Genomic DNA, 57,671 nt, shown 5'->3' on the forward strand with positions numbered 1-57,671 from the left:
CTTGCCCTCTATCGACGTCGCGAACGGCCCGTCCGTCGCGGCGACGTCGCCCGTGCGCAATTGCGCGCTGCCATGCAGGCCGGTTTGCAACAGACGATTGCCGGCGATCTGCTGCGTGCGCTGCCGCGACGCGCGTCGAAAGATATTGCGCTCGATCTCCGCGGTGAATCCCGCATCTTCCACGCGATAGGCGTAATTCGCGGTGCCGTTTTCATCGACGTCGATCTGCACGCGCGCCGTGCGCTCGCGCGTTTGAGTGGCGGGCGTGCGCGACAGCGTTCCTTCGCCGACCAGCAAGACGGGCCGGTCCATCACGGCGGCGGGCAGATAAGCGAAGCCCACGCCGCCCGCGGTCGTGTCCGCGTACAGCGATAGTTCAGGAATCCAGATAATCGCGTGATTGATCGCGCTTGAGCCGTAGCCGGGTACGTTCGGCAGACTATAGTACGGCCCGAGATTGAGCAGCACCGCCTCGCTGCGAATGCCGACCGCGGCCAGCAGCGCGCTGTACAGCGCGACGTGGTCCTTGCAGTCGCCATAGCGATTGCGCAGGATGTCGGCCGCCTTGTGCGGAATCGCCGCTGTCTCGCCGAGAAAAAGCGCGACGTAGCGGATATTCATGCGCAACCAGTCGTACAGTATCCGCGCCTTCTCGCGCGGGTCCGCGGCGCGCGCGGTGAGCGACTGCGCTAGCCGCACGATGGCGGGATCGTCGAAGGTGGCGTCGGTTGCGGGACCGCGATAACGCGCGGCGAAGCTCGCGAAGTCCGGCACGGTCGACACCATCAGACGATCGCCCCAATTCGCATAGCCGACCGCGCCCGCTTCGAGCCGCGCATACGGTCCATGCTGGTAGCGGAATTCGTAACGCGTGCGGCCATTCTCGCTGACCGGCGGCAATGCCGTGTAGCCGCGCGCGTCGGCATACAGCGGCACATCGGCGGGAAGATCGAAGATCAGGCGTTGATCCTCGACCGGTTCGCGCGTCGGCTCGACGAGATACGCGAACGTGCCCGCCTGCAACGGCTTCGCGCGCGTCTTGCGAAACGCCAGATGGACGCGCGAGCCGGGCTCGACGCCCGGAAAAATCACCGTGCGCAACACACCGTCCTGGAAGCTCGGCGCGCCCGCCGAGCGCGGCTCCTGAATGTCGCGGATCGCTTCGGGACCGACCGTGTGCGTCGCGCCGTCCGGATCGATCGTCTCGGCGGCGAGCAACTGCACCTGTTCGATGTCCTTGTTGAACCACACGTAGCGTTGCGCGATGTCGTCGACGCCGCTCGCCGTGTTCGCGCGCAACACGCTGTCGTCGTGTTCCTCGATGGAACCGTCTTTCTGGATCACGAAGAGATGAACGTCGCGCTCGGTTGTGTAGGGCGCGCGGTCGTCGCTGGAGGGATCGGGGGTTGCGCCGCCGGCGAAAGCGGCAGACGCTGCCGCGCCTAGTGCGAGCGCGGTGGCTATCCGCAGGCACCGCAGCAGCTTCATGCAACTCAGGACGCTCACGCACCGCGTCATGACCGCTCTTTCCCGCGTAATGCCCCCGTGAGCAGGCCACCGGCCGCGCCGCTCATCCGTCGCCCTCGCCGAGTTGCGCGAGCAACGCCTGCAGGCTCTCCACATGCCGCAACAGCAAATGCCGATGCTTCTCGATCTGTTCGAGCCGCCCGGCAAGATCGGCCTGTATCGGACCGTCGGGATCGGCGGCGGCAATCACCTCTTCGACCTTGGCGCGCAACGACGGCAGTTCGACAGGCGCATGCGCGAGATGCCGCTCGAAACGCCGGACCTCCTGAAGCGCAAGCTCGCGGACCTTGCGAAAGTACGCCTGACGCCGATGCGCTTCGGCGTCCAGCGCTTCGTCCTCGATACGTTTGGCAGGCGCGCTCTGGCCGAAAATCGGCTCGGGCGGCCGCAGCACAGTCTTTTTTCGCGCGGGATGCGCGGTGCCGCGAAAGCGCGCCTGCGGCTCTTCGTTGTCGATCGCGGCGCGCGCGTTGGGCGGAATCTCTTCCTCGGTATGCGGCGCGTTCATCCAGCCATTCGGCAAGCCGGTCACCGCTTCGATGCCGCGCACGAACTCCTCGCTGAATTCGCGCTGGCCCGACAACATCAACTTCAGATAGCTCGCGGAAAACGTCATCATGCGCGCGAGCCGACTCGCCGCGCCGACCTCGCGCGTGAGCAGCACGAGATTCGCGCGCCAGACGGGAAGCAGCAATTCGTCGGAATCTTCCATTGCGGGGTCTTCCATCTTTTTGCCCGATGTCAAGACGACGCCGTGACGAGCGTCATCATTCTGAAAGGGTAGCCGTTGCCCGGCCTCGCTTGCAAGCGGCACGCCGCACATCACGCGAACTTTGTGCGGAGACCGGCTCGCCTTGCTCCACGTCAACGCGGACGGCCTTTTGCGCCATCCGCCGTGAGGATTGACACTGACGGAGCGGCGGCGTTCCTCCGCAGCAGCCGTCGATGTGGCATGCTTGCGTGCCGTGCGGCATACGTCCTGCTGCACCGCCAACTCCACAACACTGATTAAGGGTTTTGTAATGAAGAAGATCGTCCTGGCTCTTGCCGCAGCCGCTGCTGCTTTCAGCGCAATCGCTCCCGCACAGGCCGCTGGGCACCATCACGAAGTTTGCAAGAAGGTGCGCGTGCATCACCACTGGGAACGCCACTGCCGTTAAGCTTGCCTCGCATAGAGGGTAACGGCGGCGGACGCTCACGCCAAGCGTCGCGCGAATGAAAATGGCCTCGCATTTTTTGCGAGGCCATTCTTTTTGGTTGTCTATCTCGCGCGCGAGAGGTCCGCGCCCGCGATCACGCCGTCTTCACGCGCTCCAACGCGGTCGCGACGAGTTGCTCGAGCAAAGGCTCGATCTTCGCGGCAAGCGTTTCATCGTACGCGTACGGCAACTGTTCCTGCATATACGTGATTTGCGACAACTCGAGTTGCACCGCATGCACGCCTTGTGAAGGCTGACCATACTCGCGCGTGATGTAGCCGCCCTTGAAGCGCCCATTCGCGACAGCCGAATAAACGCCATGCCGTTCGACGATCGCAGCCAATTCCTCGGCGAGACCCGCCATCGCACTCGCGCCGTTCGACGTGCCGAAGTTGAAGTCCGGCAAGCGCCCTTCGAAGAAACGCGGCACGCGCGAGCGGATCGAATGCGCTTCCCATAGCAGCACTTTGCCGTGCTGCGCCTTGAGCGCGGCGAGTTCGCCTGCGAGCGCGCTGTGATACGGCATCCAGTAAGCGTCGCGACGACGGGCCACCTCAGTATCGTCCGGCAGATGACCTTCGCGGTACAACGGCTCCTTGTCGAACGTATCGACGGGCAGCAAGCCCGTGGTGTCCTGCCCCGGATACAGGTTCGCGCCGTCGGGCGGACGGTTCAGGTCGATCACGTAACGCGCGTAAGTCGGCGCGATGATCGACGCGCCCATGCGCTTCGCAAATGCGTAGAGCCGGTCGAGATGCCAGTCGCAATCGTCGGTGCGAAGCGCCGTGGGCGTCATCGTCGCGGCGATGTCCGCGGGGATCTGCGTGCCCAGATGCGGGATCGAGATCAGCATCGGCAGGTTGCCGCGATGCAGCGTGAAAACCGGTGGAGTGTTCGAAGCAGTCATGTCAGTCCTGAATCGGAAGAACGTTGCGGTGACGCGGGCACGCCGCGCGTGCGGTTGCGTGCATCGCGTCAACTCATTTGAGCAGTTCCGCGAGCGCGATGCGATAGCGCGCGTAAGCGCCCTCTTCGTCGCGATGCCGGCGATTCTCGACCAGCTTGTCGCCGCCTGCGTACACGTCGCGGATCGGCGTCTCGCCATGCTCGCAGAAAACGACGCCCGAGAGCCAGTTATTCGGCGCGTGCCCGGCAATGCTCGCGTGATCCGGGTCCAGCACGAGCCAATCCGCGCGATGGCCGGCTTGCAATGCACCCGTCGCGCGTCTCGTGGCGCGCGCGCCGCCTTCGAGCGCCGCGTCGAACAGACGATCGGCCACATAAGGCCTGTGTACCGATGCCAGCACGTTGCGTTGCCGGCGCGTCAGACGCTGCCCGTATTCGAGCAGGCGCAATTCCGCGCGCCAGTCGACGCCGATGTGACTATCCGAGCCGACGCCGATGCGCCCTTGCGCGTCGAGATACTCGTGCGCCGGAAAAATACCGTCGCCGAGATTCGCTTCCGTGGTCAGACACAGGCCCGCAACGGCACCGCTCTTCGCGAGCGCGAGCGTCTCGTTTGCATCGACATGCGTGGCGTGCACGAGGCACCATCTTCCGTCGACGTCGAAGCGATCCAGCAGCCACTGCACCGGACGCGCGCCTTCCGTTTCGATGCACGCGTCGACTTCGGCGGTCTGTTCGGCGATATGGATATGAACCGGCGCGCTGCGGTCCAGGCCGTCGAGCAAGGCACGCAGCGATTGCTCCGACACCGCGCGCAACGAATGCGGCGCCACGCCATAGCGCAACGCCGCGTTTTCAGGGCGAGCGGCGCGCAACGCGGCGAGCAGTTCGTGCAAACTTTCCGGCGTGTTGATGAAGCGCCGCTGATCGTCGCGCGGCGCGCGCGCGCCGAAACCACTGTACTGATAGAGCACCGGCAGCATCGTCATGCCGATGCCGGCCGCCGACGCCGCATCCACGACACGTTGTGCAAGTTCCGCCTGGTTCGTGTAGCGCTTGCCGTCCGGCGTGTGATGCACGTAATGAAACTCGCACACCGACGTATAGCCCGCCTTCAGCATTTCGATGTAGAGCCATTGCGCGACGCTCGCCAATCCTTCGGGCGTGATGCGCGCGGCAAAGCGATACATCAGATCGCGCCAGCTCCAGAAGTTGTCGGTGGCGCCGTTGCCGGAAGCGGCGCGATATTCGGTGAGGCCCGCCATCGCGCGCTGGAACGCATGCGAGTGAAGGTTCGGCATGCCAGGTAATATCGGACCCGCGGCTTTCTGCACGTCTGCGGGAATTTCCGCAGTGTCCGGCGTGACTGCCGTCAACGTGCCGTCAGCGTCCCATTCGAGCAGCACGTTGCGGCGCCAGCCGTCCGGCAGATACGCGTGTTCGGCGAATAGCGACTGTTTTTCTGGTGTCATCTCTCAGGTCCTGACTCAGTTCGCGTCGCGTGTAGAAGAACTCGAAGCACTAGAAGCACGCGAAGGCGCGGCATAAACCGTCTCGCCTGCACGCACGACCCGCGAGCACAGCGGACGCCCGATCCAGTAAGCAAGCTCCGCGAGCGAGTCGACCGACCACACCGCGAAGTCGGCAGCGCGCCCTGCTTCGAGCGAACCATGACGGTCCGCCTTGCCGAGCGCGCGCGCCGCATTCGATGTCACGCCCTTCAGCACTTCGGGCACGGTCATGCGGAATAGCGTCGTCGCCATGTTCATCATCAGCAGCAACGACGTGGCGGGCGATGTGCCCGGATTGCTGTCGGTCGAAATCGCAATCGGCACTTCATAACGCCGCAGCAGATCGAGCGGCGGCAGTTGCGTCTCGCGAATGAAGTAGTACGCGCCGGGCAGCAACACGGCGACGGTGCCGGCCTCTTTCATCGCGGCGACGCCGGCTTCATCGAGAAACTCGAGATGATCCGCGGACAACGCGCGATGGCGCGCGGCAAGCGCGGTGCCGCCGCCATTCGACAACTGCTCAGCGTGCATTTTCACGGGCAGCTTGTAGCGCGCCGCCGCGTTGAACACGCGCTCGCTTTGTTCGAGCGAAAAGCCGATGCGCTCGCAGAACACATCGACGGCGTCGACGAGACCTTCGTCCGCGAGCGCGGGCAGCATGGTGTTGCAGACTTCGTCGATATACGCATCGGCGCGGCCCGCGAATTCGGGCGGCAATGCGTGCGCGCCGAGGAACGTCGTGTAGACGGTGACCGGATAGCGTTCGCCCAACTGGCGCGCGACGCGCAGCATCTTGCGCTCGCTGTCGAGGTCGAGCCCGTAACCGGATTTGATTTCGATTGCGGTCAAGCCTTCGGCAAGCAAGGGCTCGAGCCGCGCGGCCGACTGATTAAACAACGCATCTTCGCTCGCAGCACGTGTCGCGCGCACTGTCGACACGATGCCGCCGCCCTGACGCGCGATCTCTTCATAGCTGACGCCCGCGAGGCGCTGCGCGAATTCATCGGCGCGTTGCCCGCCGTATACCAGATGCGTATGGCAATCGACGAGACCCGGCGTCACCCACGCGCCGTGCAACTCTTCGCGCGGCCACGCGGCGTATTGCGCAGGCAGATCGGCGGACGCGCCGAGCCACGCGATCGTGCCGTGTTCTACGGCGATCGCCGCGTCGGGCAGCGTATGGTCGGGGTCGCCCTGAGGGCACAGTTTCAGTTGATGCCAGACAGTTTGCTTCATCGGATGCTCGCTGCTGCTGGTTGCGTGGCTGGTTGCGTGTAGCGAATGCGGATTGCCAGCAACGCGCCTTCGCCTTCTATCCTGCATGAGAGATTGTTCGGGGCGTCGATGCGCAAGGTGTCGCCTGGTTCGAGCCGTTGCGCTTGTGAATCTGCTTGTGAATCTGCTTCTGCATCGCCCAATGCGACTGCAATGGCGCCGCTCGCGCAATACAGCAGCGCGACATCCGCGGATAACGTGTGTTCGGTTTGCGCCTGCTGCTGCGTCGTGTGCCACACGTCCAGCTCGCCTTGCGCGCGGTCACGGCGCACCATCAGATTGAAGTCGCGCGTCGGACCGTCGACGAGACGTGCGTCGATGTGCGCCTCGCCGGCAAAGCGCGCGGTATCGAACGGTTGCGTCAACGCATGCGTGGTCACAGCTTCGCCGCTTTGCGCTTCATCGAGCAGCATGCCCGCGCCGGACAACAGCACCAGCGTGCGATCGATTCCGGCGAAGCGCGAAAACGGCCCGGCTTGCGCAACGTCCGCCACGCTCACGCGCCATACGAACGTGTCGAGCCCGGCATCCGCGGGAAACGCTGCGACCTCGCGCGTCACGCCGCCGCCGTTCTTCCACGGCGACGCCACGAGCTCGGCGCCGCGGATCAACGTGAGCGTCGCCATGCTGCCCGCGAGCGTCATGCTCAACGGCCCAGCATCGGCAGATTGAGACCCGCCTCGCGCGCGGTTTGCTGCGCGAGTTCATAGCCCGCATCCGCGTGACGCATCACGCCCGTTGCCGGATCGTTGAACAGCACGCGGCCGAGGCGTTCCTTCGCGGCGTCCGTGCCGTCCGCGACGATCACGACGCCCGAGTGCTGGCTAAAGCCCATGCCGACACCGCCGCCGTGATGCAGCGACACCCACGACGCGCCGCCAGCCGTATTCAGCAGAGCGTTGAGCAACGGCCAGTCGCTGACCGCGTCCGAGCCGTCTTTCATCGATTCGGTTTCGCGATTCGGGCTCGCGACGGAACCGGTATCGAGGTGATCGCGGCCGATCACGATCGGCGCCTTCAGTTCGCCGTTCTTCACCATTTCGTTGAATGCCTGGCCGAGACGATAGCGATCCTTCACGCCGACCCAGCAGATACGCGCCGGCAAGCCCTGGAACGCGATGCGTTCGCGCGCCATGTCGAGCCAGTTATGCAGATGCGGATCGTCGGGAATCAGTTCCTTGACCTTCGCATCCGTCTTGTAGATGTCCTCGGGATCGCCCGACAGCGCGACCCAGCGGAACGGCCCCTTGCCTTCGCAGAACAGCGGGCGGATATACGCCGGCACGAAGCCCGGAAAATCGAACGCGTTTTCAACGCCCATTTCGAGCGCCATCTGACGAATGTTGTTGCCGTAGTCGAGCGTGGCCGCGCCGCGCTGCTGCAACGTCAACATGGCCTGCACCTGTTTCGCCATCGACTGCTTCGCCGGCACGACGATCGAATCCGGCGCGGTCTTCATGCGCTCGCGCCAGTCTTCCACGCTCCAGCCTTGCGGCAGGTAGCCGTGAATCGGATCGTGCGCGCTCGTCTGATCGGTCACGCAGTCCGGCGTGATGCCGCGCGTTACGCACTCGGCGAACACGTCGGCGGCATTGCCGAGCAGACCGATCGACACCGGCTTGCCCGCCTGCTTCGCTTCGTCGAGCATGGCAAGCGCTTCGTCGAGCGTCTTCGCTTTTTTGTCGACATAGCGCGTCTTCAGACGGAAGTCGATGCGCGTCTCGTCGCACTCCACCGCGATCATCGAGAAGCCGGCCATCGTGGCCGCGAGCGGCTGCGCGCCGCCCATGCCGCCGAGACCGCCGGTGAGAATCCAGCGGCCCTTCGGATCGCCGTTGAAATGCTGGTTCGCCACCGAGAAGAACGTTTCGTACGTGCCCTGCACGATGCCCTGGCTGCCGATGTAGATCCAGCTACCCGCCGTCATCTGCCCGTACATCATCAGGCCCTTGCGATCGAGTTCGTGGAAATGTTCCCACGTCGCCCAATGCGGCACCAGGTTCGAGTTCGCGAGCAGCACGCGCGGCGCGTCGGCATGCGTGCGGAACACGCCGACCGGCTTGCCCGATTGAATCAGCAGAGTCTCGTCTTCGTTCAGGTCCTTCAGCGATGCGAGAATCTGATCGAAGCAATCCCAGTTGCGCGCCGCGCGGCCAATGCCGCCATACACGACGAGCGCATGCGGATGCTCGGCTACTTCGGGGTCCAGATTATTCTGGATCATCCGATACGCGGCTTCCGCGATCCAGGTCTTGCAGGTCTTTTCGGCGCCGCGCGGCGCGCGGATCGTGCGAGTGGGATCGAGACGCGGGTCGATGTGTTTCGGGTTGTTCATGGTGGCCCTCGGAATGCGTAAAGATGATCAGAATGTGTCGGGGAAAATCGCTCGGAAAGCGGATCAAAAATGTCCGGTGAAACGGTAGCGGCTGCCTGGATGCCATAAATTCGCGATCGACGCGACCTGGCTTTGCGACCACGTTCGCCGATGCAGCACGAGACAGGGTTCGAGTTCGTCCATGGTCAAAAGCTCGCGCGTGTCGCCGTCCGCCGCCAATGCCTCGATCCGGTATTCGACGCGCTGCAGCGGCGCGACGCGAACGAGGTACTGATTCGGCGTGGTGTTCGTGAAGTCCTGCAATGCATACTCGGGCGCGACGGCCGGATTGACCCAGCGCTCCTCGAGCTGCACCGGTTCGTCGTTTTCGAAGTGCAGCACACGCGAGAAAAACACCGGACTGCCCGCGCTAACCTGCATTTCCTCGGCGAGCGCGGCGTCCGCAATGCTCGCGCCGATGTGCAGCACCTTCGCCTGATAGCGATGCCCGCGCGCGACGATTTCGTCGGAAATACTGCGGATCGCCACCAGCGTCGACTCGTACTTGGGGCGCGCGACGAACGTGCCCGAGCCCTGCACGCGCGTGAGAACCTGCTCCGAGGTCAACTCGCGCAACGCGCGGTTGACCGTCATGCGCGCGACGTTGAATTCGCGTGCGAGCTCGTTTTCGGACGGCACCTGGTCGCCTTCACCCCATTCGCCCGCATGAATGCGCGCGAGGATGAAGTCCTTGATGCCCTGGTAGGCCGGTGCGTTCATTGGCTGCCGCTCGCTGTCCGCTTACTGTTCGGAGACGAAGGAGAACGGGCTCAGCTTCGCGATCGTGCCGTTCTGCACGAGACGCGTCACCGCCGCGATGTCCGGCGCGAAGTAATGATCGAGCTCGTAATGCGCGACGTCGTTGCGCACCGCGTCCATCACTTTTTGCAGGCTCGGGCTGGTCTTGTGCGGCGCGCGCAGATCGACACCTTGAGCGGCGGCGAGCAATTCGATAGAGAGAATATTCGCCGTGTTTTCGGCGATGTCGCCGAGCTTGCGCGCGGCGAACGTCGCCATCGAAACGTGATCTTCCTGGTTGGCCGACGTGGGCAGCGAATCGACGGAAGCCGGATGCGCGAGCGTCTTGTTTTCCGACGCTAGCGCGGCGGCCGTCACGTGAGCGATCATGAAGCCGGAGTTCACGCCGCCGTCGCGTACGAGGAACGGCGGCAGACCCGACAGCGTGGCGTCGATCAGCAACGCGATGCGGCGCTCGGCCAACGCGCCGATTTCCGCGGCCGCGAGCGCGAGATTATCCGCGGCGAAAGCAACCGGCTCGGCGTGGAAGTTGCCGCCCGACAGCACTTCGCCGGTGTCGGGGAAAATCAGCGGATTGTCGGAGACGGCGTTCGCTTCGAGCAGCAGCACGTCGGCGGCATGACGCATCTGATCGAGACAGGCGCCCATGACTTGCGGCTGGCAGCGCAGGCTATACGGGTCCTGCACCTTGTCGCAATCGGCGTGCGATACGTTGATGCCCGAGCCTTGCAGCAGCGAGCGATACGCCGCGGCGGCGTCGATCTGTCCTTGATGGCCGCGCAGGTCGTGAATGCGCGCGTCGAACGGCTTCACCGAGCCGGCTGCTGCATCCACCGACAACGCGCCCGCCACGAGCGCGGTGCGGTACAGGTCTTCGATCGCGAACATGTTGTAGAGCGCGAGCGCCGTGGATGCCTGCGTGCCGTTCAGCAGCGCGAGACCTTCCTTCGCTTGCAGCGTGAGCGGCTTGAGGCCGACGAGCGCGAGGCCTTCGGTGGCCGGCAGGCGTTCGCCCTTCGCGAACACTTCGCCGACGCCCAGCAGCACCGCCGACATATGCGCGAGCGGCGCGAGGTCGCCCGATGCGCCGACCGAACCCTTGACCGGAATCACCGGCAGCACGTCGGCGTTGTACAGCGTGATCAGCGCTTCCATGACTTCGCGGCGAATGCCCGAATGACCGCGGCCGAGGCTCGACAGCTTCAGCGCGATCAACAGACGCACGACGGGACGCGACATCGGCTCACCCACGCCGACCGCGTGCGACAACACGAGATTGCGTTGCAGCAGTTCGAGCTGATCGTGCGGAATGTGCGTGCTCGCGAGACGCCCGAAACCCGTGTTGATGCCGTAGGCCGGCTCGCCTTTCGCGGCGATGTCCGCGACGGCTTTCGCGCAGGCGTCGATGGCGGCGTGGCTGGCGGGATCGAGCTTCAGCGGCACATGGGCACGCGCGATCTGGCGCAGTTGCGGGAGGGTCAGGTGGCCGGGCTTCAGAGTCATCATGGTTGTTGTCCTGTCTATACAATTTCAGAAAGTCTAGCGGCCGCGGCTTGTATATACAACTTGTTTTTAAGATTCGAGGCCCAGGGCTTTCCACTAAGGCAATGCTGGTAGTTGATGTAGGCGTGCAGGCCCGCCGTACCGCGGGCGAAGCGACTAAGAGCGCAGCGCGCTCAATCGCGCATAGCTTGTATATACACCTTCATAATTTACGCCGCCACATGGACAAAACACCCACGTAAAAAAGCCCGCGCGCTCGTCAGAGCCGCAGGCTTTGTTTAGGGCGGTGGCGTCGAACGCGCCGCTACAGGCGCACGCGCGCCGCGATGAAATCCAGAAAACACTGCACGCGCCCGGCAAGCGACGCGCTCTGGTAATAGACGGCGCTGACCGGCTGACGCTCGTCGAGCAGCACATGGCCGAGGATCGGCACGAGCCGTCCATCGCGGATGTCGGCGGCGGTCATGAAATCGGCGAGACAGGCGATGCCCCAGCCGGAGAGCGCGAGTTGGCGCAGCGTCTCGCCGCTCGACGCCGTTATCGACGGCTGGATTTTCAGCGGCTCGGGCTTGCCGCCGGCACGATCAGTACGACTCGTGCTTTTGCTCGTGCCTTTGCCCGCCCGCTTGCCGCGCTCGCGCAACGGCCAGCGGTTCAGATGCTCGGGCGCGGTAAATCCGATCAGCCGATGTTCGCGCAACGCGTCGACCGTTTTCGGCTCGCCGTGCTCGGCGAGATACGCGGGACTCGCGACCACACGCAGCTTGCTGCTGCCGAGCGCGCGCGCATGCAGCGTCGAATCCTGCAACGCGCCGATGCGGATCGCGATGTCCACCTTCTGCTCGAGCAAATCGACGATGCGCTCGCTACTGGTCAACTCCAGCCGGATCTCCGGGTACAGCGCGGAAAACGCCGTCATATGCGGCGCGATGCAGTGGAGCATGAAGGGCGACGCGGCATCGACACGCAGACGCCCCGACGGCCGCCGACGCTTGCGCGCGACCGATTCCTCGGCTTCTTCCATCGCGTCGAGAATCGCGCGGGCGCGCTGCAGAAAGCCTTCGCCCTCCTCTGTCAATTGCAGACGGCGCGTGGTGCGCCGCACGAGCGCGGTGTCGAGCTTCTTTTCGAGGCGCGTGAGCGCGCGGCTCACGCCGGAAACCGTCTGCCCGAGTTTCTCGGCGGCCGCCGTGATCGAGCCGCTGTCGATCACGCTGACGAACACCAGCAACTCGTCCGTGGAAGTTTTCATTATTGATTTCAAGTCAAGATTGATTTGAGACTAACACGCTTTTTGCGAGAATCAAGACGGCGGATACTGCATGCCTGTCATCGTGTTTCCACTCAGGCACTCAGGAGAACGTCTTGAAGATTTTCATTACAGGCGCAAGCGGTTTTATCGGCGGTTCGATTGCGGCGCATCTGGTGCGCGCCGGTCATCAGGTGCGCGGTCTGATCCGCAAGCCCGAACATCGCGACGAGTTGAAGCGGCTCGGCATCGAACCGGTTATCGGCACGCTCGACGACCGCGCGTTGCTGATCGCCGAAGCGCAAGCCGCCGACGCCGTCATCAATGCCGCCAGCAGCGATCACGAAGGCGCGGTGAGCGCGCTGATCGAAGGACTCGCCGGCTCCGGCAAACCGTTTCTGCATACGAGCGGCTCGAGCATCGTCGGCGATGCGTCCGGCGGCGAAGCGGCGCAGGCGCGCATCTATCACGAAGACGCGCTGCCCGAGCCGACCGCGGACAAAGCGGCACGCGTCGCGATCGACCGTCAGGTGCTCGAAGCGGCACAGCGCAATATCCGCTCGGCGGTGCTTTGCAATACGCTGATCTACGGACACGGCGCGGTGGCGGGCAGCGCGAGCGTGCAGTTGCCGCGCCTCGTGCGGCAGGCGCAAAAGAGCGGCGTGGTGCGCCATGTCGGCAGCGGCGGCAACACGTGGTCGAACGTGCATATCGACGACGTCGCGGAACTCTATCGGCTCGCGTTGGAGAAAAGCCCTGCCGGCATGTTCTATTTCGTCGAAAGCGGTGAAGCGTCGTTCCGCGAGATGAGCGCCGCGATTGCCCGCGCGATGAACCTCGGCGAGCCGCAAGACTGGCCGCTCGACGAAGCGCAAAAAGAATGGGGCTACGAAATGGCGTCGTACGGGCTCGGTTCAAACAGCCGCGTGCGCGGCGAGCGCGCGCGCGAACTGCTGGGTTGGCAGCCGAAGCGCACGTCGGTGATCGAGTGGATCGAGCGCGACATGATGGCCGGGCTCGCGGCTCAAGCGGCTTAAGCGGCTTAAGCGGTGTATTAAGCGATGTAAGTTGTGTAAGCGCCGGCGTTGCTAATCCGTAAGCTCAACTCGATAGAATCGCGCTCAGCTAAACCACGCAGTTTTGCGCGTGAAGCTGAGCCCCGCGGTTCGACATTCGAGCCGCCCATGAGCCCGGATTGGATCGATGACTTTGGCGCTGAATTTCGACTGGCTGACGAATCTGCTGGCGATTCTGTTCGTCGTCGCGTGCCTTTACGATGCACGCTACGACGAGTACGGCACGTTGACCTTGTCGGCGGCCCTGATGAGTCTCGCCGTGATGGCGATCGAACTGTTTCTCAAGCCTGCATTCGACATGGCGTTGTGAGCGCGGCGCGCGGCATTCGTTAGCACGGGCCGCACGCGCGCGCTGCATCAACTATCACATCATGCGATCAGATCAGATCGCCCAGCCGCCCAGATAAAACCCCACCAGCACGAGCGCAATCGCCACTGTTCCCACGTTCAGCTTGCGATATTCGCCGCTCACCACGCGACCGATCACGAGCGTCGCGAAGCCGAGCATGATGCCGGTCACGATGTTCGCCGTGAGCACGATAAAGACCGCGCACATGAGACCCGACATCGCGTCGACCATATCGTCCATATGCAGCTTGCTCACGTTCGAGAGCATCAGGAGTCCGACATACATGAGCGCGGGCGCCGTCGCGTACGAAGGCACGAGGCCCGCGAGCGGCGAGAAGAACATCACGCCGAGAAACAGCAGGCCGACCACCGCCGCCGCCATGCCGGTCTTCGCGCCGGCCGCCACGCCGACCGTCGATTCGATGTACGCCGCAGCCGGCGCGCCGCCGAGCAGGCCCGAGAAAATCGAACTGACCGAATCCGCCGTCAGCGCGCGGCCGCCGTTGATGATGCGGCCGTTTTCATCGAGTTGACCCGCTTGTCCGGCGACCGCGCGGATCGTGCCGGTCGCGTCGAACACCGCGGTCATCACGAGCGCGAGGACGCTCGGCAGCACCGCCATCGAGAGCGCGCCCTTGATGTCCATTGCGCCGATCAGCGACTCGTGTCCCGGCGCGCTCAGCGACGGCACCGCGAACACGCCATGAAACGACACGGCCGGATCGACGAGCAGCGCGATCGCCGAAATGGCGACGATGACGATCAGGATCGAGCCCGGCACGCGACGGCGCACCAGCCCGAAAATCGCCGCGAGTCCCGCGACCGACATCAGCGCCGGCAACGCAGTGATGTTGCCGAGCGCGACCGGCAAACCGGCGCCCGGATTCTTGACGACGAGACCGACTTCGTTGGCGGCGATCAGCAGCAGAAAAAGACCGATGCCGATGCCCGTGCCGTGCGCGATGCCCGTCGGCAGATTGCGAAGAATCCACGAACGCACGCCGGTCACGGAAATGCCCGTGAACACGACGCCCATCAGAAACACCGCGCCGAGCGCGACCGTCGGATGCAAACCTTTGCCGAGCACGAGGCCGAACGCCGTGAACGCGGTCAGCGAAATGGCGCAGCCGATCGCGATCGGCAGACGCGCCCACACGCCCATCAGCAGCGAGCCGAACGCGGTCGTGAGGCACACGGCGACGAACACCGCGCTCGTGTCGAAGCCCGCCTTGCCGAACATGCCCGGCACCACGAACACGGAATAGACCATCGCGAGAAAAGTCGTAATTCCCGCGACGATTTCCTGGCGCTGCGAACTGCCGCGCGCGGAAATCTGGAAGTAGCGGTCGAGAAAGCCCTTGGTGTCGAATGACTCGGCGCCGGCTTCGGAAAGCGGCTGGGCGTGGGGTTCCATCATGATGAGTGCCTCCTTTATCAGCATGCTGAAACGGCCGTCGAAGTGGCCGTCATCAGGTTCGTCTCGTTGCGTTGGTTTAATTGATGTGTGCGTGCGATGAAGCGCGTTGTCCGCGTTTGTCTGCGTCGGCCCGCTTTGTGTTTTTTTGTGTCTCGTTTTGTGTCTCGAAATGTAGGCCAATGCAGATATATCTCCCATCGCATGGATGGCATGCCCGGCATGTCGCGATGCTTATATCGTTTAAGCGACGGCGAAGGTCGTCGTGGATCCGCGTGTTTACACCTACCGCCTGGCTGTCTGTCTTCGCAGCTGAGATAGGACAGATGAAAGCCTTTTGAGAGCTTTGGACTCTGCAATGTCCGCAAAGCAGGAACGCGTGGGCGAACATTCAGCCTTGCATTCAGCCGCGTACCTTTGCAGCGCGCTGCGGCACGAAGCGTGCTTGCCGCGGCGCGCTCGCCACGCCCCGAAAACGGGCCCCGCCGACGTCGCGGGTTAAACTCTTGGCCGTACTGTCCAACCGCGGCCCCTCGAAAGCCGCACCGGTCCATGGAGTTTTCCCCGATGAGTGGCGGCTTTTCGCTTCCCGCATGGCGTCAAACCCTTCTCGCCGCGTTCGCGCTGCTGGCGCTGCTTGCGCTGTCCGGTTGCAGCAGCCTGCTGTGGGGCACGCAGCAGGCGCCGATCGTCGAAGCCACGGTGATGCCGGTCGAAGCCGCGAGCGCGCCGGTGGCCGCATCGGCGCCGGAGCCCGTCGAAACCGAAGCCGCCGAGCCCGAGCAGCCGAAGAAGCCGAAGAAGCCGGTCGTCAAGCCGCACAAGGTCGAGCCGCCGCCGCCCGTCGTTGCGCCGCCTCCCCCGCCGCCGCCTCCTCCGCCGCTGATCCTCGTGCGCACGATCGAGCGCAACGACGCGCATACGCTGCTCGACAGCCAGGTGCAGAAGCCGGACGGCAAGGTCGTCGGACGGGCGGTCGACATGATCGCGGACGCGAGCGGCAAGCCGCGTGAAGTCGTCGTGAATCTGCAAGGCTTCTTGGGTGTCGGCGACCGCAAGGTCAATTTCGCGTGGAACGCGTTCCGCTTCACGCCGGCCGCGAAGACCGCGCCGATCACGCTGAATCCGTCGGCGGTGCCGGTGAATCCGGCGAAGTCGAATGCGGCGATGCAGTTGCCGCTGATCGACGCGACCGTCGAGCGTTCGAACGGCGCCAAGGTGGGCCGCGTGATCGACGTGCTGATCGACGCCAGCGCGCAGCCGCAGGCGGTCGTGCTCGACGTCAACGGCATGGTCAGCACCGAGCGGCGCACGATTGCCGCGAACTGGTCGGCGCTGCGCTTCGTCACGAAAGACAAGGAGCTGCATCCGCTAATCGATTTGAGCGATGCGCAGATCAACGCGGCGCCACCCTACGCGAGCGATAAGCCGATCCGCGCGGTGTCGCCCGCGCCGCCCGCCGCTGCTGCTGCGCCTGCGTCCACAGCGACCGCGCCTGCGGCTGCTGCGGCGCCCACTTCCGCTCCTGCTTCCGCGGCAACCTCCGCGGCCGGTTCAAACGCACGGGCGGTCCGATGACAGGCCGCACTATGGTTACCGCGCGAAGTCTGCGCGCACTCGACTGGCTGAACTTCTTCGTTGCAAACGTGCAGACGGGCTTCGGTCCGTTCATCGCGTCGTATCTCGCGTCGCATAAGTGGACCCAGGGCGAGATCGGCATGGCGCTTTCCGTGGGCACGATCAGCGCGATGGTGAGCCAGGTGCCGGGCGGCGCCGCCGTCGACGCGTTGCGCAACAAGAAAGGCGCGGCCGCCTGGGCGATCTTCGCGATCATCGTGAGCGCGGTGCTGCTCGCCACGAGTCCGACGGTGCTGCCGGTGATCGCCGCCGAAGTCTTCCACGGATTCGCGAGCTGCATGCTGACGCCGGCGCTCGCCGCGATTTCGTTCGCGCTCGTCGGGCGCGCGAATCTCGGCGACCGGCTCGGACGCAACGCGCGCTGGGCGTCGATCGGCAGCGCGGTCGCGGCCGGCCTGATGGGCGTGTTCGGCGAGTACTACTCGCCGCGCGCGGTGTTCTGGCTGACCGCGGGGCTCGCCGTGCCCGCGCTGGTCGCGCTCTCGATGATCCAGCGCACCGACACAATCCAGTTGCCGAAAGCCGCGCCGACGCCGGAGCAGATTGAGCGCCGCGAAAGTCTGCGCGAGCTGCTGCGCGACAGGCGCATGCTGCTGTTCGCGGCCTGCATCGTGCTGTTTCACTTGTCCAACGCGGCGATGCTCAATCTCGCCGCCGGCGAAGTCACTGCGGGCATGGGCGACAACGTGCAGCTCGTGATCGCGGCGTGCATCATCGTGCCGCAAGCGATCGTCGCGATGATGTCGCCGTGGGTCGGCCGTTCGGCGGAACGCTGGGGACGCCGGCCAATCCTGCTGCTGGGCTTTTCCGCGTTGCCGATCCGCGCGCTGCTGTTCGCTGGAATCAGCAGCCCGTATCTGCTCGTACCGGTGCAACTGCTCGACGGTCTGAGCGCTGCGGTGTTCGGCGTGATGCTGCCTCTGATTGCCGCCGACGTCGCCGGCGGCAAGGGGCGCTACAACCTGTGCATTGGCCTCTTCGGGCTGGCGGCGGGCATCGGCGCGACGTTGAGCACGACGGCGGCCGGTTTCATCGCCGATCATTTCGGCAATGCGGTCGCGTTCTTCGGACTCGCGGCCGCGGGCGCGCTGGCCGTGCTGCTGGTGTGGGCGGCGATGCCCGAGACGCGCGATGCCGCCGCGGAGGAAGATGGCGAAGCGGTAGCGGGCGGCGGCGGCTCGGCGGTCAGATAAAGCGAAGCCGCGAACGAACGCGGCTGAACGCGGCTGAAGAAAACCACCCGGTCTGCGGCGCGCGATGCGCCGCAGACATCACGCTCAACATCAATCTATCGCCCGCCCCGCCGTTTCGCGCATGAACGGCAGCGGCACCAACGACACCAGTCCGCAGCCAATCAGATACCACGCGGGCGCAAGGTTGCTGCCGGAAAGCTGAATCAGCCACGTCGCGAAAAACTGCGCGAATCCGCCGAAAATCGACACGCCGAGACAATAGACAATCGACATCCCCGTCGCGCGGATTTCGCGTGGAAACAGCTCCGGCAGCATCACGATATTGGGCACCGCCGTGAACGCGACCAGCACGGCCAGCGCGGCGACCACGGCGAGCAGCACCGGCACTGTCGGCGACGCGTTGATCGCGATGAACGCCGGATAGACGGCTGCAATCAGCAACACGCGCGAGACCAACAGAACGGGTTTGCGTCCGACGCGGTCCGACAACGCGCCCGCGAACGGCGAGCACACCACCGTCACCGCCGCGGCGGTCCATGCCGCCCACAGCGCCGACGACATCGGCAAATGCAGAATGCGGATCGCGTAGGTGGACAGATAGAAGAGCACGATGTAATTCGCCGCGGTCCCGCCGATGGTCGTGACGACGCCCGCGGCGATCGAGCGCGAATGGTCGCGAAACAGCTTGCGCACCGGCTGCGTGGCCGCGTCAGCGTTCACGGGCGCGTTGCCGTCTTCGACGCCGGGCAGCGTCTCGTTCAGATGACGCCGGATATAGATGCCGATCGGCCCCATCGCCATGCCGATCACGAACGGCACGCGCCAGCCCCAGCTTTCGAGCGCCGCGGTCGACAGGGCGGCGGCGAGCGCAACGCCCAGCAGCGAACCGCAGACCGTGTTCATGCCCTGGCTCACGAACTGCCAGCTTCCGTAGAAGCCGCGCGTTTTATCGCTGCCGTACTCCATCAGCAGCGACGTCGAGGCGCCGACCTCACCGCCCAACGCAAAGCCCTGAACCAGACGCGCGACGATCACCAGCACCGGCGCGGCCACGCCGATCGCCGCATAGGTCGGCGCGAACGCGATGATCGCCGAGCCGAGCGTCATCAGCCACAGCGTGAGGCTCATCGCCGCCTTGCGGCCGGCGCGGTCCGCGTAAGCGCCCAGCACCACGCCGCCCACCGGACGCATGATGAAGCCCACGCCGAACGTGCCCACCGCGAGCATCAACTGCGCGAGCTGTCCTTCGACCGGAAAATACAGCTTGCCGATGATCGTCGCGAAGAAGCTGTAAATCGTGAAGTCGAAAAACTCGAGCCCGTTGCCGAGCGTGATCGCGGCAATCGCCTTCGCGCGGCTCGCGCGCTGCGTGTCGTGGGCAGGTTCGTCGCTGGACGCGTCGTGCGCGGCGGGGTGCTGTGCGGCTGAATAGTCCATCCGTGTCTCCATGATTTCTTTACGTCGATGCCGATGCGCGGCAAGCTGGCCTCAGCGCCTCAGCGCCTCAGCGCCTCAGCGCCTCAGCGCGTCAGCGCGTCAGGCGAGGAACGTCTGCGCAAGCCGAACCCAATAAGCCGCGCCTGTCGCGAGGCATGCGTCGTTGAAGTCGTAGCCCGGGTTATGGACCATGCAACCGCCCTCGCCGTCGCCATTGCCGATGATCAGATAGCTGCCCGCACAGCGCTCGAGCAGGAACGCGAAGTCCTCGCTGCCGGTGAGCGGCTGCATGCCGTCGATCAACCCTTCTTCGCCCAGCCAGTCGAGCGCGACCTGGCGCGCGAGATGCGTCATTTCCGTATCGTTGACGAGCACCGGATAGCGGCGCTGATAGTCGACCCGCGCCCGCGCGCCGTAGACGGCCGCCTGTCCGCAGGCCACCGCCGTGATCCGCTCCTGCAGATGGTCGCGGACCTCGGGCCTGAGCGCGCGCACCGACAGGCGCATCTCCGCGGTTTCGGGAATCACGTTCGGCGCGTCGCCGGCGTGAATCGCGCCGACGGTGATGATCGCCATATCGAGCGGCGCGATGTTGCGCGACACGATGGACTGCAACGCCAGCACGATCTGCGCGCAGACGACGACCGGATCGACCGCCTTGTGCGGCATCGCGCCGTGCCCGCCGCGCCCGGTCACGGTAATGATCACCGTATCCGATGAAGCCATGAATGAACCCGGCAGGAATCCGAACTTTCCGGTCGGAAAACCCGGCATGTTGTGCATCGCGAAGACGCCGTCGCAGGGAAATTTCTCAAAGAGACCGTCTTCGAGCATTTTGCGTGCGCCGGCGAGGCCCTCTTCGGCCGGCTGAAAAATCAGATTCAACGTACCGTCGAAGCACTTCTCGCGCGCCAGATGCTTCGCGGCGGCGAGCAGCATGGCCGTGTGGCCGTCGTGACCGCATGCGTGCATCTTGCCCGGCACCTTGCTCGCGTACGGCAGACCCGTCGTTTCGTGGATAGGCAGCGCGTCCATGTCGGCGCGCAGACCCAGCCGGCGCGTCCCGTTGCCGACTTTCAACTGGCCGACAACGCCGGTCTGTCCCAGTCCGCGATGCACGGTGTAGCCCCACTCCTGCAAGCGTTCGGCGACGAGATCGCCGGTCGCGAATTCCTCGTACGCAAGCTCCGGCTGCGCGTGGATGCGATGCCGCAGCGCGATCATCTCGTCTTCGAGTTCGGCAATGCCCGCTGGAATGGCCATGGTGTTCACGGTGCGTCTCCTTTATCAATGCGTGAACCCAGCATAGCGACGCGCTTTTTTGACAGGCAGGCGTAGAATCGTTGCGGCGGCAACTTCCGGTTGCCGCCTCACTCGACGTCTCTTAGATGAAACTCCATCAGCTCAGCACCTTGGCGGCAATCGCGGATACCGGAAGTATCCGGGCGGCCGCGCGTTCACTCGGACTGTCGCCGGCCGCGGTGACCAAGGCGATGCGCGAACTGGAAGCGGATCTGCACGCGCCGCTCGTCGTGCGCAGCGCGAGCGGCGTCGCCTTCACCGAGTTCGGCCGCGCGCTCGTCGTACACGCGCGCGTCGTGCTCGGGCAATTGCAGCGGGCGGAGGCGGAAATCGAAGCGATGCGCGGCGCGGCGGCCGGCAAGCTGTCGATCGGCGTCACGCCGTGGGTCGCGTTGACGTTCCTGCCGCCCGCCGTGCAGCGCTTCCGCCAACGCATGCCTGAAGTGCAACTTGAGTTCTTCGAAGGCTTGCTCGCGGTCGTGCAACCACGGCTGCGCGACGGCAGCCTCGATTTCTCGATCGGCCGTCCGCCGCCCGCGTCGCCGGTATCGGAATTTCACAACACGCCGCTGTTCTCGACGCATTCGGCGGTGGTCGCGCGGCGCGATCATCCGAAAGCCGGTTGCCGCAGCCTGCTCGAACTCGAGGACGCCGAATGGGTGCTGAACTGGGACCCGGCGAGCCGCGAGTCGATCTCCGATAACCTGTTCCGCAAGCGCGGCATGCGCGTGCCGCACACGATCCATCTCGCGCATTCGCTCGCGGTCGTGCTGGGGCTGCTCGCGCATACCGACATGCTGAGCATCTTTCCGTGGCCGCTCGTCGAAGTGACGCTCGCGAAAGAAAATCTGTGGGCGCTGCCGCTGCGCGAAACGGTCGATGAAACGATGGTCAGCATCACCGCGCGCCGCGGTGCGCCGGAAAGTCCGGCGGCGACCTGTTTCCTGGGCTGCCTGCGTGAAGTCATCGACGAGGGCGCGCGCTCGCAAGATCCCGAGCAGCGCCGTCTCTTTCACTCGATCGAGTTGCTGCTGTAACGCGGCCTGCGCAACTAATCGAGAAACTCGGCGGCGCGCTTGCGCAACACTGCGCTGAAATCGTCGAGCCAGCCAATCGACAGACGCCAGCTCTGCCAATAAAGATCGACGTCGATATGCTTGCCGGGCGCCATCTCCACAAGTTCGCCGCTCGCGAGATGCGCGGCGATCATGCGCTCGGGACACATGCCCCAGCCGAGCCCGGTCACGCAGGCACGCAAAAATCCCGCGACGTGCGGAATCCAGTGCAACGGCGGGTCCACTTCCGCCCGCGTGATACGGCGCATGAAGCGCTTTTGCAACTGGTCCTTCGGATTGAAATCGACGCACGGCGCGCGGCGCAGACTGTCGCGCGTGACGCCGTCCGCGAAATGACGCGCGAAAAGCGCGGGCGAGCAGACCGCGAGATAACGCATGCGCCCAAGACGCGTGGAACGGCAGCCTTGCACCGGCTCGGCTTGCGTGGTCACCGCGCCCTGCACGCTGCCGTCGCGGATGCGCTGCGCGGTGTGATCCTGATCGTCGATCACGAGGTCGAGCAGCATTTGACGCTCGGCGCAAAACGGCGCGACGGCATCGATGAACCAGGTGCCGACGCTGTCGTCGTTGACCGCGACGCGCAGTGTCGGCCATGCTTCGACGAGACCGCCCGGCAACGCGGGCACGCGGCCGGTCAGTTCGGCTTCGAGCAATTGCACGCGCTCGGTATGACGGCACAGCAACGCGCCGGAGGTCGTCGCGACACACGGCTGGCCGCGCTTGACGAGCACGCTGCCCACGCGCTCCTCGAGCAGCTTGACGCGCTGCGAGACCGCCGAGGGCGTGACGTTCAACGCGCTCGCCGCGCGGTCGAACGAACCGTGCCGCACCACGGCGGCGAGCGCATCGAGCAGCGCATAGTCGAGCATTAGCATTCCTTAATCGGCGTTAGTTAAATTAGCTTCTCTTATCGGATCGGAATCCGCAGACTAGCCACATTCGCTTCTCCCGTCTACTGGATCGACTATGAACTGGCTGTCTTTTTCTCATGGCGCGGCGTTATGCGCGTCGCTGATCGTGACCATCGGCGCACAGAACGCCTTCGTGCTGCGGCAAGGCATCATGCGCTCGCATGTCGGCAAGATCGTCGCGCTGTGCGCGCTGTCGGACTGCATTCTGATTAGCGCGGGCGTCGGTGGCGCGTCGGTGCTCGTCGAGCGCTATCCAGTCTTCGTGCACGTCATGCTGTATGTCGGGCTCGCCTATCTCGTGTGGTTCGGCATTAACGCGCTGCGCCGCGCGGTGCGGCCCGGGCATGCGGTCATGGACGCCGGCACCGGCGACGGCGCGCCGCCCGCGCAACGCGCACTGCCGATCGTGCTGATGACGCTCGCCTTTACGTGGCTCAATCCGCACGTGTATCTCGACACGTTCCTGCTGATCGGCACCGCGGGCGCGCGCGAACCGGACGGCGCACGCGTGGCGTTCGCGGTCGGCGCGATGGCGGTGAGCTGCGTGTGGTTCATCGGACTGGGCTGGGGCGCGCGTGCGCTCGCGCCGCTGTTTCGCCGCGCCACTGCGTGGCGCGTGCTGGACGGCGCGATCGGCAGCATGATTTTGTTGCTGGCGGTTACGCAGTTCCGTTGAATCAGGTGCGTTGAATCAGTTGCGTGAAGCCATCGCGTCGAAGCGGTCACAGCCTGGCGCAACGCGCACCAGCGCCGTTAACTCCGCGGACGCTCGACAGCCAGCAACTCTTGCACAAGCTGAGCGGACACATAATGCGGACCGTCGAACAGATAGACCCGATGGCCGCGATACGCAAACAGTTGCGGCGCGAGTTCCGCCGCGCTCGCCGGGCGGAACTCGCCGCCCGTGCCCGGACGAAACGCCTCGGCGATGATCCTCACGCGGCGCTCGCCTAGCCGCGTCGCCAGCGCGTCCGCATAAGCGCGCGCGGCGGCCGGGCCGCGCGTATAGACGCCGCAACCGTCCTGGAAAAACACGCCGACGTCGTGCGGCAGCCAGCCGTCGAGCCACGCGGCAAGCGCTTCGCCGCCGCGGTTCGAATTGTCGTAGACGCTGATCCACAAAGGCCGGGGCAACCGGTCGAGCAAAGGCCCGAGCGCCCTCGCGCCTTCCCACGTCGGATCGACTTCGACCGGAAAGTAATAGCCCGCGACGCGAACCGGCGGCCGCGCCGCGAGCAGCCTGCGCGATTGCTCGATCAACTGCGCCGCTTGCGCGCGCGCGGACGTCTCGTCAAAGCGGCCCGCAAGACCGACGATCACATTGCGCGCCCAGGGCTCGTCGGCGATGCGCGTCCAGTCGGGCAAACGGCGGGCGGCTTTCAGGCCGTCCGACGCATCCACGCCTGACAGATAAGCGGTGCCGTCCACCGCCGTCCACTGCACGAGCAACTCGCTTACGCCAAGACGCTGCCAGTCTCCACGCGGATCGAGATGGTCCGAGTCCGGCTGCCACACCACCCCTTGCGCGAGGCTGTCCGCACCGCCGGGACGGTTCGTTGCACAGCCGCCGAACACCGCCGTCAACGCACCCGCGGCGAGCAGCGTGCGACGGCGCGGCGAGCGCGGACCCGCGGCCCGCGCACTGCCCTCGCGTGAATCGGATGCGTGTTTGTCGTCAGCCTTCGACATGCAACTCCATGACACTGGAACGGAACTGTGCTGGTTCAATACGCGAACACAGCCCCAAAGAACACGCCGCGAGCGCGATCGTCGCCGGAAATTTTCAGCCGGTACTGCACCGATAGATCGACATACGAGCGCGGCGCGTCGTACTGACTGTCGCGGAACCAGTAGCGCGTCGAGATGCCGACCCCGGCGCCGAGCGGAATGCTGTGATCGACGCTCGAATCGTAGTCGGCCCCCACCACCAGATACGGGAACACGGTCCACTTCGGACTATAGCGGTCCATCCGGAACGTGCGGCCCACTTGCACGTTGGTGGTTGCATACACGGAGCCGGCGTTCAGATACGCGCCCGTTTCCGCGTAAATGCGCGTGGTCCACCACGCAGGCACGTCCACGCGACGCTCGGTGCCGAAGCCGCCCGAATATGCGAGCCGCGCGAGCCAGTCCGGATTCACGCGCGAGCCGATCGGAATGATGCGCTCGAACGCGACGATCGCGTCGATCTGCGTGAACGGTTTGGCGCGCGCGCCGACCGTCGCCTGCAACGTATCGACGCCGCTCGCGCCGCCGTTCTTCACGCCGAAGCTTTCATAGCCGCGCGCATAGACTTCGAACATCCGCTCGCCGAGACTGCCGAACGGCCGCCAGTACGCTTCGACACCGCCTTGCCAGTTGTTCGACGTACCCGGCGTCGGCGACGATGCATAGCCGGGCTGCATGCCCGCGCCGCGATAATTGAGCGACGCGTTAAAGCCCCAGTTGCGCGTGACGTCCGCGTGTGCGCTGCGTATGTCGTTCAGTTGCGCGGGCGTCGAAGTGGACGTCAGCGTGGGCGTCGGCGTCGCGACGCTTTCCGTGTCCGGCGACGGCGCCGCACTCGCGTCGACGGCCCGCTCGAAGTACCGCGCGGCCTCGCGATTTTGATGCGCGTGCATCGCCGCGTAGCCGGCATCCGCGGCCGCGCCTGGCGGCAATGCGCCGGCCTTGTCGGCCATCGTAAAGCGCTCGTACGCAACGCGCCCATTGCCCGCGCGTTGCGCGACGTAGGCAGCCGTCATGTCGGGCAGCGCGTCGAGCATGCCCGCGTTCACCATGTAACGGGCTTGGTCGTTTGCCTCGCGCGCATCGCCCTTGTCGCCCGTGGCGGCCAGCGCGTTGATCAATCGCACGCGATGCTGCGGATCGTCCGGCGCGGCTTGCACTGCGTCGCGGGCATCGCGCAGCGCGGCGGCTTTATCGTTCGCCGCCGATGCTTTCTGCGCTGCGCGCGCCGCGGCAAAGCCCGGATCGGCAGCATAGACATAGCAACTGGAGCCGTACTCATCGAGCAGACATTCGATGATCGGCCGCCGCAGCGGATCGAGCGAACTCGCGACCGGATGGCTCAACGAAGCTCGCGCCCGCGCGCGACGCAGCGCGATCGCGGCATCGGTATCGTCGCTTTTCGTCAGCAACGGCGCGAGCAGATCGAGCGCGCGTTGCGGCTCGGCGGCGGCGATCCATACATCGGCGATGATCGTGCGCGCCACGCGCCGGTCTCGCTCGCTTGCGTGGTTGGCCTTCAACGCAAGGGCGAAGTCTGTGTCGGCATCCGACGCGCGGCCTTGCGCGGCGAGTGCGTAGCCGCGCAACGTGAGCGGCATGAGCGACGCGGCATCGGCCGGAAAATCGGCAATTGCAGCGCTTGCGGCGGCCTCGACAGCCGGCAGATCGTTCGCGGCAAAGAGCGCGTCGATCAACTGCATCCGGTAGCCGAGGCGATCCGGCGCATACGACACCGCGTCGCGTGCGAGCAACGCGGCGCGTGCGTCATCGTGCTGCCGGCGCGCTTCATACGAGGCGGCCGCGGACTTCGGCGCGAGCCTGCTGCCGATAAAGCCACGACGCAAGCGCAACTCGTCGTTATCGCCGAAACGCTTCATCGCATCGAGGTCGGCGGCCCACGCATTCGCATCGTCGCCGGCCGCGCTGGACGCGTCGATCAGCAGCAAGTGCAGACGCAGCAGATCGGGACGCAGCGCGAGCGCGTCGTTGGCATACCTGACCGTGGCCGCGAAGTCCTTCGACGCATACGCCTTGTACGCATGCTGAGCGGCGTTCAGCGCCGCGCCGCTCAACGCATTCGGATCGCCCGCCTGCTGACGGCTGCCGTGTGCGACCGCGCGGGTCGACACACTCAAAGCGTCGATCTGCTTGCGCCGCGAGGTCAATGCGGGGTCGGCGCCGAGTTGCGCGATCGCGTCGCCGAGCGAGCGGCTCGCTTCGCCATAACGACGCTGCGCGGCGAGCGAATTGGCCAACAGCACGCGCAGCGAAACGAGATCGGGCCGCTGGCGAATGGCCTCGCGAGTTCGCGCGACGGCGCCCGCATAATCGCCGCGAGCGTAAGCGGCATAGGCTTCCTGCGCGACACGATAGGCGGCGCCGCTTAGCGGCAGCGCGTTCGGTGCGTTCTGCGCGCTTTGCGCGTTCGGTGCCGAAGCGGCTCCGCCCTGCGCATACGCATTCGACGCCGCGCCTGATGCACCGACAAGCACCACCGCAGCAATCGCGTGCAACACGAATGGCGTGGCGCATGCGCTGAGCCGACGCTCGCGCACATCGCGCGTTGCCGCAAAAAGTCCCCGAAAACGCAGCGAAACAGCAGCCGCGTCCACGCACAGCGCGTCTGCGCGCCGCATAAAAATCGAGTCGATCATTGTGTTGCCGCCAACGCGGCCTGCAGGCGGCGCTGTTCCTGGATGACGTTATCGAGTGCGGCAAGCGAGATCACCTCGCGCGCCACCATATAGTCGCCGATACGGCCGTGGCGGTCCGGACGATAGTGCTGCATCGCGGCTTCGAAAGCCTCGCGGCGCACGTGTCCATGTTCGATCAGCAGATCGCCGATCAGCGGCACGCTGCGCGCGGGCGGCGCGCCCGCGCCCGCGTCCACGTCTGCCAAAGCGGCCACATCGACGCCGCGCAGCAGGCGCAAACCCGCCGCAACCTCGCCCTCGCGAACGATTTCCTGAACCATCGGCCCATCGATCAGCGCGCCCAACTCGGCGAGCACATCGTCGGCGAGCGGACTCGCGCTCAGCAGCTTCGTGCGTCCCTGTGCCGCGTCGATCTGCGGCAGCACGCGATGCCGCACGATCGTCTCGAGCGGCAGACACGCGGCATCGTCGTGAAGCTGGACGGGGTTCAGTCGACCGCGCGGCAGATCCGTCTGAAACGCGATCGCCTCGGCAAGCGTCTCCTCGTCGAGCCAGCCCTTCGCCATCAGCACGCGGCCAAGCGGCGCCTCGCGCGCATGACTCTCGCCGAGCGCCTGCTCGAGCCGGTCGGGATCGATCGCCTGCCACGACAGCAGCAGCTCGCCAAGACGTTGACGGCGATTGTTAAAACCATCCGCCGACGGAAAATCGTGCATGGTCTTGTCCCATGCGAGCCGCTTGCCCGTCACGAGATGCACGATGAACATCTTCCACGCCCGCGCAACGGCCATGAAATTGATGAAGTTGCCGACCACCATGCGCGGCACCGCCAGCACGCCGTGCTCCCAGCCATACAGACGCGTGACGAAGTAGATGCGCTGCACGACGCGCAACACGAGCGCCACCGCGTTGGCCCACAGCAACGCGCGCAGCCACGGCGAGTCGGCGAACGGCGAGGCGATCAGGCCGGGCATCAGGCCGAGCAGATCGGCGCCCGCGAACAGCAGGAACTGGATCACGAGCCCATACGCGATCATGCCGACGAACGCGGTGACGATTCCCTTGCGGTCGCGAAACAGCAGATAGCGATTCGCGAGCGACCCGCTCCAGCCCGTCTGCTTCCACCCTTGCAAGCCGATGCCGAGCGTCCAGCGCGCGCGTTGCCGATAAGCGGTGCGAAACGTATCGGGGAAAAACTCGCGCACACATAAAGGCATCGTTACAGTGATGTCGCGTTCGCGGCCAAAGCCGAACCATGCCTTGCGGCGTGCCGCGAACTGCACGGGAAAGCGCGCGAAGATGGATTGCATGCCCATCTTCGCGAGACGCGCGCCGACGTCGTAGTCTTCGGTGAGACTCTCGGTGTTGAAGGGCTGGTTGTCGGTCTCGGCAATCAGCGACAGCAGCGCGCGCCGCGAAAAGCAGGTGCCCACGCCGGCCGACGGCACCGAGCCCACCAGGCTCTCGCGCACCACAAGGTCTTTGGCGTGCCACTCGGCGAATTCATCCATATAAGTGCCGGCCACGAGCTCGAACCAGTTGCGTTCGAGCGATGCGACCGGCAACTGGATCATGTCCTTGCGCGGCAACAGGTAATTGAAAAAGCGCAGCTCGACCGGATGCAGCACGTCTTCGCTATCGTGCAACACGACGCCCGCGAATTCGATGTCCGCTTCCTGCTCGTAAGCGAAGATCGCCTGAATCACCCAGTTCAGGCAATCGGCCTTGCACGTCGGCCCGTCATGCGGCACTTCCACGCGGCGCAACTGCTTGTAGCGGCGGCGCATGCGCTCGACTTCGGCGATGGTCTGCGGATCGTTCTGATACGTGCCCACGAACACGACATAGTTGCGGTAGTCCATCACGCGCACGAGATCTTCGATCATCGCCGCGACCACGTCGTACTCGTGCCACGCGGGCACCATGATCGCGAGCGGCTGCTCTTCGCGCTGGTAGAGTTGCGCGGCGGTCAGCGGCTTATAGGTGCGCTCCACCGTCACGCGGCGGTAGATCATGCGGCTCCAGTACCAGAGATCGATGAAGAGATCGTCGATGCTCGAGAGCACGATCAGGAACGCCACCAGCGCCGCGAAGTATTCCAGGCCGTGGTAGTAGTGAGCGACCGCGTAGCCCGCATACCATTTGATTAGCGCGATGCTCACGGCTTGTTCCGCGAGTTGTCGCGGCTTCTGCGGCGCGCGCCGTTGGCGATCAGCACGAGCAAGATCAGCAATCCGATCAGCGCGGCGGGCAAGCCCCAGCGCACCCAGCCTCGCATGAACCACGGACCTTCGATGTCGCTCGCGTCGACCACCTGCCCCGGATGACGCGCATCGAACTGGCGCAGCGTGCCGCTGCCGTCGACGATCGCCACGTCGCCGCGCGACAGTTGCAGCGAAGCCGGCAGCACGGCCGGCGCGTCGCCGACGCTCCGGTAGGACACGCCCTGCACGCTGCCCGAACTCACCACCTCGATCACGCCGACGCGGTTCAGACCCGACAGATCCGCGAGCATCTTGCCCGACGAATCGGTGAACGACAGGCGGTCTTTGGCCAGACGCGCGAGGCTCTTTTCATCGGCGAGCGCGACATCCGCAGCGAGAAACGCGCCTTGCGGCTTGACCGCCTCGCCGTCGCGGGCCACGCTGAAAGTTGCACGCGTCGGCGCAATGCCGTTCGCGTTGGCAAGACGCGCGACGCGCGGCAGTGCGCCGGTGGCGTCGCCGAGATAAGCGGCCGGCACGATCACTTCGGCCTGCGATGCAAAGCGCGCCACCATGCCGGTGAAGTCGTCGCTGAGCGTGGCGTCGGCGAGGCGCAAGTGGCTGCTCGCGAGAACCGCGATCGGATGGCCCGGATCGCGTGCACGGCAACCGCCCTCCGGCGGGCGCTGAAATTCGACCCGCAACTGGTTGCGCGGCGCGAGCGCGAAACGCGGCACGTGCGCGGTGATGCGCTGCGGCTTGCCGTTGGCGTTGAGCAGTTGCGAGCCGATCAGCACGTCATTGAAATAGACCGAAGCGGTCTGCGCGGAATTGTCGACGGTCGGCGCCGCGCTCACGTCGAGCACGACGGCGTCCGGCAGCTTGCCGTCACGCGAGGCCGCGCCGAGATCGAAGCTCGCGTCCCAGCTTGCGCGCCCCTGCACGTCGAGCGTGCGGGGCTCGCCGCCGAGCAGCGACAGCGCAATCTGCTCGCCGCGCGCATCCGGCGCGTTGTCGATCTGATGAACCACGAGGCGGCTCGCCACGTCGATGGAACGCCACGTATGCGCGAGCACCGCGACGCCGTCGTTGTCGCCCACCACGATCGCCGCCTGGCCGCCCACGTGCGCGACGCGCACTTCGCCGGCGGCAAGCGGCTTCGCGACCGGATCGATGGCGCGTGCGCGCCACGCGTCGAATGCATCGGCCGCGGCCGGCGATGCGCCCGCCACCTGTTCGCGCAACGCGTCGAGTGAAGTCTTCAAGCTCGCACGCAGCGTGTCGTCGGCGACGATCACATCGGGCGCGAACGCAGCGCCAGGCGCGACGGCGATCAACGCGCCGGCTTCGGCAGCATTCGCGAGCTTATGCGAGCCGCCCGCGGCGAGCGCGGCGAAAGCGGGAATCGCGCGCAACGGCGCAGGCACGTCGATGCCAGTCAGATCCACCGTATCGCCGGCAGCGGGCCACGCGCGCGTGAGGGGCGCGCGGCCTTCGCGCTGCAGCAGCGCCTCGACGCGCCAGCCCGCGTCGAACGCGGGGGCGGCGACGCTGCGCGCGCCGAGCATCACGACCGGCTTGTGCGGCAACGCGCTCCATGCGCCGCGCAGATCGACGATTGCGTCGGGATCGTAGCGATAGGTCAGGCGCGAGGTCGGCGCGACGCGCCATACATTGCCGATCGCGGTTTGATCCGTGCAGACGTTGTCGTTGATCACCGACGACCAGTCGAGACCGACGCGCACGAAGCCGCTCGGCCGCGCGGCGCCGTCCACGCCGAGCGTCGCCGAGCCGTCGCCCTGTTCCTGCGTGGGACTGCGCGACAGCACGGGCGAGCCGTCGAGCGAAACCAGCATCGTGACGCGGCCGCCGTTGCCGTGCAGATAGCCGCCGTCGATCTGCAGGCTTGCGTCCGTGAGCGGCACGCCGGCCGGCACCGGCAGATACAGTTCCTGGCGGGCGTCCGGCGCGCGCAGCACGAGCGGATCGCGCATGCCGAGTTCGGCCAGCGATATGCTGCGGCTCGCGAGACGGCCGTGGCCGAGTTGCGCGAAGCTGCCGGCGATCTCGGCGGGCTGCTGTGCATGAGCACTGCACGCGAACAGCAGCAGCCCGGCGAACGCGCTCAGCCGGAGGCTTGGGACGCGGGTTTGGCGGCCATCGCGGGCCTGGATTCGCAGCTTGGTAGTGAGCATCATGTTGTCTTGACTCGGATCGGCCAGCGGCCGGCAAAGCCGGGATTGCCCGGCGTGGGTTGAATCAGCAAGGAGTGACGAGTGAGGCCGCGATCTGCCGAGGGCTGCGCGATTTGCCGGAGTTCGATGGCGCCGCGGAGCATGCCCCGTTGCGCCAGTCGTGCTATCTGCAATATCGGCATCGCGGCGTGTTCGCTGGACCGCGCCCTGAAGCCGCGCCGTGCGTAGGCGTGCCCCGCTCCGGTAAAAACCGCTGCCTGCTCGCGCGCGGCTTTGGCTCTATTTCGCGAACTCTGTCTCGGCGATGCGAGGCGCCGCATTCGCCGATGAGTTAACCAACGAACTCGCCGGTGAAATGGCCAACGCTTCGGGCGCGAATTCGTCGAACGGACGTCCGGTCAGCGCGGCCACGATGCGCCGCGACGCCTGTCCGTCGCCATACGGATTCATGCGATGTGCGAAACGTTCGCGCTCGGACGGATCGTCGACCAGCGCGCTGACGGCCCGCACGATCGCCGCGCGCTCGGTGCCGACGAGGCGCACGGTGCCGGCCGCGACCGCTTCCGGACGCTCGGTTACGTCGCGCATCACGAGCACCGGCTTGCCGAGCGCCGGCGCTTCTTCCTGCACGCCGCCCGAATCGGTGAGGATCAGCGACGCCCGCTGCATCAGGCGCACGAAGCCGAGGTAGTCGAGCGGATCGATCAGATGAACGTTGCGCCGCGCGCCGAGCGATTCCTGCACGGGGCCGCGCACATTCGGATTCAGGTGAACGGGATAAACGATCTGCACGCTGCCGCCGTCGGCCAGATCGCCGAGCGCCGCGCAGATGTTCGCGAAGCCCGCGCCGAAACTCTCGCGCCGGTGGCCCGTCACGAGCAGCATGGGCCGCGCGCCGTCGATCGACGGCAGGCGCGCGTCGAGCGAAGCGCGCAACGCCGGATCGCTGTCGATGCGCGCCGCGGTCAGATTCAGCGCGTCGATGACAGTGTTGCCGGTGACGACGACGCGCCCCTGCAGCGTTTCCTCCGCGAGCCGTTGCTTCGAACTCGGGGTCGGCGCGAACATCAGATCGCTCATCACGTCGACGATGCGGCGGTTCATTTCCTCCGGCCACGGCTGCGTCAGATCGCGCGTGCGCAGACCGGCTTCGACGTGACCGATGGGAATGCGGCGGTGAAACGCGGCGAGCGCGGCAGCGGATGCGGTGGTCGTATCGCCGTGCACGAGCACGCGATCGGGCTGCACGGTGGCGAGGACCTCGTCGAGCGACGCAATCAGACGCGACGCGAGGCCGTTCAAGGTCTGGTTGGCCGTCATGACCGCGAGATTGTGATCCGGCTCGATTGCAAAGAGCTCGAGCACCTGGTCGAGCATCTGCTGATGCTGGCCGGTCACGCACACCACGGAGTCGATTCCGGCATCGGCCTCCATCTGTTTGACAAGCGGCGCCATTTTTATGGCTTCCGGCCGCGTGCCGAAAATCGACAAAACTCTAATTGACATAGCCACCCCGGCCTTTATTTGATTTTATGCGTCACCCCGCGCCCGCCGCGAAATCGGGAAAATGCAACCTGCCGCAGCGTGCGTTTCTTTTTTTTGATTCGTTTATCCAGGAGCCGATTTTCCGCGCAGGCTCCTGCGGATTTTGCCGGCCTCCGTTTTCGCCCCAAACTTTTTTAATGATGGCGGCGAAGCACTAGCGGAATCTGTCTAGCGACGCATTCTGGCTTGGCACTCAAGCGCTTGGCAAGGAGGTTCGCGGGATTTTTTTCAGTTGTTTGCAAACGAACGGCTCATTAAATCCGTAAAAGCATTGCATGTTTAGACTTTTAGCCGTCAAATGTTAAAGCTTAATTAACGTTTTCAGATTTGCGCAGCGCCCTTTTATCCGGCAAAGCATATTTTTCGCGATGAAATGGTTTAATCCAGCGACGTTATTCATGCGCGCAAACGTTGCCGTCAAAGCAAAAGCGCATAGGTGAGTTTTTTCGGTCGGCGACGCATTACAAATTAGTCAGCGTCTCTTTACCTTGCAATTGGATTTCATGCGGCCCGGGCAGCCGGAGCGCGCGTTGTTGCACGGAAGCGACAACTCGAGGCCGCTTGCGCGAGCTTTACCCGTGGGCACACGTATTGCTCGACTTCGCTCGCCGGCAGATCGCTCGCGGCAGGTGCGCCATACCGTCTGCGAGCCGCCGTTTTACGTCAATCCAGCATTTCTATCGGTGGGAGGCCTCATGCTTCGATACGCTGCAATCTTCTTCGTCATCGCAATCATCGCCGCGGTATTCGGCTTTGGCGGCATCGCCGCCGGCGCGACGGAGATCGCCAAGGTGCTGTTCTTCATCTTCGTGGTGATTTTCCTCGTCACCTTGCTGATGGGCGTGATGCGGCGCTGATCACCGCATCGCTATGTAAGCGGAGGAATACCCGGCCCGGCGCGCGTACCGGCAACCTGTTGCAATAGCTGCCACGGTCTATTGCAATAGTTGCCGCCCGGCCGGGTCTCCCGCATCGCAGCACATCTGTTTTTTGCTCGTCGCGGTGCTGTCCGTCAAAGACAACGTCAAACGCTCGTCATTCCGCCGATTGCACATGCGGTTCGCTTTCGCGCGTGAATGTCCGCGAGCCAAGATGCAGTTCCTCGCATAGAAAGCGCTGCAATGTCTGCACCGCCGCCGCATGCGCGCCCCCGACGTCGCGCATGAACAGGCCGAAATCCGCAACGGGCGCATCGGGCAAGCCATCGGCGTGTCCGATTATCCTCATGGACTCCGAACGAATATTGCCTTCGAGCAATACCGATACACCCAACCCCGCTTCGACCGCCGACTGCACTGCCGGCAAGCTCGTGCTCGTGCAGACGATCCGGCAGCCGATGCCCGCCCGGCGCAGCGCCGTCAAAACGTTCTGTTGCCACAGACAGGTTTCGCCGAACGCGACCAGCGGCAACGGGGCGCTGGCCTCGCGCAGATAGCCGCGCGCGCCGACCCAGAACAGCGGCTGCGTCCACGTGAAGAGCGGCGTGCCGGTCACGAGCGCGGGATCGGCGACGACGACGTCGAGGCCGCCATCCGCGAGACGCTTTGACAACGCGGCGCTGCTGTCCACGACGATTTCCAGCGCGACGCGCGGATAGGCAATCGAGAAGCGCCGCAACGCACGCGGCAAACGCCCCACGGCGATGTCCTCGAGCATGCCGAGCCGCACCGTGCCCGACACCTGCCCCGCGCTCAGCGCGCGCCGCGCATCGGCGCTCGCGCCGAGAATCGCGTGCGCATAAGGCAGCAGCAGATGACCGGCTTCGGTAAGCTGCACGCCGCGCGGCGAGCGGTCGAGCAGGCGCTGGCCGAGATCCTCTTCGAGACGGCGCAACTGCATGCTGACGGCAGCCTGCGTGCGCGCGAGGCGGCTTGCCGCCGCGCCCACCGCGCCGGTCTCGGCCACGGTCACGAAGGTGCGAAGCAGACTGCTGTCGAGGTCACGGGTCATCACGATTCCTGAAGCCTGCATAAGAAATATCAACTTATCTTAGTAGCGTGCGAGCCGATAAGATAGGTGGACCTTTCCCATCGACGCGAAGAGGACCCATGCAGGACACGACGATCAAGTGCGCAGCCGACCCGACGCCCAACATGACGAAGCCCACGCGTGCCGCAGCCGGCGCCGCGTTGCTGTGCGTGCTGTCCATGTCGAGCGTGCAATTCGGCGCCGCACTGTCCGAACCGACGATGGCCGTCTACGGTTCGCTTAGCACGACATGGCTGCGTCTCGCCTGGGCCGCGCTCGTGCTCGCGGTGCTGGTGCGCCCGCGCTTTCGCAGCTACTCGCGCGCGCACTGGTTTGCCGCGGGCGCGCTCGGCGCCGCGATGGCCGGCATGACGTTGTGCTTTTTCGCGGCGCTTCAGCGCATTCCGCTTGGACTTGCGGTGGCGATAGATTTCCTCGGCCCGCTGGCGGTCGCGACGTTCGCGGTGCGCCGCGCTCGCGCGCTGCTGTGGCCGGCGCTCGCCATCGCGGGCGTCGTGCTGCTCTCGCGCGATGGCGCCGGCTGGGTCGGCGAACCGCTCGGCGTCCTGCTTGCATGCGCCGCGGCCTGCGGCTGGGGCAGCTACATCGTGTTGATGAAAAAGACCGGCAAGCTGTTTGCCGGACTAGAGGGCTTGTCCGTTTCGCTGATCGCGGCGGCGCTCGTCGCCACGCCCTTCGGCCTCGCCGAAAGCGGCATGCACGTCGCAGTTGGCCAACTCGTGGCGACGGCGGGCCTCGCGATACTCGTTCCGCTCTTGCCGTATGCGCTGGAAATGGTGGCGCTGCGTCATATGCCGGCGGGATCGTTCGGGATCCTGATGAGTGTCGAGCCGGCGATCGGCGCGGTGGCCGGCTTCATCGTATTGCATCAGCCGATGGGCGTTTTGCAGATTACCGGGATGGTGCTCGTGGTCGCCGCGAGCGTCGGGGCGGTGACGGCTGGGCGTTAGATGTAGATGAACTTAGGGCTGCGGTTGCGGGGTGGCAACCCCCGCTGCCCCTACACCATGTTCTCCGCTTCATACAAACGCCGCCCGCCGGCATCCTTCGCGCCGACGATCGGCTCGAAGCCGATCGGCCATTCAATGCCGATATCCGGATCGCTCCACAAGATGCAGCGCTCGAGTTCGGGAAACCAGTATTCGGTCGCCTTCCACAGACACTCGGCAACCTCGGAAAGCACGACGAAGCCGTGCGCAAAACCAGGCGGCACCCACACCTGCCGATGATTTTCCGCGCTCAGATAAGCGCCGCACCATTTGCCGAAGTTGGGCGACTTGAGCCGCACGTCGACGACCACGTCGAAGATCTCGCCGACCACGACCTGCATCAGCCGGCCTTGCGGACGCTGCACCTGATAGTGCAATCCGCGCAGCACGCCGTGCACCGCACGCAGATGCCGGTCCTGCACGAACTCGAAGCCGCGCGCGACGTCGTCCATGAACTCGTCCGCGCTGAAGCTCTCGTAACAGAAACCGGATTCGTCGCCAAACACCTCGGGTTCGATAAGTTTCACTTCCGGTAGTGCCGTTGCCAACACCTGGTTGCCCATTGCCACTGTGCCCGTAAGAAGCTGCTCGACAAACACCCGGATGCCGCCGCGCTCGCGCGTGGCGGTTGTAAAACGCGCGTGCCTCAAAGGCGCGCTGATTGGATTGTCAGAGCTCGGACGCGGCGAGCCGGCTGCGGGCGCGATATTCGGTGGGCGACAACGCCATGCGCTTGCGGAAGATCTTGGCGAGGCGGTCGCCGTTGCCGGTGCCGCTGCGACGCGCGATCTTGTCGACCGGCAGTTCGGTTTCGGTCAGGAAGTTGCATGCAATGCGCAGCCGCACCTGTAGCAGATAGTCGGACGGTGTGACGTGCATTTCATGCTTGAAGCGGCGCAGGAAATTGCGCTCGCTCATGGCGGCGACCTGCGCGGCGTCGGCGACCGAGACCGGGCGGTCGCAGTTCGCTTCCATCCAGCGCGCCGCCGCGCGAATCTTCTCGGCGACGCTCAGCGTTCCGCCCTCGGACGGCAGCGGCACCCAGGTCGCGGCCATGCCGGGCATCACGCGTTCGGCGACGCTGCGCGCGAGTTCGGCGCCCAGATCGCGCTTGATGAACATCAGCGCGCTGCGCGCGCAGTCGTTTCGATCGTTCGCCGCGCTCAGGATGGCGTCCGCGGCGCCGTGGCCATAGCGGTTGATCTGCAGCGCTTCCGGGTCGCCGGGGTTCGCCGCCTCGAGCACGAGCCGCCCTTCCCCGATGGTTTCGATCGCCCGCGTGCGCGCCTGCACCGTGCGCAGCCAGCCAAGCAGCCGCTGGTCGCGGGCCGCCTGATGCGCGCCGTGTCCGCCGGCGATGAAGAGAACGTCGAAGCCGGTTCCAAAACGCGTGTCGATACGGTCGGTCCAGATGCGCGCCGCCGACGAACTCGGCACGCTGCCGCCGTCGAGCGACAGGAACTGCACTTCATATGGCGGCTCTTCGCCGGGCCGCGTGCCGGCCAGTTCGTTGGCGGTCTGGAACATTTCGACGACCGTGCCGGGGCCCAGCAGCCAGAACCCGTCGAACAGCAGCACGCCGATGCGGCGCGCGGCAGTGCGAACGTTGACGGTCGGCGTGTGTAACCAGGTAACCCTCGCGGAATCGACGTGAATGTGGGACATGGTCTTCCTCAAAATGTCTACATGGTTGGACGAGACGCGCGTTGCTCCGACGATATCAGTGAATTGATAATCGCAATTCGACATCGGCAAACGCCGCTTCAGAGATTATCAGCGATGTTAGCCGAATGAACCGCATTAGTAAATTTGAAAACTATCGAAATGATCATCGAATAAAAGTACGACGAAAAATATTCTCATTTGATGCAAGTAATAAGTGACAATGCATTCACATGCAGCGGAAAAACATACCGTCCGCGCGAGCGGCGGGCCCGCGCAGCCGCACACGCCGTGCGTCTCCACGCCACGCTGTGGTAACGTGTCGATTCACCGCGCATCGGCCGCTTCAGGCCGCATTCGGGCGATGACGAAAAATGTTTCAAAGCTGAACACAAGGGCCGCCGACGTTGGCCCTTTTAATTGCATCGGTAATTCGCGAGTCTCGAATCAGCGCCATTTCTATTGGCAATTAGGCGCGCGGCATTCCACTCGTGGAATTAACGCGTTAATATGCGGCGCTTCGACGCATCAAAAAATGTTTCACTTTTGAAACATCAATTTTGATTCGTCGGATTAATAACGCGCAAAATCCTTCATTTCGCTTTCTGGATTCGTCGGAGTTAATGGCCGGTCGGCGGAGCGGTTCGCGACGCAATTAGGGACACGACAGGCGGCAACGGTCCCGCATCTCTCCATCGAGACGTGAGACCGTTGTGTAGCAGGAAACGGCGCGCTAGCCGTTCGTGCCTTCGCCCGGTTCGCGCACAGCACCGACGCCTGCGCCGCTGCCGGCGCCCGCGTTGGCCACGCGCTCGAGCACCGGCCTCAGCGCGGCTCCGGTGTGACTTTCGCGGACCTGCACGATTCCCTCGGGGTCCGTGGCCGCGACGATCGCGCCGCCGCCCACGCCGCCTTCCGGACCCAGGTCGATGATCCAGTCCGCCTCGGCGATCACATCCAGATCGTGCTCGATGACGACCACGCTATGCCCGCCGTCCGCGAGACGATGCAGCACGCGAATCAGCTTGGCGACGTCGGCCATATGCAGGCCGACAGTCGGCTCGTCCAGCACGTACAACGTATGCGGCGGCTTCTGACCGCGCCGCGTCACGTCGTCGCGCACCTTGCTCAACTCGGTGACGAGCTTGATCCGCTGCGCCTCGCCGCCCGATAACGTCGGCGACGGCTGACCGAGCGTGAGGTAACCGAGCCCCACGTCTTTCATCAACTGCAACGGGTGCGCGATGTTCGAGATCGGCGCGAAGAACTCGACGGCTTCGTCGATTTCCATGGTCAGGACGTCGCCGATATTCTTGCCGCGCCACGTCACCGCCAGCGTTTCCGGATTGAAGCGCTGCCCGTGGCACACGTCGCACGGCACCTTGACGTCCGGCAGGAAACTCATGCCGATGGTGCGCACGCCCTGGCCTTCGCAAGCGGGGCAACGGCCTTCGCCCGTATTGAACGAGAAGCGCGACGCGGTGTAGCCGCGCGCCCGCGCTTCGAGCGTGCCGGCGAACAGCTTGCGGATTGCGTCCCACACGCCGATATACGTGGCGGGACACGAGCGCGGCGTCTTACCGATCGGCGTCTGATCGACCTCCAGCACACGGTCGATGCTCTCCCAACCCGTGATCGAATCGCAGCCATGCCATGCATGCGTGACGTTCAGCGGCGCACGCGGCGCGCTGCGCGCGAGTACGCTCGAACGGCGCGCGGCCTGCTGATTCGCGGCCTGCTTGTCCTGCGCCGCGGCGCGCGCCCGCCGCGTAGCCGGCGACGACAACACCGAACGCCCAACCGCGTCGAGCAGGTTGGCCATCAGCACGTCGCGCGCGAGCGTGGACTTGCCCGAACCGCTGACGCCCGTCACCGCGACGAGCCGCGACAGCGGGATATGCACCGTCACGTTGCGCAGATTGTGCAGCTTGCCGCCATGCACGGTCAGCCAGTTCTCCGGCACCGCCGCCGCGCGCTTGCCCGGCGCGACGACTTTGCGGCGCGGCTGCAACGGATGCACGATGGGCGAGGCCAGGAACTGCCCGGTCAGCGATTCGGGCTGCGCCGACAGATCGGCCACACTGCCCTGCGCGATCAGCGTGCCGCCGCGCTTGCCGGCGCCGGGACCAATATCGATGATGTGATCGGCCCGCCGGATCGTATCTTCGTCGTGCTCGACGACCACGAGCGTATTGCCCTTGTCGCCGAGCTTGCGCAGCGCGTTCAGCAGTATCTGGTTGTCGCGCGGATGCAGGCCGATGGTCGGCTCGTCCAGCACATAGCAGACGCCCTGCAGATTGCTGCCCAACTGCGCGGCAAGCCGGATGCGCTGCGCCTCGCCGCCCGAAAGGCTCGGCGCCGCGCGGTCGAGGCTCAGATAACCGAGCCCGACTTCTTCGAGAAACTGCAAGCGGCTGCCGATTTCGCTGACCACGTCGCGCGCAATCTCCGCATCGCGCCCGGTCATGCGCAGACCGTCGATCCACGCACGCGTGTCCGACACGGTCCACTGCGCGACGTCGGTGATCGCATGCGCGTCGAACGTGACCGCGCGCGCGGTGAGATTAAGCCGCGTGCCCGCGCAATCCGGACACGGTTCGTCGACGAGCCCCTCCGGTTCCTGCTCTTCCGACGGCAAGCTCTGTTCACGGCCGCGATTGTCGTCGACGACGATCGTGTCGTCATACGCGGCGCGTTGCTCGCGCGTGAGCGCGAGGCCCGTGCCGACGCAGGTCGTGCACCAGCCGTGCTTGCTGTTATACGAGAACATGCGCGGGTCGAGCTCCGGATAGCTCGTGCCGCACACCGGACACGCGCGCTTGGTGGACAGCACTTTCACGGCGCCGAGTTTCGCGGTGGGCAGCCCGCCGTTCATCGCGTGGTCCAAGCCGTCGAGCGGCGCAAGCAGATGCATCACGCCCTTGCCGATTTCGAGCGTCTGGTCGAGCGCATGACGCAATTGCGCTTCGTCGTCCGCCGACACGATCAGGTCGGCGACCGGCAACTCAATGGTGTGTTCGCGGAAGCGGTCGAGCTTCGGCCACGGGTCGACCGGCACGAATTCGCCGTCCACCCGCAGATGCGTATTGCCGCGCGCCTTGGCCCACTTCGCGAGATCGGTGTACACGCCCTTGCGGTTCACCACCAGCGGCGCGAGGAAGCCGACGTGTTGCCCCTTATGGTCGCGCAGCAACTGCGCCGCGATCGACTCGACGCTCTGCGACGTAACCGGTGTGCCGTCGTGAATGCAATGCTGCAAGCCAAGCTTCACATAGAGCAGACGCAGGAAGTGCCAAACTTCGGACGTGGTCGCGACGGTACTCTTGCGACCGCCGCGCGACAGGCGCTGCTCGATCGCGACGGTCGGCGGAATGCCGTACACGGCATCGACCTCGGGGCGCCCTGCCGGCTGCACGATGGAGCGTGCATACGCATTCAGCGATTCGAGATAACGGCGCTGGCCTTCGTGAAAAAGAATGTCGAACGCGAGCGTCGACTTGCCCGAACCGGACACGCCGGTGATCACATTGAACTTGCCGTGCGGAATGTCGACGTCCAGCGCTTTCAGGTTGTGCTCGCGCGCGTTGACGATGCGCACCACGTCTTCGCCTTCGATCGCACGCCGCGCGCGCGCCGCGCTCAGCGCCTTCTGCAACGGGATGCCCTGCGAGGCCGCGTCTGTAGGTTCCGTCGCCGCGTTCATCGCGCGGTCGTACTGCAGCAGCGCCACACCGGTATGCGATTCGGCACAGCGCTTGACGTCCTCGGGCGTGCCCGCGCACAGCACGCGGCCGCCGCCGTCGCCGCCTTCGGGACCGAGGTCGATGATCCAGTCGGCCGCGCGGATCACGTCGAGGTTATGCTCGATCACGATCAGCGAATGGCCGCTTGCCAGCAGCTTGCCGAACGCCTGCATCAGCTTGGCGATGTCGTCGAAATGCAGGCCCGTGGTCGGTTCGTCGAACATGAAAAGCCGTTTGGCGACGGCCTGCTTCGCGCTGCGCGCACTGCGCGCCTGGGCCGATTCGGCGAGAAAGCCGGCGAGCTTGAGCCGCTGCGCTTCGCCGCCCGACAACGTAGGCACCGGCTGACCGAGCTTCACATATTCGAGGCCGACGTCGACAATGGGCTGCAGCACGCGCAACACTTCCGCGTCGTTCGCGAAGTACGCGGCGGCTTCGCTGACGGTCAACTCCAGCACGTCGGCAATGCTCAATGCGCGCGCCGGTTCGCCGCGCTCGATCTTCACCTCGAGCAGCTCCGCGCGGTAACGGCGCCCGTCACAGTCCGGACAGCGCAGGTACACGTCGCTCAAAAACTGCATTTCGATGTGCTCGAAACCCGAACCGCCGCAAGTCGGGCAACGTCCGTCGCCGGAATTGAAGCTGAACATGCCCGGCCCGTAGGCGCGTTGTTGCGCGAGCGGCGCCTTCGCAAACAGCTTGCGGATTTCGTCGAACGCGCCGACGTAGCTGGCCGGATTCGAGCGCGCGGTCTTGCCGATCGGCGACTGGTCGACGAACACCACGTCGGTAACCTGATCCGCGCCGGTCAGGTTGCGGAATGCGCCCGGCGATTCGGTGCCGAGGCCGAAATGCCGCGCCATGGCCGGGTACAGCACGTCTTGCAACAGCGTCGACTTGCCCGAGCCCGACACGCCCGTCACGCAGACGAGCCGCTGCAACGGAATTTCCACCGTAACGTCGCGCAGATTGTGCTCGGTCGCGCCTTCCAGCACGATGCTCGGCGTGCTCGCGTCCACAGGGCGCTGCGACCAGTGCGCCGCGTCCGCGACGTGCCGGCGCCCGCCGAGATACTCGCCGGTCAGCGTGCCCGACGAACGGATCAACTCGGGCGCGCCGTCGAAAATGATCGAGCCGCCACGCTCGCCCGGCCCCGGCCCCATGTCGATCAGCCGGTCCGCCGCAAGCATCACCGACGGGTCGTGTTCCACCACCACGAGCGTATTGCCCGCGTCCCGCAGACGATGCATGGCCTCCACGATCCGGTTCAGATCGCGCGGATGCAGACCGATACTCGGTTCGTCCAGCACGAACAGCGTTTTCGTGAGCGACGTGCCGAGCGCCGTGGTCAGATTGATCCGCTGCACTTCGCCGCCCGACAACGTGCGGCTTTGCCGGTCGAGCGTCAGATAACCGAGCCCGACGTCGCACAGATATTTGAGGCGCGTACGTACTTCGGCGAGCAGCAGCTTGAGCGCGTCGTCGAGCAGCGCGCTCGGCAAGCTGATTTCGTCGAAGAAGCGGCGGATGCGCTCGATCGGCATCAGCATCAGGTCGTGCACGGTGAGGCCCGGCAGCGCCTCGAGTTGCGCGCGATTCCATTCGACGCCGCGCGGCATGAAGCGCTGCGCGGGCGCCAGCACCTGGTCCGCATTAGCCTTGCTGCCGAGACGCCACAGCAGCGACTCCGTTTTCAGACGCGCGCCGCCGCAGGTTTCGCACGGCGTGTAGCTGCGGTACTTCGACAGCAGCACGCGAATGTGCATCTTGTACGCTTTCGATTCGAGATATTCGAAGAAGCGTTTGACGCCGTACCACTGGCTTTGCCACTTGCCGTTCCAGTCCGGCGAACCGTTGATGACCCAGTCGCGCTCCGCGTCCGTCAGTTCGCCCCACGGCGTGCCGCGGCGGATGTCGGCCTTCGCCGCGTAGCGCATCAGATCGTCCTGACACTCCTTCCACGCGGGCGTTTGCATCGGCTTGATCGCGCCGTCGCGCAGCGTTTTGCGCGCGTCCGGGATCACGAGGCCGAGGTCGACGCCGATCACGCGGCCAAAGCCGCGGCAGACGTCGCACGCGCCGTAGGCCGAGTTGAACGAAAACAGCGCCGGCTGCGGATCGGCATAGCGCAGGTCGCTTTCCGGGCTATGCAGCCCCGTTGAGAAGCGCCAGAGTTCCGGCTCGGCCGGCTGCGCCTCGGGCGCGAGCGGCGCGTCTGAAGCCGGCGGCAACACGTAGATATTGACGCGCCCGCCGCCGCGCTTGAGCGACGCCTCGATCGCCTCGACCACCCGTTGCTTGTCGGCCTGCGCCACGCGGAAGCGGTCGGCGACCACATCGAGCAGCTTGCGCTTGCCGGTGGGCGAATCGACCTCGCGCTGTGCCTGCACGCGCGTATAGCCGCTTGCCGACAGCCATTGCTCGACCTCCTGCTCGGAAGCCGACTCCGGCAACTCGACCGGAAACGTGACGACGAGCCGCGGATCGCTGCCGGCCGTGCGTTCGAGCAATTCCGCGTAAATGGTCTCCGGCGTGTCGTGACGCACCTGGCGCGCCGTCTTGCGGTCGAACAGCTCGGCCGCGCGCGCGTACAACAGCTTCAGGTGGTCGTTCAGCTCCGTCATGGTGCCGACGGTGGAGCGCGAACTGCGCACGGGGTTGGTCTGGTCGATCGCGATGGCGGGCGGCACGCCGTCCACCCGGTCGACCTGCGGCCGGTCCATGCGGTCGAGGAACTGCCGCGCATAAGCGCTAAACGTTTCGACGTAGCGCCGCTGCCCTTCCGCGTAAAGCGTGTCGAACACGAGGCTCGACTTGCCGGAACCGGACGGCCCGGTGACGACCGTCATTTCGCCGGTTTTGACGTCGAGATCGACGTTCTTCAGGTTGTGCTGGCGCGCGCCGCGAATCTTGATAATGCCGTTGGATGACAATTTTTCGACCGTCTGAATGAGTGGACCACCTCTCACGGACGCCTCGCGACCGCGCAAGTTCGGTGCAAACGGAGCGGCGGCGTTCGCGCCGCGGCTCGCGTGCAGTTGGACACTATACTGTATATCTATACAGTTTTCCACGAGCCGCGCATGCGCGTTTGCGTAGGCGCACGGGTCCCGAACTACGCCGCTTACGCGGTGGCCGCCGTCTCGAAGATGTCGCGCAGCCACTGCGCGAACACGCGCACCCGCGACGACAGTTGCCGGTTCTGCGGATACAGCACCGACACCGGCAGCGACGGCGGCGGGAAGCCGGCGAGGATGATCTTCAGGCGCCCCGCCGCGAGTTCGTCGCGCACGCGGTAGCGCGGCACCTGCACGATGCCGAGCCCGGCGAGCGCCGAGCCCGTGTAGAGTTCGACGCCCGTCACCGACACCGCGCCCGGCAGCAGCATCGGCGTATTGCGTCCTTCGATGCTGAATTCCAGCGGCACCGGCTTGCCGGTCGCGCTCGACACATAGTTGACGGCGCGGTGCGCCGCGAGCGCCGACGGGTCCGCGGGCTCGCCGTATTTTTCCAGATAGGCCGGGCTCGCTACCGTGACTTGCGGCAGTTGCGCGACGCGCCGTCCGACCATCGACGAATCCTGCAGGTTGCCCGCGCGCAGCACGCAGTCGACGCCCTCGCGCACCAGATCGACCAGCCGGTCGTCTTCGCCGATCGTCAGTTCGATGTCCGGGTAGCGCGTCAGAAACGCCGGCAAGGACGGCACGACGAAGTGGCGCGCGAGCGTGCCTTGCAGGTTCACGCGCAGCAGGCCCTTCGGCGCGAGGTTCGAGAACGAGCCTTCGGCGTCCTCCAGATCGGCGATCAGCCGCACGCAGCGGCCGTAGTACGCCTGGCCGTCCGGCGTCAGACGAACCGTGCGCGTGGTCCGCTCGAGCAGCCGCGCGCCGAGCCGCTCCTCCATCCGCTTGACGAGATTGGTGACGGTGGCGCGCGGTATCTGCAGGTCGTCGGACGCGCGCGTGAAGCTCTGGCGCTCGGCCACCCGCACGAAAACGCGCATTTCCTCGAAACGGTCCATGTTTGGCGTGCCCTTTGGTTCGTTTTGTTAAAGCAAGTGGAATGATGATGGTGAGGCCGGCCCGATTATCTCAGAACAGAAAGTGTTCATCATTCACTCACCGATCCACTACCGACAAGGAAACGCATCATGAACACGACAACAAACGCCCAGATCGCCATCGTGACCGGCGCCTCGCGCGGCATCGGCGCGGCCATCGCACGCCGTCTGTCGAACGACGGTTTCGCCGTCGTCGTCAATTACGCGGCAAGCTCGAACGAAGCCGAAGCGCTCGTCGCCGAACTGAAGGCGGCGGGCGGCCGGGCGATCGCGGTCAAGGCGGACGTGTCGAAAGCCGGCGACGTGCGCCGCATGTTCGAGACAGCCGAGCAGCAACTGGGAAAGGTCGACGTGCTGGTCAACAACGCGGGCGTGATCCAGCCGACGCCGCTTGCCGACACCAGTGACGAGTTGTACGACCGCACGTTCGACATCAACGTGCGCGGCACTTTCAACACGCTGCGCGAAGCGGCGGGCCGCATGAACGGCGGCGGGCGCATCGTCAACTTTTCGAGCACGACCGTCGCGCTGAACATGCCGGGTTACGCGATTTACAGCGCGACGAAGGCGGCGGTCGAAACGTTCACGCACGTCTTCGCGAAGGAACTGCGCGGGCGCAACATCACCGTGAACGCGGTCGCGCCGGGGCCGGTCGCGACGTCGCTCTTTTTCGACGGCAAGACCCAGGAGCAGATCCAGCACTTCGCGAAGATGCCGCCGCTCGAGCGCCTCGGGCAACCGGAGGATATTGCTTCGGTGGTGGCGTTCCTCGCGAGTTCGCAGGCCGGCTGGGTCAACGGCCAGGTATTGCGCGCGAACGGCGGGCTGGCTTGAGGGTTGGGCATTGAGGGTTGGGCATTGAGGGTTGCGCATTGAGGGTTGAGGCGCGCGTTGGTTTCGGGCGCTGCGGAAGCGGCACCGGCAACCAACGCACCTAAAAATGCGCCCCGACTCGCCCGCTTAAACCGCTTTCGGATTGCGCTCGGCGAATCCTTCCTGATGCCAGTACGGATAAGCGGGCCGCACCGCGCTCGCCGCATCGAGCCGCGCGACCTGCTCGGGCGTCAGATTCCAGCCGACCGCGCCCAGGTTCTGCCGCAACTGCTCTTCATTGCGAGCGCCGATCAGCACCGTCGACACCGTCGGGCGCTGCAACAGCCAGTTCAACGCAATCTGCGGGACGGTCTTGCCGGTTTCGACGGCGATCTCGTCGATTGCGTCGAGCACGCGGAACAGGTAGTCCTCCGGCACCGGCGGGCCCATGTCGGCGGTCTTGTGCAAGCGGCTCTGCTGCGGCAGCGGCTGGCCGCGCTTGATCTTGCCCGTCAGACGTCCCCAGCCGAGCGGGCTCCACACCACCGCGCCCACGCCCTGATCGATGCCGAGCGGCATCAGCTCCCACTCGTAATCGCGGCCGACGAGCGAGTAATACGTCTGGTTCGCGACGTAGCGCGGATAGCCGTAGCGGTCGGCGGTATCGAGCGACTTCATCAGATGCCAGCCGGAAAAATTCGACACGCCCGTGTAGCGGATCTTGCCCGCGCGCACCAGGTCGTCGAGCGTGGACAGCACTTCGGCGACCGGCGTACGGGCGTCGAAACCGTGCAACTGAAAGAGGTCGATGTAGTCGGTTTGCAGGCGCTTGAGCGCCGCGTCGACCGCCTGAATCAGGTGAAAGCGCGACGAGCCCACGTTGTTCGGGCCGTCGTCGAAACGAAAGGTCGCCTTGGTCGAGAGGATCGCCTTGTCGCGCTTGCCCTTGAGCGCTTCGCCGAGCACCGACTCGGATGCGCCGCGCGAATAGATGTCCGCGGTGTCGAACATCGTCACGCCCGCATCGAAACAGATGTCGATCAGACGGCGCGCTTCGGCGACGTCGGTCGCGCCCCACGCCTCAAAAAATTCGCCCTTGCCGCCGAACGTCCCCGTGCCGAAACTCAGCACCGGCACCTTGAAACCGGACGCACCCAGATGTCTGTATTCCATTGATGAATCTCCGTGGCATAGCCGTCGTTTGAACGGAGGTTCAGTTTACGCCGGTCGGCGCGGACGCGTCGCCGGCGTCGCCCGCCTCCGCAAACTCAGTGCGCTGCTGCCGGCAGGTGCTTGCGTTGCGCCAGTTCCTGCGCCATCGCGTAATGCTCCTGCAGAACAGGCAACGCCTTCTTCGCCGCATCCTTCAACAGCGGATCGCGGCCCGAGGCGATTTCCGCCTGGAACGCCGACAGCGCCTTCTGCTCGCCGGCCAGCGCGACCTGCTCGATATAGGTCTTGTCGAACTCGGCGCCGCGCAGGTTGTTGATGCTCGCCAGCACTGCCGTGTCGGGGTCGTTCTTCGGCACGTCGACGCCGCGCGGGCTGGCCGCGCGCAGCGCGTCGGTGATTTTGGCGTTGTCGGCCGAGACGCGCTCGGCGAACGCCTTCACGTCGCGGTCGGTCGAGCGCGACGTCGCGATGCGCGCGGCATCGCGTTGCGTGGCGACGGCCTGCGTGCCCTCGGCGATGAACGTCTGGTCGGCGGCATGCAGACGGCCCGCGTCCGGCGCGGCGGCGGGCGCCGTCTGGGCGCTGGCCGTCGTGGCGGAAGCGGCGAGCATCAGCAGACTGGCCATGCAGGCGCTCGTGATGGTGGCGAGAGGCAAGCGGGTCATACGTTCTCCTTGGATTGGAAGCGAAACGGCAACGATGCGGCGCGCGAGGACATGTGAGCGCGAGAGGCCGCGGCCGGCTCGTCTGCTGCCGTGAAGCGCCGCAAAGCGCCGCATTCGATCGTCGGAAAAAATTCTAGAAGCCGCGCCCGATGCCATGTGATACGACGCTGTCGCTTGTGTAACGTTAGGTAACCTTCACACGAATGCCGTCCGCTCGTGAGCGAAAACCGCGCGCACCCAGGGATTGCCAGCAAAAGCCGGCGAGCCGCTGAATTTTTCGGCAGCCGCGCCGATAACAGAAAGTAAGAAGCGCGTCGGCATCAACCAACGCAAGCGCGCGCCCACGCACCGCAATCCCGGAGAGATTCGATGGCAGTAGATAACCGCGCGCACGACGAACGCACCAACCTGACCAGTTCCAACAAATTCGAGTTGCTGCTGTACCGTCTCGGCTCGGTGCCCGGCAGCGACGCGCACGAGCTTTACGGCATCAACGTGTTCAAGGTGCGCGAAATTTCGACGATGCCGCCGGTCACGCCGATCGCCGGTTCGTCGCCGTTCGTGATGGGTGCGGTCGATATTCGCGGGCAGATCATTCCCGTGATCGACCTGCCGCGGCTGATGGGCTGCGAGCCCACGCGCGGCCTGAACATCCTGCTCGTCACCGAATTCGCGCGCTCGACGCAGGCGTTCGCGGTCGAGGAAGTCGACGACATCGTGCGCCTCGAATGGAATCAGGTGCTGTCCGCGGAAGGCGCGGCCGGCGGCAATCTCGTCACGAGCATTGCGCGGATCGACGGCAATACGGGCGACTCGCGGCTCGCGCAGGTGATCGACGTCGAGCAGGTGCTGCGCGACGTGTTCCCGTCGCAGCATCCGAGCGTGGACCCGACGTCGGTGGGCGATGCGCTGGGCATTCGCCCAGGCGCGAAGATTCTTGCCGCCGACGACTCCGGCTTTGCCCGCAAGCTGATCGAGCAGGCGTTGACCGCGATCGGCGCCGAGTTCGTGATGACCAAGACCGGCGAAGAGGCGTGGCAGACCTTGCAGCAGGTCGCGGAAGAAGCCGAGGCCAATGGCGTGCGCGTGAAGGACAGCATCGCGCTGGTGCTGACCGACCTCGAAATGCCCGAGATGGACGGCTTCATGCTGACGCGCCAGATCAAGGCGGATGAGCGGATGCGCGACGTTCCGGTGATCATCCATTCGTCGCTGACGGGCGCGGCCAACGAGGCGCATGTGAAGAACGCTGGCGCAAACGGCTATGTCGCCAAGTTCCAGGCGGGCGAGCTCGCGCATGCGATACGTACTGCGCTGATGTCCGCGGCTGAGGCTGCTGCGTGACGATGTGAAGCGGCCGCGCGGCCGCGCCGCGCCGAGCCAGCACTAACGACGCACACCCGCTTTACCGAGCCGCGGCGAGCGCAACCGAAAACACGACGCGGCTCGTCGCGACGCCCATCGTGTTGAACGTTCTGGGCGCATGAAAAGCGTCGAGCTTCGCGCGCTGTCCGGCCGTGCCGATATCGAGCAGCGCGAGCACTTCGGCGACCACCGCGTATAGCACGCTGACGTTGCCATCCTCGACTTTCACCGCGATGCCGAGTGCGCCTTGCGCGCCCTCCTTGCCTGTGTGCGCCGCCGTCTGCTTCGACGCGCGCACGCCGATCGCATAACTGCCGTCCGCACCGAGTTTCCCGACCAGCGCGCCTTCGAACGCGTTCATCAGCAGCGTGCAAAAGCGGCCCTCTCCTGCCACCAGTTCCGGATAAGCCGTCATCGCACGATAGATGCGCGCGAGCGCCGCCGTGCGCGAAGTAGGCTCAGCGTTGGAAGCACCGGAGGACACTTCATCCTCGGCAGCGGCCAGCTTGACGAAGAGTCGCGCAAGACGGTCCAGCGCAAAGGCCGGCGTGGGCAGATTGCATCCGTCGATCGCCCATTGCACGCCCTCGTCCGGCAGATCGCAGACGTCCGCGACCGTGTGCTTCACGCGCACTTGCAACGGATGATCCGGCTCTTCGTAACCGCTCAGCGCGGCGCCGATCGAACGCGCGCCGGCGAGCATGCCCGCGTGCTTGCCCGAACAGTTGCTGCACACCGCGCCCGGCTTGAAATCGCGTTTGATCCAGTCCGCGTACACGGCATCGGAGAGCGGCGGATGACCGCCGCAGCGAAGATCCGCCTCGCTTGCCTGCGCCTTCGCGAGCATGCCGCGCGCACGTTCGATGTGACGCGGCTCGCTGCTGTGCGACGCGCACATCAGCGCGAGGTCCGCATCGTCGAAACCGAAGCGCTCCAGCGCGCCGGTTTCCAGCACCGCGAGCGCTTGCGCCGGCTTGGCGGCGGAACGCGCCAAGGTGACGCGCGACGGATCGCCGAACGAATACAGCAGGCGGCCGGCGGCATCGACAACCGCGACATGCGCGCGGTGCGTGTTTTCAACAGAATTGCCGCGATAAACGGTCGCCGCGATCGGCTCCGTGGTGTGCAGACTCATGCGCATTCTCCTCGTGATCGCGCGAATCGTTGCGCTTGCAAGCAAGCGTCATATGTCACGCGCTAAGCGCCACGATTCTACGGAACGAGTGCGCGCGCATCAATCGCCGCGAACCGCTGCCTCGCGTTTAAGCTCGGCCACTTGCGCCTCGAGTTGCTGGATGCGCTCGTCGCGTTCCTGCAATGCGGCGGCTACATCCGCCGCTTCGAAACGCTGCGGAATATGCTTCGGACAATTGACGTCCCACGCGCGCACCGTCATCACGATCACGCGTTCGCCGCGCGCCTTGTAACCCTCGGGCATCAGCTTCGCGAGCAACGCGGGATCGTCGTCGACCACGCGCGCCTCGCCCCAGATCTTGATGCGCCGGCGATGCGCATAGTCCATCAGAAACAGATGCGCCTTCGGATTTTCCGCGAGATTGCCGGCCGTGATGTACTGCCGGTTGCCTGCAAAATCCGCGAACGCAATGGTGTGATCGTCGAGCACGCGCAGAAAACCGGCGGGACCGCCGCGATGCTGGATATACGGCTGCCCTTCCGAACTGACGGTCGCGAGAAACACGCTCGTCTGCTGCTCGATGAAACCCGCGACGTCGGGCGTGAGACGCGTCTGCCAGCCGTGTTCTTCTTCCATCCGCGCATACGCATCGCGCGAACCGTTGCGGCTTTGCAATGCCTTGACCGTGGGCGTGAACGCGATGTCGCTCGGATAAGCGTGCTGGTGCGAGTCAGGGTGTGTCATGAAACGGCTCCTTGGCGGGCATTCCCGCAAGTGACGCGCTCAACCTTACGCGCATGAGCCGTGGCGCGGTAGCCGGCCTGAACGAGAAGCCGCTTCTCATCGAACGAGAATAGCGCGCCGTGCAAAGCCGCGCGCCGCTCAGGCGCTCGGCGCCAGTTCCTCTTCGCGTTCGAGCGAACGCGTGTTCCTCAGTTCGGGGAAGAGCTTCATCCACAGCAAGGCGACCGTGATCGTCGCGATGCCGCCGACCAGCACCGCCGTTCGCGCGCCCCACCAGCCGGCCGTGACACCCGATTCGAATTCACCCAATTGATTCGATGTGCCAATGAAAAGCGAATTGACGGCGCTCACGCGTCCGAGCATTTCATCCGGCGTGCGAAGCTGCACGAGCGACAGACGCACGACGACGCTGATGGTGTCCGACGCGCCGAGCGCCATCAGCGCGAGCAGCGACACGATGAACTGATGCGACATGCCGAACACGAGCGTCGCCACGCCGAACGCGATCACGCCGCCGAACATCGCCGCGCCCGGCCGGTTGCGCAGCGGAAAATGCGCGAGCCAGATGGTGCCCGCGAGCGCGCCGATCGCGGTGCCCGAGCGCAACAGGCCGAGCCCGAGCGGCCCGGTATGCAGCACATCGCGCGCGAACACCGGCAACAGCGCGGTCGCGCCGCCGAACAGCACCGCGAACAGATCGAGCGACAACGCGCCGAGTATCACCGGTTGCTTGCGAATGAAGGCGATGCCCGAGAACACCGATTCGAGCGTGACGGGCGCGCGGCTCGCCGGCTTCGCGCGCAGCGGAATGCCCCACACGGCTGTGGCCGCGGCGGCGAACGACAGCGTGCACGCGAGATAAGCGGCGCCCGGACCGATGCCGTAAAGCAGACCGCCGAGCGCGGGACCGGCGATCTGCGCGGTCTGGTTCGCCGAGGTCGCCCACGCCGTCGCCTTGGGCAATTGTCCGCGCGGCACGACGCCGGGCAACAACGACGCGACCGCCGGCGATTCGAACGCGCGCGCCGCGCCCACGCAGGCAGCGAGCACGTAAATCACGGGTGCGCTGATCCATCCGCCGAAGGTGCCCCACGCGAACAGCAATGCCGCGACGCTTTCGAGGCTTTGACAGATGGCCGCGATGCGCCGGCGATCGTAGCGGTCCGCGAAGTGACCGACGACGAGCGTCAGCAGGAACATCGGCAGGAACTGCGCGAGTCCGACGAGGCCGAGCGCGAACGCGCTGTGCGTGAGCGCGTAGATGTGCCACCCCATCGCGACCGCGAGCATCTGGAACGACAGCGACGAGAGAATGCGCGTGCACCAGAAGCGTTGAAACGCCGGTTGCTTCGGCAGGCTGACGGAGGAGGAATCGGCGGTGTCGCTGGAGTCGGCGGGAACGGGAGGCATCGAGGTCGTGAGTGTTGGCGTGGCTGGCGTGGCTGGCGTGAGCGGCGGCTAGTTTAGAGCAACGCAGCCGGTCTTGCTGGCGCGGTGGGCATCCGCGAGTCCGCGTCATTATGTTTTCATTTGATAATCATTCTCATTTACATTATCCTCTCGCATCCTTAATAACAACCGACGCCGCTGAGCTGCCCGGCCGCTCTGGTGCGGGATACGCGTCGTCCAGGAATCTGTCGTTCAAACCATCCATGCGCTTCGTCAAAACCTCCGTGCCGCCAGGCCGCTTTCGCCGCCGCGGCCTCCGCATTCCCCTTTCGATGTTGATGTACATGGCGACCGCGCCCGCCGCACTCGCCGCCGCCGCTTCGCCGGATGCCGCGAGCGCCCCGCCCGCCGCCTCGACCGCCGCCCCCACCGAACTGCCGGCGGTCGCCGTGCAGGCCGCCGCGCTCGCCGACCCGACCGCCGGTTATCGTCCGCGCACGAGTGAAACCGCGAGCGGCATCGCGACGAAAATCAGCGACATTCCGCAGTCCGTCGCGGTGGTCAGCTCGAGCGTGATGCAGGACCAGCAGGCGCGCACGCTCGACGACGTGCTCGGCAACGTGAGCGGCATCACGCAAACGAACACGCTCGGCGGAACGCGCGATGCGTTCATCAAGCGCGGCTTCGGCTCGAACGACGACGGCTCGATTCTCGTCGACGGCATGCGCTCGCCGACGCTTCACAACTATCTCGCGACGATCGACCGCGTCGAAGTGCTCAAGGGCCCCGCTTCGCTGCTTTACGGCATTCAGGAGCCAGGCGGCGTGATCAACCTGATCACGCGCAAACCGGAAGACACTTTTCACGGCTCGGTCTCCGCGAACTACACGAGCCATCGCGGCAGCGGCACGAGCTTCGACCTCACCGGCCCGATCGGCGAAGCGGGCCAGGTCGCGGGCGGCACGCTCGCGTTTCGCCTGACCGGCGAGTACAACACCGCGCGCTACTGGCGCAGCTTCGGACGCCAGCGCGACGCGCTGATCGCGCCGTCGCTGTCGTGGCACGACGCGAATACGTCGATCGACGTGAGCTACCAGTACGTCGACTACACGACGCCGTTCGACCGCGGCACGGTGCTCGTCAACGGTCATCCCGACGATGCCTTGCGTTACACGCGCTATGAAGAAGCGTGGGCACAAAACTCAGGCGAGCAGGAAACGCTGCGCGCGAAAATCGAACACCGCTTTTCCGACGAATGGCGCGTGCGCGCAACCTACGGATGGAGCCGCGACCGCTACGACCAGTACATCACGCGCGCGACGGCGTTCAACAGCAGGACCGGCATCATGAGCCGCTCGTCGGATGCGAACCTGCAGCGCAACGATTCCGACGAAATCGCGACCGTCGGCGTGCTCGGCAATCTGAAGCTCGGCGGCATGCGTCACGAGTTGTACGTCGGCGGTGAGTACGAGCGTCAGCGCAGCTTCCGCGGCGACACGATACGCGGCAAGGCGGTGTCGGGCTTCGATCTGTTCGCCCCCGTCTATGGACAACTGTCGCCGGGCGGCACGCCGAGCGCGACGCAGAGCGACAGCTTGTCGAAGGTGCATACCTATTCCGTCGTGACGCAAGACACGGTTCATCTGACCGACAGGCTGATCGCGGTCGGCGGCCTGCGTTGGGAGAACTGGCAGCAACTGTCGGGCGTGGGCCGTCCGTTCGTGATCGCCGATCACTCGCATGGGCAGGTGTGGTTGCCGCAATTCGGCCTCGTTTACCGGCTCACGCCGGCGCTGTCCGCGTACGCGAACTTCAGCAAATCGTTCGTGCCGAACGTCGCCACGCAAGTGAGCGAGCCGCTCGCGCCGGAGCGTGGGCGCGTCTATGAAACGGGCCTCAAGTTCGACGCACATGGCATCACGGGCACGCTCGCCGTCTATCAGATCGACAAGAACAATGTGGCGGTCACGGTCGGCGATACGACGGAAACGGTGGGCAGCGCGAGGTCGCGCGGCATCGAGCTCGATGTGGCCGGACGGGTCACGCAGCACGTGAGCGTGATCGGCAGCTATGCATACACGAACGCAACCGACCGCGACAACGGCACGCGCCTCGTGAATGCGGCGCGCCATACCGGCAGTGTCTTCGCCGTCTACGACACGATGCTGCCGTATCTGCCGGGGCAATGGCGTTTTGGCGGCGGCGCGCGGCTAGTGAGCAAGCGTCCGGGCGACACGGCCAACAGCTTCACGTTGCCAGGTTATGTCGTGGCAGACCTGTTCGCCGCTTATGACACGAAGATCGGCAAGATCCCGACGCATGTGCAACTGAATGTGAAGAACGTGTTCGACAAAACGTACTATCCGTCGAGCAACAGCAATCTGATTATCGCGGTCGGCGAAGCGCGGCTCGTGATGTTGAATACGACGTTTTCGTTCTGACGCAGCGGGGTTCGTCGAGAGTCATGAGGCGCGCGATGCGCGCCTCGGCTCAACTTGTTCGACGCATCAACGACGCAGCAACCACATTAGATAAGGCCCGCCCAGAAGCGTCGCGATCACGCCCGCCGGCAGTTGCTGCGGAAAAATCATGTTGCGGCCGAGCCAGTCCGACAGCACCATCAGCAAGCCGCCGATCAGCGCCGCGACGACCATCTGCGAACGCGCGCGCGGAAAGCCGAGCAGCCGCGCGAGATGCGGCGCCATCAGGCCGACGAACGACATCGGGCCGATCACGACCGTCGCGCCCGCCGTGAGGATCGCGGCCAGCGCGAGCAGCATGAGCCGCGCGCGTTGCGCGCCGACGCCGAGCGCATTCGCCACGTTCGCGCCGAGCGGCAGGATCTCGAGCCAACGCGCGCCCAGATACGCGACGACCACCGCGACGACCGTACACGCGCCGACGGCGATTGCCGTCGCCGGCGCGATCAGGTAGGTCGAGCCATATTGCAGCGGACGCAGGAGGTTCGCGTACGCGCCACCGCTCGCCGTCGCGAGCATGACCAGCGCCTGCGAAAACGCGCTGAGGGCGATGCCCGCAAGCAGCACATGCTCCGGCGCAAAACCGCTGCGGCGGCCGAGCGCGACGATCGTCACGAGGCAGATCAGCGCGCCCGCCGACGAACCCGCGAGCAGCACGGGCGTCGACGGCGCGCTCGCCACGACTGCGGCGGCCAGCATGCCGAGCATCGCGCCGCCGCTCACGCCAAGCAGATCGGGGCTTGCCATCGGATTGCCGGTGACGCGTTGCAGGATCGTCCCCGCGAGCGCCACCATCACCCCCGCGCCCAGCGATGCGGCGAGGCGCGGCACGCGCCAGAACCACACGTCGCTCCATTGCTGCGCGCCGGTCCATTGCCAGCCGTGCAGCGTCGTCGAAAAGAGCAGCGACACGACGACCGCGGCGACGAGCAGGACGCCGAGCAGCAGTGCGGGCATCGTTAACGCGCGCCGCGGCGGCGCGTTCTCCGCAGACGCGGGACGCGGCGCCTCGATATGCACGCGGCGCAGCATCCACAGCAGCAGCGGCCCGCCGCAGAGCGCGACCGCCGCGCCCGTCGGCAGCAGTTCGCCGAGTACGCTCGGCAAACTCTGCACGGCCTGATCGGCGATCGCGAGCAACAGTGCGCCGACGAACGGCGCCCATAGCAACTGATCGCGCACGCGGCGTGCGCCCATCAGGCGCGCGAGCACCGGCCCGCCCAATCCGATGAAGCCGATCACGCCGACCGCGCTCGCCACGAACGCGCTCAACGTGACGGCGACGCCGAGCGCGAGCGGACGCGTCCATTTCAGCGACATGCCGAGCTGGCTCGCGCTGCCGTCGTCGAGCGAAAAGAGCGTTAAGGGACGCACCAGCAGCGCCGTGGCGACGCCGCAGGCGAGCACGCGCGGCAGCAGCCACACGACGCTCGCCCAGCCGTTTTGCACGAGCGAGCCGCCGCCCCAGATGAACACCGACGTCAACGAACGCTCGAACACAATCGTCAGGATCACTGACAATGCGCCGCAGTACAGATTCACGATCATGCCCGCGAGCACGATGGAGACTGCCGCGAAGCCCTTGCGCCACGTCATCGCCATGGTGGCGAACATCGCGAGCGCGGCGCCTGCCAGCGCCACCGCGAAGCGCATGTCGACGGCGAGCGCGGGCGCGGCCACCGCGGCGATCGTCAACGCGAGATACGCGCCCGCCGACACGCCGAGCGTGAGCGGCTCGGCAAGCGGATTGCGCAGCACCTGCTGAAAGACCACGCCCGCCAGCGACAACGCCGCGCCGGCGATCAGCGCGATCGCGAAGCGCGGCAGCCAGCCATAGCGCACGACAAGCTGCGGCAACGTGGCATCGGCGCGAGGCAACAGCGCGCCGGGCCATTGCGCGACAGGCAGCCGCGCGGACAGTGTGTGATAAACGAGCCACGCGGCCAGCATCAGCAGCAGCGCGGGCAGCCGCCACGCGCGCGGCGCGGCCGCGGTGACAGTCGCCGTCGAGCGGTTCATTGGGTGACTCCTTGCAGCGCGCCGGCGAGGCTGTCGGCGAAACGCATCGACGCGACGAGGCCGCCGAGCGCCGGCAACGGGCCGATGTGCCGGACGCGGTTTTGCCGCACGAACGGCAGTGCGCCCCATAACGGGCTGCGCGCGAGTTGCGCCGCGACGCCGGGCGGCACGCCGATGGTGACGACTTGCGCATCGGCATGTCGTGCGAGCGCGCCGAGGTCCGCTTCGGTCATGCCTTGCGGATCGGCGAAGTCCTGCCACGCGTTATCGATTCCGAGCGCGTGGAGCACGCCGCCGAACAGGCTGTTTCTGCCGAATACGGCGATGTGACGGTCGTCGATCGGACGCAGTAGATAGACGGGACGCCGCATCGCGCGAAAGCCCGCGAGACGCGCGGACGCATCGGCGACGCGGGCAT

General features: G+C 65.5%; 42 protein-coding genes (2 of these 42 cut by a window edge). 11 read left to right on the forward strand and 31 right to left on the reverse strand.

The features are described from left to right. From C8K18_RS17080 to C8K18_RS17125, 10 genes are all read right to left on the reverse strand, one after another. Positions 1–1,488, reverse strand: partial view of a DUF3857 domain-containing transglutaminase family protein gene (locus C8K18_RS17080; RefSeq protein ID WP_374710132.1) — the 5' portion only. Its footprint begins 420 nt before the window's first position; only the first 1,488 of its 1,908 coding nucleotides appear in the window; the start codon lies at positions 1,486–1,488; its stop codon lies beyond the left edge, outside the window. An 82-nt stretch (positions 1,489–1,570) separates the two neighbouring features. Then, positions 1,571–2,239, reverse strand: coding sequence for a hypothetical protein (locus C8K18_RS17085; protein WP_053857875.1), 669 nt, complete (start codon positions 2,237–2,239; stop codon positions 1,571–1,573). 581 nt (positions 2,240–2,820) lie between these two features. Beyond that, a complete protein-coding gene (hutG, locus tag C8K18_RS17090) occupies positions 2,821–3,633 on the reverse strand; it encodes an N-formylglutamate deformylase (protein WP_006051125.1) in 813 nt (270 codons plus the stop codon). Between the two features lie 73 nt (positions 3,634–3,706). Continuing rightward, positions 3,707–5,104 carry a formimidoylglutamate deiminase gene (locus tag C8K18_RS17095; protein ID WP_107708446.1) on the reverse strand — a complete coding sequence of 466 codons (1,398 nt, stop codon included), beginning with the start codon at positions 5,102–5,104 and terminating at the stop codon, positions 3,707–3,709. 15 nt (positions 5,105–5,119) lie between these two features. After that, positions 5,120–6,379, reverse strand: coding sequence for an imidazolonepropionase (gene hutI, locus C8K18_RS17100; RefSeq protein ID WP_107708448.1), 1,260 nt, complete (start codon positions 6,377–6,379; stop codon positions 5,120–5,122). Continuing rightward, on the reverse strand, positions 6,376–7,062 hold the full coding sequence (locus tag C8K18_RS17105) for a HutD family protein (protein WP_107708450.1): 687 nt from the start codon (positions 7,060–7,062) through the stop codon (positions 6,376–6,378). Before C8K18_RS17105 ends, hutI begins: the two co-directional genes overlap by 4 nt. A gap of 2 nt (positions 7,063–7,064) precedes the next feature. After that, positions 7,065–8,753: a urocanate hydratase gene (gene hutU / locus C8K18_RS17110; RefSeq protein WP_006051130.1), complete on the reverse strand. Its 1,689-nt coding sequence runs from the start codon at positions 8,751–8,753 to the stop codon at positions 7,065–7,067. Positions 8,754–8,816: 63 nt separating this feature from the next. Further along, on the reverse strand, positions 8,817–9,512 hold the full coding sequence (gene hutC, locus C8K18_RS17115) for a histidine utilization repressor (protein ID WP_006051131.1): 696 nt from the start codon (positions 9,510–9,512) through the stop codon (positions 8,817–8,819). A 21-nt stretch (positions 9,513–9,533) separates the two neighbouring features. Then, positions 9,534–11,057, reverse strand: a complete 1,524-nt coding sequence (hutH, locus tag C8K18_RS17120) for a histidine ammonia-lyase (protein WP_006051132.1) — start codon at positions 11,055–11,057, stop codon at positions 9,534–9,536. A 301-nt stretch (positions 11,058–11,358) separates the two neighbouring features. After that, positions 11,359–12,306 carry a LysR family transcriptional regulator gene (locus C8K18_RS17125; RefSeq protein ID WP_107708452.1) on the reverse strand — a complete coding sequence of 316 codons (948 nt, stop codon included), beginning with the start codon at positions 12,304–12,306 and terminating at the stop codon, positions 11,359–11,361. Positions 12,307–12,419: 113 nt separating this feature from the next. On the opposite strand from C8K18_RS17125, the gene C8K18_RS17130 reads away from it, so the two are divergent. Beyond that, positions 12,420–13,340: an NAD-dependent epimerase/dehydratase family protein gene (locus tag C8K18_RS17130; protein WP_107708454.1), complete on the forward strand. Its 921-nt coding sequence runs from the start codon at positions 12,420–12,422 to the stop codon at positions 13,338–13,340. Between the two features lie 166 nt (positions 13,341–13,506). Then, positions 13,507–13,689, forward strand: coding sequence for a hypothetical protein (locus C8K18_RS17135; protein ID WP_006051135.1), 183 nt, complete (start codon positions 13,507–13,509; stop codon positions 13,687–13,689). A gap of 72 nt (positions 13,690–13,761) precedes the next feature. Here the strand turns inward: C8K18_RS17135 and C8K18_RS17140 are convergent, their stop codons facing one another. Further along, positions 13,762–15,144: an NCS2 family permease gene (locus C8K18_RS17140; RefSeq protein ID WP_006051136.1), complete on the reverse strand. Its 1,383-nt coding sequence runs from the start codon at positions 15,142–15,144 to the stop codon at positions 13,762–13,764. A gap of 564 nt (positions 15,145–15,708) precedes the next feature. Between C8K18_RS17140 and C8K18_RS17145 the strand changes: the two genes are divergently transcribed. Together C8K18_RS17145 and C8K18_RS17150 are read left to right on the forward strand one after the other, a co-directional pair. Then, on the forward strand, positions 15,709–16,719 hold the full coding sequence (locus tag C8K18_RS17145) for a PRC-barrel domain-containing protein (RefSeq protein ID WP_107708456.1): 1,011 nt from the start codon (positions 15,709–15,711) through the stop codon (positions 16,717–16,719). Then, positions 16,716–17,972: an MFS transporter gene (locus tag C8K18_RS17150; protein ID WP_029969112.1), complete on the forward strand. Its 1,257-nt coding sequence runs from the start codon at positions 16,716–16,718 to the stop codon at positions 17,970–17,972. The genes C8K18_RS17145 and C8K18_RS17150 overlap by 4 nt, the downstream gene beginning before the upstream one ends. 90 nt (positions 17,973–18,062) lie before the next feature. Here C8K18_RS17150 and C8K18_RS17155 read toward each other — a convergent pair whose 3' ends face one another. After that, entirely contained in the window at positions 18,063–19,409 is a 1,347-nt protein-coding gene (locus C8K18_RS17155; protein WP_107708458.1) for an MFS transporter, read from the reverse strand. 99 nt (positions 19,410–19,508) lie between these two features. Beyond that, complete coding sequence (locus C8K18_RS17160; protein WP_107708460.1) at positions 19,509–20,681, reverse strand: M20 aminoacylase family protein; 1,173 nt, start codon at positions 20,679–20,681, stop codon at positions 19,509–19,511. Between the two features lie 116 nt (positions 20,682–20,797). On the opposite strand from C8K18_RS17160, the gene C8K18_RS17165 reads away from it, so the two are divergent. Next, positions 20,798–21,748, forward strand: coding sequence for a LysR family transcriptional regulator (locus tag C8K18_RS17165; RefSeq protein WP_006051141.1), 951 nt, complete (start codon positions 20,798–20,800; stop codon positions 21,746–21,748). Positions 21,749–21,762: 14 nt separating this feature from the next. On the opposite strand, the gene C8K18_RS17170 is transcribed toward C8K18_RS17165, so the two are convergent. Continuing rightward, complete coding sequence (locus C8K18_RS17170; protein ID WP_107708462.1) at positions 21,763–22,656, reverse strand: LysR family transcriptional regulator ArgP; 894 nt, start codon at positions 22,654–22,656, stop codon at positions 21,763–21,765. Between the two features lie 97 nt (positions 22,657–22,753). Here C8K18_RS17170 and C8K18_RS17175 point away from each other — a divergent pair, with 97 nt between their 5' ends. Further along, on the forward strand, positions 22,754–23,374 hold the full coding sequence (locus C8K18_RS17175; protein WP_107708464.1) for a LysE/ArgO family amino acid transporter: 621 nt from the start codon (positions 22,754–22,756) through the stop codon (positions 23,372–23,374). Positions 23,375–23,451: 77 nt separating this feature from the next. On the opposite strand, the gene C8K18_RS17180 is transcribed toward C8K18_RS17175, so the two are convergent. The 5 genes from C8K18_RS17180 to wecB all read right to left on the reverse strand — a co-directional run bounded on the left by C8K18_RS17180 (position 23,452) and on the right by wecB (position 32,988). Then, a complete protein-coding gene (locus C8K18_RS17180) occupies positions 23,452–24,387 on the reverse strand; it encodes a hypothetical protein (protein WP_107708466.1) in 936 nt (311 codons plus the stop codon). A gap of 35 nt (positions 24,388–24,422) precedes the next feature. Continuing rightward, positions 24,423–27,083, reverse strand: a complete 2,661-nt coding sequence (locus tag C8K18_RS17185) for a bacteriophage N4 adsorption protein A (RefSeq protein ID WP_107708468.1) — start codon at positions 27,081–27,083, stop codon at positions 24,423–24,425. Continuing rightward, complete coding sequence (locus tag C8K18_RS17190) at positions 27,080–29,245, reverse strand: glycosyl transferase family protein (RefSeq protein WP_107708470.1); 2,166 nt, start codon at positions 29,243–29,245, stop codon at positions 27,080–27,082. The genes C8K18_RS17185 and C8K18_RS17190 overlap by 4 nt, the downstream gene beginning before the upstream one ends. Beyond that, positions 29,242–31,485: a cellulose biosynthesis cyclic di-GMP-binding regulatory protein BcsB gene (locus C8K18_RS17195; RefSeq protein ID WP_107708472.1), complete on the reverse strand. Its 2,244-nt coding sequence runs from the start codon at positions 31,483–31,485 to the stop codon at positions 29,242–29,244. The genes C8K18_RS17190 and C8K18_RS17195 overlap by 4 nt, the downstream gene beginning before the upstream one ends. Positions 31,486–31,761: 276 nt before the next feature. Beyond that, positions 31,762–32,988 carry a non-hydrolyzing UDP-N-acetylglucosamine 2-epimerase gene (gene wecB / locus C8K18_RS17200; protein ID WP_107708474.1) on the reverse strand — a complete coding sequence of 409 codons (1,227 nt, stop codon included), beginning with the start codon at positions 32,986–32,988 and terminating at the stop codon, positions 31,762–31,764. 734 nt (positions 32,989–33,722) lie between these two features. Between wecB and C8K18_RS17205 the strand changes: the two genes are divergently transcribed. Then, positions 33,723–33,884 carry a DUF1328 domain-containing protein gene (locus tag C8K18_RS17205; RefSeq protein WP_006051149.1) on the forward strand — a complete coding sequence of 54 codons (162 nt, stop codon included), beginning with the start codon at positions 33,723–33,725 and terminating at the stop codon, positions 33,882–33,884. Positions 33,885–34,062: 178 nt separating this feature from the next. On the opposite strand, the gene C8K18_RS17210 is transcribed toward C8K18_RS17205, so the two are convergent. Next, the gene (locus C8K18_RS17210; RefSeq protein ID WP_107708476.1) at positions 34,063–34,977 is read right to left on the reverse strand and encodes a LysR substrate-binding domain-containing protein; all 915 of its coding nucleotides are present in this window, start codon (positions 34,975–34,977) and stop codon (positions 34,063–34,065) included. 98 nt (positions 34,978–35,075) lie between these two features. Here C8K18_RS17210 and C8K18_RS17215 point away from each other — a divergent pair, with 98 nt between their 5' ends. Continuing rightward, on the forward strand, positions 35,076–35,966 hold the full coding sequence (locus C8K18_RS17215) for a DMT family transporter (protein WP_053857858.1): 891 nt from the start codon (positions 35,076–35,078) through the stop codon (positions 35,964–35,966). Positions 35,967–36,016: 50 nt separating this feature from the next. Here the strand turns inward: C8K18_RS17215 and rfbC are convergent, their stop codons facing one another. The 4 genes from rfbC to C8K18_RS17235 all read right to left on the reverse strand — a co-directional run bounded on the left by rfbC (position 36,017) and on the right by C8K18_RS17235 (position 45,431). Continuing rightward, on the reverse strand, positions 36,017–36,568 hold the full coding sequence (gene rfbC, locus C8K18_RS17220) for a dTDP-4-dehydrorhamnose 3,5-epimerase (RefSeq protein WP_006051152.1): 552 nt from the start codon (positions 36,566–36,568) through the stop codon (positions 36,017–36,019). A 106-nt stretch (positions 36,569–36,674) separates the two neighbouring features. After that, positions 36,675–37,670, reverse strand: coding sequence for a GlxA family transcriptional regulator (locus C8K18_RS17225; RefSeq protein ID WP_006051153.1), 996 nt, complete (start codon positions 37,668–37,670; stop codon positions 36,675–36,677). Between the two features lie 730 nt (positions 37,671–38,400). After that, positions 38,401–44,343, reverse strand: a complete 5,943-nt coding sequence (uvrA, locus tag C8K18_RS17230; protein WP_258196138.1) for an excinuclease ABC subunit UvrA — start codon at positions 44,341–44,343, stop codon at positions 38,401–38,403. Between the two features lie 191 nt (positions 44,344–44,534). Next, positions 44,535–45,431, reverse strand: a complete 897-nt coding sequence (locus C8K18_RS17235; protein ID WP_006051155.1) for a LysR family transcriptional regulator — start codon at positions 45,429–45,431, stop codon at positions 44,535–44,537. Positions 45,432–45,560: 129 nt separating this feature from the next. Between C8K18_RS17235 and C8K18_RS17240 the strand changes: the two genes are divergently transcribed. Beyond that, complete coding sequence (locus tag C8K18_RS17240; protein WP_006051156.1) at positions 45,561–46,304, forward strand: SDR family oxidoreductase; 744 nt, start codon at positions 45,561–45,563, stop codon at positions 46,302–46,304. Between the two features lie 126 nt (positions 46,305–46,430). Here C8K18_RS17240 and C8K18_RS17245 read toward each other — a convergent pair whose 3' ends face one another. Together C8K18_RS17245 and C8K18_RS17250 are read right to left on the reverse strand one after the other, a co-directional pair. Beyond that, positions 46,431–47,456 (reverse strand): aldo/keto reductase, encoded by a 1,026-nt coding sequence (locus tag C8K18_RS17245; RefSeq protein ID WP_006051157.1) that lies wholly within the window; start codon positions 47,454–47,456, stop codon positions 46,431–46,433. A 95-nt stretch (positions 47,457–47,551) separates the two neighbouring features. Beyond that, positions 47,552–48,121, reverse strand: coding sequence for a DUF4142 domain-containing protein (locus C8K18_RS17250; protein WP_107708478.1), 570 nt, complete (start codon positions 48,119–48,121; stop codon positions 47,552–47,554). Between the two features lie 369 nt (positions 48,122–48,490). Here C8K18_RS17250 and C8K18_RS17255 point away from each other — a divergent pair, with 369 nt between their 5' ends. Further along, the gene (locus C8K18_RS17255) at positions 48,491–49,465 is read left to right on the forward strand and encodes a chemotaxis protein (protein WP_006051159.1); all 975 of its coding nucleotides are present in this window, start codon (positions 48,491–48,493) and stop codon (positions 49,463–49,465) included. A 61-nt stretch (positions 49,466–49,526) separates the two neighbouring features. On the opposite strand, the gene C8K18_RS17260 is transcribed toward C8K18_RS17255, so the two are convergent. The 3 genes from C8K18_RS17260 to C8K18_RS17270 all read right to left on the reverse strand — a co-directional run bounded on the left by C8K18_RS17260 (position 49,527) and on the right by C8K18_RS17270 (position 52,775). Further along, positions 49,527–50,621, reverse strand: a complete 1,095-nt coding sequence (locus C8K18_RS17260) for an asparaginase (RefSeq protein ID WP_107708531.1) — start codon at positions 50,619–50,621, stop codon at positions 49,527–49,529. Between the two features lie 99 nt (positions 50,622–50,720). Then, positions 50,721–51,365 carry a pyridoxamine 5'-phosphate oxidase family protein gene (locus tag C8K18_RS17265; RefSeq protein ID WP_006051161.1) on the reverse strand — a complete coding sequence of 215 codons (645 nt, stop codon included), beginning with the start codon at positions 51,363–51,365 and terminating at the stop codon, positions 50,721–50,723. Positions 51,366–51,503: 138 nt separating this feature from the next. After that, positions 51,504–52,775 (reverse strand): MFS transporter, encoded by a 1,272-nt coding sequence (locus C8K18_RS17270; RefSeq protein ID WP_107708479.1) that lies wholly within the window; start codon positions 52,773–52,775, stop codon positions 51,504–51,506. Positions 52,776–53,017: 242 nt separating this feature from the next. On the opposite strand from C8K18_RS17270, the gene C8K18_RS17275 reads away from it, so the two are divergent. Further along, positions 53,018–55,195 carry a TonB-dependent siderophore receptor gene (locus tag C8K18_RS17275; RefSeq protein WP_374710188.1) on the forward strand — a complete coding sequence of 726 codons (2,178 nt, stop codon included), beginning with the start codon at positions 53,018–53,020 and terminating at the stop codon, positions 55,193–55,195. Positions 55,196–55,261: 66 nt separating this feature from the next. On the opposite strand, the gene fhuB is transcribed toward C8K18_RS17275, so the two are convergent. Together fhuB and C8K18_RS17285 are read right to left on the reverse strand one after the other, a co-directional pair. Continuing rightward, positions 55,262–57,253 carry a Fe(3+)-hydroxamate ABC transporter permease FhuB gene (gene fhuB, locus C8K18_RS17280; protein WP_107708481.1) on the reverse strand — a complete coding sequence of 664 codons (1,992 nt, stop codon included), beginning with the start codon at positions 57,251–57,253 and terminating at the stop codon, positions 55,262–55,264. After that, positions 57,250–57,671, reverse strand: partial view of an ABC transporter substrate-binding protein gene (locus tag C8K18_RS17285; protein WP_107708482.1) — the 3' portion only. It continues 547 nt past the right edge of the window; the window shows 422 of its 969 coding nt (coding positions 548–969); its start codon lies off the right edge, out of view — the gene reads right to left on this strand; its stop codon occupies positions 57,250–57,252. The genes fhuB and C8K18_RS17285 overlap by 4 nt, the downstream gene beginning before the upstream one ends.

It is taken from the genome of Paraburkholderia sp. GV068 (assembly GCF_003058125.1).
GTDB classification, from domain to species: Bacteria; Pseudomonadota; Gammaproteobacteria; order Burkholderiales; family Burkholderiaceae; genus Paraburkholderia; species Paraburkholderia graminis.

Bases quoted from the DNA above. Each gene is read 5' to 3' on its own strand.
- C8K18_RS17085 (WP_053857875.1), bottom strand. From the start codon at position 2,239: ATGGAAGATTCCGACGAATTGCTGCTTCCCGTCTGGCGCGCGAATCTC.
- hutG (WP_006051125.1), bottom strand. From the start codon at position 3,633: ATGACTGCTTCGAACACTCCACCGGTTTTCACGCTGCATCGCGGCAAC.
- C8K18_RS17095 (WP_107708446.1), bottom strand. From the start codon at position 5,104: ATGACACCAGAAAAACAGTCGCTATTCGCCGAACACGCGTATCTGCCG.
- hutI (WP_107708448.1), bottom strand. From the start codon at position 6,379: ATGAAGCAAACTGTCTGGCATCAACTGAAACTGTGCCCTCAGGGCGAC.
- C8K18_RS17105 (WP_107708450.1), bottom strand. From the start codon at position 7,062: ATGACGCTCGCGGGCAGCATGGCGACGCTCACGTTGATCCGCGGCGCC.
- hutU (WP_006051130.1), bottom strand. From the start codon at position 8,753: ATGAACAACCCGAAACACATCGACCCGCGTCTCGATCCCACTCGCACG.
- hutC (WP_006051131.1), bottom strand. From the start codon at position 9,512: ATGAACGCACCGGCCTACCAGGGCATCAAGGACTTCATCCTCGCGCGC.
- hutH (WP_006051132.1), bottom strand. From the start codon at position 11,057: ATGATGACTCTGAAGCCCGGCCACCTGACCCTCCCGCAACTGCGCCAG.
- C8K18_RS17125 (WP_107708452.1), bottom strand. From the start codon at position 12,306: ATGAAAACTTCCACGGACGAGTTGCTGGTGTTCGTCAGCGTGATCGAC.
- C8K18_RS17135 (WP_006051135.1), top strand. From the start codon at position 13,507: ATGACTTTGGCGCTGAATTTCGACTGGCTGACGAATCTGCTGGCGATT.
- C8K18_RS17140 (WP_006051136.1), bottom strand. From the start codon at position 15,144: ATGATGGAACCCCACGCCCAGCCGCTTTCCGAAGCCGGCGCCGAGTCA.
- C8K18_RS17145 (WP_107708456.1), top strand. From the start codon at position 15,709: ATGAGTGGCGGCTTTTCGCTTCCCGCATGGCGTCAAACCCTTCTCGCC.
- C8K18_RS17150 (WP_029969112.1), top strand. From the start codon at position 16,716: ATGACAGGCCGCACTATGGTTACCGCGCGAAGTCTGCGCGCACTCGAC.
- C8K18_RS17155 (WP_107708458.1), bottom strand. From the start codon at position 19,409: ATGGACTATTCAGCCGCACAGCACCCCGCCGCGCACGACGCGTCCAGC.
- C8K18_RS17165 (WP_006051141.1), top strand. From the start codon at position 20,798: ATGAAACTCCATCAGCTCAGCACCTTGGCGGCAATCGCGGATACCGGA.
- C8K18_RS17170 (WP_107708462.1), bottom strand. From the start codon at position 22,656: ATGCTCGACTATGCGCTGCTCGATGCGCTCGCCGCCGTGGTGCGGCAC.
- C8K18_RS17175 (WP_107708464.1), top strand. From the start codon at position 22,754: ATGAACTGGCTGTCTTTTTCTCATGGCGCGGCGTTATGCGCGTCGCTG.
- C8K18_RS17180 (WP_107708466.1), bottom strand. From the start codon at position 24,387: ATGTCGAAGGCTGACGACAAACACGCATCCGATTCACGCGAGGGCAGT.
- C8K18_RS17185 (WP_107708468.1), bottom strand. From the start codon at position 27,083: ATGATCGACTCGATTTTTATGCGGCGCGCAGACGCGCTGTGCGTGGAC.
- C8K18_RS17195 (WP_107708472.1), bottom strand. From the start codon at position 31,485: ATGATGCTCACTACCAAGCTGCGAATCCAGGCCCGCGATGGCCGCCAA.
- wecB (WP_107708474.1), bottom strand. From the start codon at position 32,988: ATGTCAATTAGAGTTTTGTCGATTTTCGGCACGCGGCCGGAAGCCATA.
- C8K18_RS17205 (WP_006051149.1), top strand. From the start codon at position 33,723: ATGCTTCGATACGCTGCAATCTTCTTCGTCATCGCAATCATCGCCGCG.
- C8K18_RS17210 (WP_107708476.1), bottom strand. From the start codon at position 34,977: ATGACCCGTGACCTCGACAGCAGTCTGCTTCGCACCTTCGTGACCGTG.
- C8K18_RS17215 (WP_053857858.1), top strand. From the start codon at position 35,076: ATGCAGGACACGACGATCAAGTGCGCAGCCGACCCGACGCCCAACATG.
- rfbC (WP_006051152.1), bottom strand. From the start codon at position 36,568: ATGGGCAACCAGGTGTTGGCAACGGCACTACCGGAAGTGAAACTTATC.
- C8K18_RS17225 (WP_006051153.1), bottom strand. From the start codon at position 37,670: ATGTCCCACATTCACGTCGATTCCGCGAGGGTTACCTGGTTACACACG.
- C8K18_RS17235 (WP_006051155.1), bottom strand. From the start codon at position 45,431: ATGGACCGTTTCGAGGAAATGCGCGTTTTCGTGCGGGTGGCCGAGCGC.
- C8K18_RS17240 (WP_006051156.1), top strand. From the start codon at position 45,561: ATGAACACGACAACAAACGCCCAGATCGCCATCGTGACCGGCGCCTCG.
- C8K18_RS17245 (WP_006051157.1), bottom strand. From the start codon at position 47,456: ATGGAATACAGACATCTGGGTGCGTCCGGTTTCAAGGTGCCGGTGCTG.
- C8K18_RS17250 (WP_107708478.1), bottom strand. From the start codon at position 48,121: ATGACCCGCTTGCCTCTCGCCACCATCACGAGCGCCTGCATGGCCAGT.
- C8K18_RS17255 (WP_006051159.1), top strand. From the start codon at position 48,491: ATGGCAGTAGATAACCGCGCGCACGACGAACGCACCAACCTGACCAGT.
- C8K18_RS17260 (WP_107708531.1), bottom strand. From the start codon at position 50,621: ATGAGTCTGCACACCACGGAGCCGATCGCGGCGACCGTTTATCGCGGC.
- C8K18_RS17265 (WP_006051161.1), bottom strand. From the start codon at position 51,365: ATGACACACCCTGACTCGCACCAGCACGCTTATCCGAGCGACATCGCG.
- C8K18_RS17270 (WP_107708479.1), bottom strand. From the start codon at position 52,775: ATGCCTCCCGTTCCCGCCGACTCCAGCGACACCGCCGATTCCTCCTCC.
- C8K18_RS17275 (WP_374710188.1), top strand. From the start codon at position 53,018: ATGCGCTTCGTCAAAACCTCCGTGCCGCCAGGCCGCTTTCGCCGCCGC.
- fhuB (WP_107708481.1), bottom strand. From the start codon at position 57,253: ATGAACCGCTCGACGGCGACTGTCACCGCGGCCGCGCCGCGCGCGTGG.